This is a genomic window from Nocardia sp. NRRL WC-3656, assembly GCF_000720265.1.
In the GTDB taxonomy this organism is placed as follows: domain Bacteria; phylum Actinomycetota; class Actinomycetes; order Mycobacteriales; family Mycobacteriaceae; genus Nocardia; species Nocardia nova.
In genome coordinates this window covers 1-55,263 of sequence record NZ_JOJF01000042.1, presented here as the reverse complement: position 1 = coordinate 55,263, position 55,263 = coordinate 1, and the positions used below count along the sequence as shown (strand labels likewise).

General features: G+C 67.9%; 50 protein-coding genes and 3 pseudogenes. 30 read left to right on the top strand and 23 right to left on the bottom strand.

What is annotated here, in order from left to right; all coding sequences use genetic code 11:
- Nucleotides 1-77: 77 nt before the first annotated feature.
- Nucleotides 78-998, bottom strand: coding sequence for an IS110 family transposase (locus IG65_RS0131715; protein WP_051757270.1), 921 nt, complete (start codon nt 996-998; stop codon nt 78-80).
- 561 nt (nt 999-1,559) lie between these two features.
- A complete protein-coding gene (locus IG65_RS0131710; RefSeq protein ID WP_051757269.1) occupies nt 1,560-2,156 on the bottom strand; it encodes a TetR/AcrR family transcriptional regulator in 597 nt (198 codons plus the stop codon).
- 82 nt (nt 2,157-2,238) lie between these two features.
- Between IG65_RS0131710 and IG65_RS38750 the strand changes: the two genes are divergently transcribed.
- The 4 genes from IG65_RS38750 to IG65_RS0131700 all read left to right on the top strand — a co-directional run bounded on the left by IG65_RS38750 (nt 2,239) and on the right by IG65_RS0131700 (nt 4,600).
- A complete protein-coding gene (locus IG65_RS38750; RefSeq protein ID WP_197039993.1) occupies nt 2,239-2,463 on the top strand; it encodes a hypothetical protein in 225 nt (74 codons plus the stop codon).
- Nucleotides 2,427-3,170: a zinc-binding dehydrogenase gene (locus tag IG65_RS35355; protein ID WP_197039992.1), complete on the top strand. Its 744-nt coding sequence runs from the start codon at nt 2,427-2,429 to the stop codon at nt 3,168-3,170. The genes IG65_RS38750 and IG65_RS35355 overlap by 37 nt, the downstream gene beginning before the upstream one ends.
- Before the next feature lie 269 nt (nt 3,171-3,439).
- Nucleotides 3,440-3,730 (top strand): DUF4158 domain-containing protein, encoded by a 291-nt coding sequence (locus IG65_RS39950; RefSeq protein ID WP_081879899.1) that lies wholly within the window; start codon nt 3,440-3,442, stop codon nt 3,728-3,730.
- Between the two features lie 3 nt (nt 3,731-3,733).
- A complete protein-coding gene (locus IG65_RS0131700; protein ID WP_030518632.1) occupies nt 3,734-4,600 on the top strand; it encodes a hypothetical protein in 867 nt (288 codons plus the stop codon).
- 301 nt (nt 4,601-4,901) lie between these two features.
- On the opposite strand, the gene ychF is transcribed toward IG65_RS0131700, so the two are convergent.
- On the bottom strand, nt 4,902-5,996 hold the full coding sequence (ychF, locus tag IG65_RS0131695; protein ID WP_030518631.1) for a redox-regulated ATPase YchF: 1,095 nt from the start codon (nt 5,994-5,996) through the stop codon (nt 4,902-4,904).
- 188 nt (nt 5,997-6,184) lie between these two features.
- Nucleotides 6,185-6,427: a hypothetical protein gene (locus tag IG65_RS0131690; RefSeq protein ID WP_156055882.1), complete on the bottom strand. Its 243-nt coding sequence runs from the start codon at nt 6,425-6,427 to the stop codon at nt 6,185-6,187.
- A 161-nt stretch (nt 6,428-6,588) separates the two neighbouring features.
- Here IG65_RS0131690 and IG65_RS0131685 point away from each other — a divergent pair, with 161 nt between their 5' ends.
- The gene (locus tag IG65_RS0131685; protein WP_030518629.1) at nt 6,589-7,026 is read left to right on the top strand and encodes a heme-binding protein; all 438 of its coding nucleotides are present in this window, start codon (nt 6,589-6,591) and stop codon (nt 7,024-7,026) included.
- Nucleotides 7,027-7,126: 100 nt separating this feature from the next.
- Here the strand turns inward: IG65_RS0131685 and IG65_RS0131680 are convergent, their stop codons facing one another.
- Entirely contained in the window at nt 7,127-7,540 is a 414-nt protein-coding gene (locus IG65_RS0131680; protein ID WP_231509563.1) for a heme-binding protein, read from the bottom strand.
- A gap of 110 nt (nt 7,541-7,650) precedes the next feature.
- On the opposite strand from IG65_RS0131680, the gene IG65_RS0131675 reads away from it, so the two are divergent.
- Nucleotides 7,651-8,112: a MarR family winged helix-turn-helix transcriptional regulator gene (locus IG65_RS0131675; protein ID WP_030518627.1), complete on the top strand. Its 462-nt coding sequence runs from the start codon at nt 7,651-7,653 to the stop codon at nt 8,110-8,112.
- Here IG65_RS0131675 and IG65_RS0131670 read toward each other — a convergent pair.
- Entirely contained in the window at nt 8,085-8,699 is a 615-nt protein-coding gene (locus tag IG65_RS0131670) for a TIGR03086 family metal-binding protein (RefSeq protein ID WP_030518626.1), read from the bottom strand. The two genes, IG65_RS0131675 and IG65_RS0131670, sit on opposite strands and share 28 nt — an antisense overlap.
- A 100-nt stretch (nt 8,700-8,799) precedes the next feature.
- On the opposite strand from IG65_RS0131670, the gene IG65_RS0131665 reads away from it, so the two are divergent.
- A complete protein-coding gene (locus IG65_RS0131665) occupies nt 8,800-9,753 on the top strand; it encodes a YafY family protein (RefSeq protein ID WP_030518625.1) in 954 nt (317 codons plus the stop codon).
- 58 nt (nt 9,754-9,811) lie between these two features.
- Here IG65_RS0131665 and IG65_RS0131660 read toward each other — a convergent pair whose 3' ends face one another.
- Nucleotides 9,812-10,831 carry a hypothetical protein gene (locus tag IG65_RS0131660; protein WP_156055881.1) on the bottom strand — a complete coding sequence of 340 codons (1,020 nt, stop codon included), beginning with the start codon at nt 10,829-10,831 and terminating at the stop codon, nt 9,812-9,814.
- A 260-nt stretch (nt 10,832-11,091) separates the two neighbouring features.
- On the opposite strand from IG65_RS0131660, the gene IG65_RS0131655 reads away from it, so the two are divergent.
- The 5 genes from IG65_RS0131655 to IG65_RS0131635 all read left to right on the top strand — a co-directional run bounded on the left by IG65_RS0131655 (nt 11,092) and on the right by IG65_RS0131635 (nt 17,801).
- Nucleotides 11,092-13,386 (top strand): carbon starvation CstA family protein, encoded by a 2,295-nt coding sequence (locus IG65_RS0131655; RefSeq protein ID WP_030518623.1) that lies wholly within the window; start codon nt 11,092-11,094, stop codon nt 13,384-13,386.
- Nucleotides 13,387-13,424: 38 nt separating this feature from the next.
- Nucleotides 13,425-13,676 (top strand): YbdD/YjiX family protein, encoded by a 252-nt coding sequence (locus tag IG65_RS39455; protein ID WP_369801628.1) that lies wholly within the window; start codon nt 13,425-13,427, stop codon nt 13,674-13,676.
- Between the two features lie 373 nt (nt 13,677-14,049).
- Entirely contained in the window at nt 14,050-15,690 is a 1,641-nt protein-coding gene (locus tag IG65_RS0131645) for an AlkA N-terminal domain-containing protein (protein WP_081879897.1), read from the top strand.
- On the top strand, nt 15,687-16,214 hold the full coding sequence (locus tag IG65_RS0131640) for a methylated-DNA--[protein]-cysteine S-methyltransferase (RefSeq protein ID WP_030518620.1): 528 nt from the start codon (nt 15,687-15,689) through the stop codon (nt 16,212-16,214). The genes IG65_RS0131645 and IG65_RS0131640 overlap by 4 nt, the downstream gene beginning before the upstream one ends.
- 84 nt (nt 16,215-16,298) lie before the next feature.
- Nucleotides 16,299-17,801 carry a carboxylesterase/lipase family protein gene (locus tag IG65_RS0131635; protein WP_030518619.1) on the top strand — a complete coding sequence of 501 codons (1,503 nt, stop codon included), beginning with the start codon at nt 16,299-16,301 and terminating at the stop codon, nt 17,799-17,801.
- On the opposite strand, the gene IG65_RS0131630 is transcribed toward IG65_RS0131635, so the two are convergent.
- Entirely contained in the window at nt 17,802-21,188 is a 3,387-nt protein-coding gene (locus IG65_RS0131630; protein WP_030518618.1) for an AAA family ATPase, read from the bottom strand. It abuts the gene before it with no gap.
- Nucleotides 21,189-21,210: 22 nt separating this feature from the next.
- Complete coding sequence (locus IG65_RS0131625) at nt 21,211-22,383, bottom strand: exonuclease SbcCD subunit D (RefSeq protein WP_030518617.1); 1,173 nt, start codon at nt 22,381-22,383, stop codon at nt 21,211-21,213.
- Between the two features lie 120 nt (nt 22,384-22,503).
- Here IG65_RS0131625 and IG65_RS0131620 point away from each other — a divergent pair, with 120 nt between their 5' ends.
- Both IG65_RS0131620 and IG65_RS0131615 read left to right on the top strand, forming a co-directional pair.
- Complete coding sequence (locus IG65_RS0131620; RefSeq protein ID WP_030518616.1) at nt 22,504-23,640, top strand: DNA recombination protein RmuC; 1,137 nt, start codon at nt 22,504-22,506, stop codon at nt 23,638-23,640.
- A gap of 58 nt (nt 23,641-23,698) precedes the next feature.
- Nucleotides 23,699-24,583: a DUF6542 domain-containing protein gene (locus IG65_RS0131615; protein ID WP_030518615.1), complete on the top strand. Its 885-nt coding sequence runs from the start codon at nt 23,699-23,701 to the stop codon at nt 24,581-24,583.
- Between the two features lie 356 nt (nt 24,584-24,939).
- Here the strand turns inward: IG65_RS0131615 and IG65_RS0131610 are convergent, their stop codons facing one another.
- Nucleotides 24,940-25,947, bottom strand: coding sequence for a 4-hydroxy-3-methylbut-2-enyl diphosphate reductase (locus tag IG65_RS0131610; protein WP_030518614.1), 1,008 nt, complete (start codon nt 25,945-25,947; stop codon nt 24,940-24,942).
- Between the two features lie 139 nt (nt 25,948-26,086).
- Between IG65_RS0131610 and IG65_RS0131605 the strand changes: the two genes are divergently transcribed.
- From IG65_RS0131605 to IG65_RS0131590, 4 genes are all read left to right on the top strand, one after another.
- The gene (locus tag IG65_RS0131605) at nt 26,087-26,863 is read left to right on the top strand and encodes a lipid droplet-associated protein (protein ID WP_030518613.1); all 777 of its coding nucleotides are present in this window, start codon (nt 26,087-26,089) and stop codon (nt 26,861-26,863) included.
- 116 nt (nt 26,864-26,979) lie between these two features.
- Nucleotides 26,980-28,227 (top strand): exodeoxyribonuclease VII large subunit, encoded by a 1,248-nt coding sequence (xseA, locus tag IG65_RS0131600; protein WP_231509562.1) that lies wholly within the window; start codon nt 26,980-26,982, stop codon nt 28,225-28,227.
- The gene (locus tag IG65_RS0131595) at nt 28,224-28,451 is read left to right on the top strand and encodes an exodeoxyribonuclease VII small subunit (RefSeq protein WP_030518611.1); all 228 of its coding nucleotides are present in this window, start codon (nt 28,224-28,226) and stop codon (nt 28,449-28,451) included. Before xseA ends, IG65_RS0131595 begins: the two co-directional genes overlap by 4 nt.
- A gap of 2 nt (nt 28,452-28,453) precedes the next feature.
- A complete protein-coding gene (locus IG65_RS0131590; RefSeq protein ID WP_030518610.1) occupies nt 28,454-28,798 on the top strand; it encodes a VOC family protein in 345 nt (114 codons plus the stop codon).
- A gap of 18 nt (nt 28,799-28,816) precedes the next feature.
- Here IG65_RS0131590 and IG65_RS0131585 read toward each other — a convergent pair whose 3' ends face one another.
- Nucleotides 28,817-29,380 (bottom strand): DUF4245 domain-containing protein, encoded by a 564-nt coding sequence (locus tag IG65_RS0131585; protein ID WP_030518609.1) that lies wholly within the window; start codon nt 29,378-29,380, stop codon nt 28,817-28,819.
- A 184-nt stretch (nt 29,381-29,564) separates the two neighbouring features.
- On the opposite strand from IG65_RS0131585, the gene glpX reads away from it, so the two are divergent.
- A complete protein-coding gene (gene glpX, locus IG65_RS0131580) occupies nt 29,565-30,611 on the top strand; it encodes a class II fructose-bisphosphatase (protein ID WP_030518608.1) in 1,047 nt (348 codons plus the stop codon).
- Nucleotides 30,612-30,790: 179 nt separating this feature from the next.
- On the opposite strand, the gene IG65_RS0131575 is transcribed toward glpX, so the two are convergent.
- Entirely contained in the window at nt 30,791-31,780 is a 990-nt protein-coding gene (locus IG65_RS0131575; protein WP_156055879.1) for a hypothetical protein, read from the bottom strand.
- A 562-nt stretch (nt 31,781-32,342) separates the two neighbouring features.
- Between IG65_RS0131575 and IG65_RS39945 the strand changes: the two are divergent.
- The 5 genes and pseudogenes from IG65_RS39945 to IG65_RS0131565 all read left to right on the top strand — a co-directional run.
- Nucleotides 32,343-33,014: pseudogene (locus IG65_RS39945) on the top strand (IPT/TIG domain-containing protein); the annotation flags it as partial.
- Nucleotides 33,004-34,335 (top strand): annotated as a pseudogene (locus IG65_RS39940) (IPT/TIG domain-containing protein); the annotation flags it as partial. The pseudogenes IG65_RS39945 and IG65_RS39940, both read left to right, overlap by 11 nt.
- Nucleotides 34,316-34,498: pseudogene (locus tag IG65_RS39935) on the top strand (hypothetical protein); the annotation flags it as partial. The pseudogenes IG65_RS39940 and IG65_RS39935, both read left to right, overlap by 20 nt.
- Before the next feature lie 62 nt (nt 34,499-34,560).
- Entirely contained in the window at nt 34,561-35,058 is a 498-nt protein-coding gene (locus IG65_RS39930; RefSeq protein WP_369801629.1) for an IPT/TIG domain-containing protein, read from the top strand.
- Between the two features lie 153 nt (nt 35,059-35,211).
- Nucleotides 35,212-36,618 carry a class II fumarate hydratase gene (locus IG65_RS0131565; protein WP_030518606.1) on the top strand — a complete coding sequence of 469 codons (1,407 nt, stop codon included), beginning with the start codon at nt 35,212-35,214 and terminating at the stop codon, nt 36,616-36,618.
- A gap of 61 nt (nt 36,619-36,679) precedes the next feature.
- On the opposite strand, the gene IG65_RS0131560 is transcribed toward IG65_RS0131565, so the two are convergent.
- Entirely contained in the window at nt 36,680-37,864 is a 1,185-nt protein-coding gene (locus IG65_RS0131560) for an FAD-dependent monooxygenase (protein WP_030518605.1), read from the bottom strand.
- A 96-nt stretch (nt 37,865-37,960) separates the two neighbouring features.
- On the opposite strand from IG65_RS0131560, the gene IG65_RS0131555 reads away from it, so the two are divergent.
- Together IG65_RS0131555 and IG65_RS0131550 are read left to right on the top strand one after the other, a co-directional pair.
- Complete coding sequence (locus IG65_RS0131555; RefSeq protein WP_030518604.1) at nt 37,961-38,674, top strand: TetR/AcrR family transcriptional regulator; 714 nt, start codon at nt 37,961-37,963, stop codon at nt 38,672-38,674.
- 80 nt (nt 38,675-38,754) lie between these two features.
- Nucleotides 38,755-39,198 carry a limonene-1,2-epoxide hydrolase family protein gene (locus tag IG65_RS0131550; protein ID WP_030518603.1) on the top strand — a complete coding sequence of 148 codons (444 nt, stop codon included), beginning with the start codon at nt 38,755-38,757 and terminating at the stop codon, nt 39,196-39,198.
- A 100-nt stretch (nt 39,199-39,298) separates the two neighbouring features.
- Here IG65_RS0131550 and IG65_RS0131545 read toward each other — a convergent pair whose 3' ends face one another.
- From IG65_RS0131545 to IG65_RS0131535, 3 genes are all read right to left on the bottom strand, one after another.
- Entirely contained in the window at nt 39,299-40,156 is an 858-nt protein-coding gene (locus tag IG65_RS0131545; protein WP_030518602.1) for an acyl-ACP desaturase, read from the bottom strand.
- A gap of 120 nt (nt 40,157-40,276) precedes the next feature.
- Nucleotides 40,277-40,870 carry an LGFP repeat-containing protein gene (locus IG65_RS0131540; protein ID WP_036526315.1) on the bottom strand — a complete coding sequence of 198 codons (594 nt, stop codon included), beginning with the start codon at nt 40,868-40,870 and terminating at the stop codon, nt 40,277-40,279.
- A gap of 256 nt (nt 40,871-41,126) precedes the next feature.
- A complete protein-coding gene (locus tag IG65_RS0131535) occupies nt 41,127-42,506 on the bottom strand; it encodes a PhoH family protein (protein ID WP_030518600.1) in 1,380 nt (459 codons plus the stop codon).
- A 302-nt stretch (nt 42,507-42,808) separates the two neighbouring features.
- Here IG65_RS0131535 and IG65_RS0131530 point away from each other — a divergent pair, with 302 nt between their 5' ends.
- Nucleotides 42,809-43,081 (top strand): hypothetical protein, encoded by a 273-nt coding sequence (locus IG65_RS0131530; RefSeq protein ID WP_030518599.1) that lies wholly within the window; start codon nt 42,809-42,811, stop codon nt 43,079-43,081.
- Between the two features lie 109 nt (nt 43,082-43,190).
- On the opposite strand, the gene glyA is transcribed toward IG65_RS0131530, so the two are convergent.
- Nucleotides 43,191-44,489: a serine hydroxymethyltransferase gene (gene glyA, locus IG65_RS0131525; protein WP_030518598.1), complete on the bottom strand. Its 1,299-nt coding sequence runs from the start codon at nt 44,487-44,489 to the stop codon at nt 43,191-43,193.
- Between the two features lie 559 nt (nt 44,490-45,048).
- Nucleotides 45,049-46,245 carry a hypothetical protein gene (locus tag IG65_RS0131515; protein ID WP_030518597.1) on the bottom strand — a complete coding sequence of 399 codons (1,197 nt, stop codon included), beginning with the start codon at nt 46,243-46,245 and terminating at the stop codon, nt 45,049-45,051.
- A 264-nt stretch (nt 46,246-46,509) separates the two neighbouring features.
- On the opposite strand from IG65_RS0131515, the gene coaA reads away from it, so the two are divergent.
- Nucleotides 46,510-47,442 carry a type I pantothenate kinase gene (gene coaA, locus IG65_RS0131510; RefSeq protein WP_030518596.1) on the top strand — a complete coding sequence of 311 codons (933 nt, stop codon included), beginning with the start codon at nt 46,510-46,512 and terminating at the stop codon, nt 47,440-47,442.
- Between the two features lie 27 nt (nt 47,443-47,469).
- Here coaA and IG65_RS0131505 read toward each other — a convergent pair whose 3' ends face one another.
- Together IG65_RS0131505 and IG65_RS0131500 are read right to left on the bottom strand one after the other, a co-directional pair.
- Nucleotides 47,470-48,075: a hypothetical protein gene (locus IG65_RS0131505; protein WP_051757266.1), complete on the bottom strand. Its 606-nt coding sequence runs from the start codon at nt 48,073-48,075 to the stop codon at nt 47,470-47,472.
- Between the two features lie 93 nt (nt 48,076-48,168).
- Nucleotides 48,169-48,963 carry an isoprenyl transferase gene (locus IG65_RS0131500; RefSeq protein WP_051757265.1) on the bottom strand — a complete coding sequence of 265 codons (795 nt, stop codon included), beginning with the start codon at nt 48,961-48,963 and terminating at the stop codon, nt 48,169-48,171.
- 304 nt (nt 48,964-49,267) lie between these two features.
- Between IG65_RS0131500 and IG65_RS0131495 the strand changes: the two genes are divergently transcribed.
- Entirely contained in the window at nt 49,268-49,891 is a 624-nt protein-coding gene (locus IG65_RS0131495) for a hemolysin III family protein (protein ID WP_051757271.1), read from the top strand.
- Nucleotides 49,892-49,996: 105 nt separating this feature from the next.
- Complete coding sequence (locus IG65_RS0131490; RefSeq protein WP_036526294.1) at nt 49,997-51,508, top strand: adenylate/guanylate cyclase domain-containing protein; 1,512 nt, start codon at nt 49,997-49,999, stop codon at nt 51,506-51,508.
- Between the two features lie 34 nt (nt 51,509-51,542).
- Here IG65_RS0131490 and IG65_RS0131485 read toward each other — a convergent pair whose 3' ends face one another.
- The 3 genes from IG65_RS0131485 to IG65_RS0131470 all read right to left on the bottom strand — a co-directional run bounded on the left by IG65_RS0131485 (nt 51,543) and on the right by IG65_RS0131470 (nt 54,903).
- Nucleotides 51,543-53,621: a thioredoxin domain-containing protein gene (locus tag IG65_RS0131485; protein ID WP_030518591.1), complete on the bottom strand. Its 2,079-nt coding sequence runs from the start codon at nt 53,619-53,621 to the stop codon at nt 51,543-51,545.
- Between the two features lie 91 nt (nt 53,622-53,712).
- Nucleotides 53,713-54,117, bottom strand: a complete 405-nt coding sequence (locus IG65_RS38160) for a hypothetical protein (RefSeq protein ID WP_197039991.1) — start codon at nt 54,115-54,117, stop codon at nt 53,713-53,715.
- 429 nt (nt 54,118-54,546) lie between these two features.
- Nucleotides 54,547-54,903 carry a hypothetical protein gene (locus tag IG65_RS0131470; protein WP_156055876.1) on the bottom strand — a complete coding sequence of 119 codons (357 nt, stop codon included), beginning with the start codon at nt 54,901-54,903 and terminating at the stop codon, nt 54,547-54,549.
- Nucleotides 54,904-55,263 lie beyond the last annotated feature (360 nt).

The window sequence follows — 55,263 nt, the reverse complement described above, 5'->3', positions numbered from 1 at the left end:
CGCTTACGTCCTGCCATGTCTTTCAGTGTCCCTTCCAGCCCTTCCAGGGCCAACAAGGACTCTAAAACCAAGCGGCCCTATTCACCGGGGACAGGCCAGACCCGGCCGGCAGTCGGGTAGCGCAGTTGAACGACTGCCATGACGTGCAGAACACGGTTGGTCTTCCGGTTGCCGGCGCGGGATAGCCGATGCCGCTGTTGCTGGCCGGACGACGCGTCCAGGGGTGCGGTGCCGTTCCAGGACGCGAACCGGTCCCGCGTGGCGAACCGGTGGATGCCATCGATATCGGCGAGCAGCCGCGCGGCGCCGGACGGGCCGATCCCGTCCAAGTCCATCAGGGTCGACCCGCGCTCCAGCACGAGCTGCTTGAGTTCCTTGTCGGCCGCTCTGGCTTTCCGATCGACGACCTCCAGATCATCGATCAACTCCAGCACCAGCCGCAGGCGAACTCTGGCTGCGGGATCGGCAGGGATGATGGAGTCGGCCAGGGCGCGCATCGCGGACAGGAATCGTTTCGCGCCACTGGGTATCAGCTCCACGAGCAGCCGGTGGATCCGGTTCAACAATTCGGTGCGGGTGCGGCCGAGTTTGTCACGCCGGTCGACCAGCAGACCCAATGCGATAAGTTCCGGATCTGCCTGCACTCGTCGCAGATTCGGTGACCGCAACGCTGCCAACGCGACCGAGTGGGCGTCGACCGGGTCGGTTTTGCGGCCGTTGCCGGTGGCGAACACTCGCACCTGCGCTGACAGTTTCGCCGGGACATCGATCACGCTCTCGCCGTCGTGGATCAGCCGGTGCGCCAGGTGCCGGCCGACACCGTTGCAGCCCTCGATCGCCCACACCCGATCCGGAAATTGTTGTGCCGCGGTGACCATCTCGCGGTAGCCAGCGGCGTCAGTGCCGTAGCGGCCGGTCGCCAAGATCGTCGCGGACTGGTTGATGATTTCGATGGTGGCCGAGCGTTTGTGCGGGTCCATCCCGATGATGACCGTCACCAGCGTCCTTCCTGGATATCCGAACGAACAGGTATCCGTGCAGGAAGGCACCGCTACTTCGAGCCAGGGCAGACCCCTTTCCAGCCACGCCCGCACGGTAACCCGGTGGGACGCAAGCCATTAGCGAGCCACACCAAACGATCGGCGGGCAGCCGCATAGGGAGCCTCCCACCGGGTACCTGGCCGGGACCAAACCCGGACACCAGTCTTAAGTAGCCGCATACCGCGCTGACCGAACCGGACATCGCACGGCGCCGGCGAAACGACCGAGCCCGCTATACGTTGAAGCGGAACTCGACCCTCTTGACGTCTAATATCTGCACGTCAAACGCCCTGCTCGAATCACCACTCGAGTTCCGGAGCCGAATAACCTCTGCTAGGGAACCAGCGATCCGACCACCGCCGGCAGTCCCCCACGCGACCATCCCATCAAGCTGGCTCTAACGCACTCGAGTGCGCGCTCATGCCGAGTTCCGGTCGTACGCGGGTTGGGGAGAAGGCTTGAATCATGCTGTGCACGACCCTAATCGAGCGCGGCAGCTGTTCGTTCGTGGGCCATGATCAACTGTGGCGGCCCGCTCTGGCCGTCGAGTCGTTCGGCGTGTTTGCGGTGAGGACAGCGAGTAGATCCGCGGCGCTGTCGGCCAGAAGCTGGGCGTGATCGGCATCCTCGTCTGCCATCCACCGCCGACCGGTCTGGCGGAGGATCGCCATGCCCGCGTCGGTGGCCAGCCGCGCGGTCCGAGGCTCGACACCGCGGCGCTCCAGGGCGGAGACCAGGGCCTGGGAGAGGGCGGCGAGTTTGATCAGTTCGCGTTCCAGCAGGGGCGGATTGGCGGCGATGACCGCGGATCGCTCCCGCAGGAACTCGCGGGGGCGGATCACCTCGGGCGCCTTGCCGAACGCGGCCAGCAGCATGGTCAGCGGGTCCGCGCCCTCGGGAGCCGCTTCGATGGCGGCGACGAAGCACTGCTCGAGCTCCTCGCCGCCGAAGAGCACCTCGCGCTTGTCGGGGAACCAGCGGTAGAAGGACCGTTCGGTGAGGCCCGCGCGCTTGGCGATCTGCGCGACCGTCGTACGGTCGTAACCCTGTTCGGCGAACAAGTCCAGTGCGGCTCGCTCCAGTCGTGCGCGCGTATTGCCTTCCCATCGTGCCATGCCCCCAGCATAGTGACAGCAGATGCTGTCGTCAGTTACAGTGAGTGATGACAGCATCTGCTGTCACTGATCAGGAGACCTCATGCGCACCCTTCGCTTCCATGAATACGGCTCACCCCTCGAGGTCGTGCGGCTCGACGAGGCCGAAATTCCCACCCCGGGTCCGGGCCAGATCCGGATCGCCGTCCAGGCCTGCGGGTTGAACCCCGCCGACTGGGCGCTGTGCGATGGCCTGTTCGCGGGCGCCCTCCCCGCGGCATCGGCCTCGAGGTGTCCGGCATCGTCGATGCGATCGGCTCCGGCGTGACCGGCGTCGAGGTCGGCGACCCGGTTCTCGGCCCGACACCGTTCCGGGGATCGACAGCCGGCGCATCCGACCACGCGGTCCTGGACCGCTGGTTCCCCCGCCCACCGGGCCTCGAACCGGTTGCCGCCGCCGCGCTGCCGATGGCGGTCGAGACGGCCCACCACGGCCTGACCGGTCTCGGCGTTCCCGAATCAGCCGACGGCATCACGGTGTTCGTGAATGGCGCGGGAACCACCGTCGGATATGCCGCGGTGCAGATGGCGTTAGGACGGGGAGCCCGCGTGATCGCCTCCGCAGGCAAGACCTACGCCGATGCGCTGCGCGCATTGGGCGCCCAGGTCACCGACTACGGCGAGGGCATGGCCCAGCGGGTCCTGGAGTTGGCCGGAGGCCGGATCGACCTCGCCTTGGATACAGCCCCGGTGAGCAACAGCCTGCCCGAGGTCGTCCGAACAGTCGCCAAACCAGCAGACGTGCTGACCATCAGCGACTTCGCCGCAGCCCACCAACTGGGCACACGAACCCAGTTCAGCGAGAACACAATCCACGACCCCGGCCAGGTGCTGGGCGACTACGCCCGGTTGGCGGCCGACGGCAAGTTCACGGTGCCGATCGCCCGCATCTTCCCCTTGGAGGACTGGCGCGCAGCCGCCGAACTGAGCCTGTCCGGCCGATCCGGCGGCAAACCGATCCTTCGTCTGGCATGACCACAAGGCCCGGATATTCGACGAACATGCGTTTTGGAATGCAAACGTCGAGAAAGCATGCGCCCCAGCACATTCTCGTGGCATATGAGTGGTCACCGTCGGCTGTGAGCCGACGGACATGCCGTTGATCGTGCTATCCAGACCCGCCGGCGGCCGGCGACCACCGAAATGACTGAGCCCCATCCGGATTCCGGACGGGCTCAGCTAGCTCGGGCCTCTCACCAACCCTGTTGCTACTACTTGCTCTTCGACGGTGACGCTACCCCAAGCTGATCGCGGCGCGCCGCCGCGACCGCAACCGCCTGGGCTTCGCCCTGCAATTGACGACCATGCCCTATCTCGGAATGTTCCTGCACGACCTTCTCGACGTCCTGGCGAAACTGGTTGACTACCTTGCCAAACAGCTCGATATCGTGGATCCGAGTGCGTGCGCGTCTACACCGACCGGGACAAGACCAAGCTCGAGCATGCGTAGGAGATCCAGCGCGAGTACGGGTTACGCCCGGACTTTGAGGTCGAGGCCGAGCTGGTGGCGTGGATCGGTGACCAGGCGTGGATGACCGGTGACGTGGCTGCTGCCTCAGGGTGTGACCACGCTGGAATGTCTTGTTGCCCAGGGCCGTCAGACCGCTGATCAGCGGCTGTGGGCGAAGCTGGCCGGGTCATTGACGCTGGTCGATACCCGGCTGCTGCTGGGCATGTTGGAGCCGAGGGCGTGGACTTCGGAGCGACCGGAGAGGCGAGGCCCGTACTCGCAGCCATGGGAACCTGGGAAACCGACCGGCGGCGAGAATGGGCAGATGACGGGAGTGGACGTGAACGTCGAGGAGATGCTGGACCGGCTCGGCGCGGTGATCGGGCCGCCGCCTGCGGACGGAGTGGTACCGGTCCCGTGGGAGCTCGGGCCCGAGACGCTCGGCTTCCAACTGCCTGCGGACTACCGGGCGTTCGCCGACCGGTACGGGACGATCAGCATCAGAGGCGAACTACACATCTACACCCCGTCAGCAGCCCCCGGGCCCAAGCCGGAGCAGCCGCTCGGCTTCGAGGGGTTCCTGTACAACACGACGGATCCCTACGGATACTGTGCCATGTTGGCCCAGGCATACCGCGACGAGGACTACGACGAGTGCCCGTATCCGCTGTTCCCGGCCGAGGGCGGGCTTTTGAAGTGGGGCAACAACTGGAACTCCGACCATTTCTTCTGGCTGATGCGGGGCCCGGACCCGGACCGGTGGCCGGTCGCCGCCAAGTTCGACTCGATGCGGGAGTGGGACCTGTTCGAGGGCGGCTTCCTGGAGTTCCTGCTGGTGGCGCTAACGGAACAGTACCCGTACCACGGGGACGTCGTTCCCGGCGGGACGAAGCAAGTCGGTGACGGCCGTGCCTATCGCCCCTGGGGTGACTGGTCGGAGCAGCTTTGGCAGTGAACCCGCGAACATGGTCAACCTCCTGTGTCGGGGCCGAGGTCCTGGCCGACTTTCCCGACCATCGGAAGACGAGAGCATCGAACGTGTCGATACGCCCACGCATGTGGAAGTGCCGGACGGATGGAACCTTGTCTTCCGACGGCGTGAATCGAATCGTTGATCACCGCGTACGTCCGCTACTGCCGCATACCGCGCTGATCGAACCGGCCGGCGGACGGTCCCAACGGAACGACAGAGCCCCCGCCCGGACATCGGACGGAGGCTCAGCAAAGTCTCTACCAGCAGCGATACACGCGCTGCCCTACTTCTTCGCAGACGCCAATCCGCTGCGGAACTCGACTACGTCGCCGTCGTGCATGACGTAGTCCTTACCTTCCATCCGCACCTTGCCGGCGGCCTTGGCGGCGGCCATGGAGCCGGCTTCGACCAGGTCGTCGAAGGCGACGATTTCGGCCTTGATGAAGCCGCGTTCGAAGTCGGTGTGGATGACACCGGCTGCCTTCGGGGCGGTGTCGCCCTGATGGATGGTCCAGGCGCGGGCCTCTTTCGGGCCGGCGGTGAGGTAGGTCTGGAGGCCGAGGGTGTGGAAGCCGGCTCGGGCCAGGGCGTGCAGGCCGGGTTCGGTTTGGCCGATGGATTCCAGCAGCTCGAGGGCGGACTCGGCGTCCAGTTCCAGGAGTTCGGCTTCGACCTTGGCGTCGAGGAAGACCGAATCCGCCGGGGAGACTGCGGCTTTCAGCTCGGCGACGCGCGCCTCGTCCGTCAGGACCGACTCGTCGGCGTTGAAGACGTAGAGGAAGGGCTTGGTGGTCAGCAGCGACAGTTCGCGCAGGAGGTCGGCGTCGAGCTTGTCGCGGACCGCGTACAGGGTCTTGCCCTCGTTGAGGAATTCCTGGGCCTGCTTGGCGGCGTCGGCTACCGGTTTGCGGTCCTTCTTGACCTTGGCTTCCTTGTCGAGGCGGACCACCGCCTTCTCCAGCGTCTGCAGGTCGGCGAGGATGAGCTCGGTTTCGATGACCTCGATATCGCTGAGCGGGTCGACCTTGCCGTCGACATGGACCACGTCGTCGTCGGCGAAGACGCGGACCACCTGGCAGATGGCGTCGGCTTCGCGGATGTTGGCGAGGAACTTGTTGCCCAGGCCCGCTCCTTCGGAGGCGCCCTTCACGATCCCGGCGATGTCGACGAACGACACGGTCGCGGGGACGATGCGCTCGGAGCCGAAGATCTCGGCGAGCTTGTCCAGCCTCGGGTCGGGCAGCGGCACCACGCCGACGTTCGGCTCGATGGTGGCGAACGGGTAGTTCGCCGCGAGCACGTCGTTGCGGGTCAGCGCGTTGAACAGCGTCGACTTTCCGACGTTGGGCAGGCCGACGATACCGAGGGTGAGACTCACGAGTGCAAGAGTCTACGCGGCGCACGTTCAGCAACCGAATCTGCCCAGGTCGCGACCACTGGATGGAGCGCCCCGGCCCGGCGACCGCACCGACCTGATCGAGCATCTCGTGGACGGCGGAGTGCGACCAGCACGCCGTAGCTGTCCGCTATCCGGACGTGTTCTGTCACCCGCGCGCGACCGGCTACTCAGAAAGTGGCGGGCAGCGCGAGCGTGCTCTCGATCGCCGCATCCAGAATCGCGAGAGTGTCACGGCGGCGTGCGAGCGGATTGCGATAGGAGCGGCACCCCTCGGCGCCGCGCGTGCGGAGGTGGAGGCTCTCGGCGATGATCGGCTGCCAACGCGGGTCGAACGACCGCAGCGCATAGCGGCCTGCTCCGCATTTGGAGGTCATCGGTTCGGTCGCGAGAACATGGTGAGGGCGACTCACTCCGAGCACTGCCCTCGGCCGCAGGAACGAATCGGAAGACTCACTCACCGGAGCGCGCGCTCGCTCCGCTATGCGGCTGAACAAACATACACTGCCGCAATGGATTCGACGATCCACACCGCAGCCCGCACACTGCGGCCACACCGGGCTAAGGTCGTTTCATGGCGCAGATCCCTCGACTTCCCGGATTGGGCTTGGCCGATGCCGATTGGCTGGTGACGGCCGCGCTGGCGGTGGCCTCCGAACATCGATTTCCGCCGCTGGCGGTGGCGGTTACCGATGTGAGCGGTGCGGTGATCGCGCTGCGCCGAGCGGACGGCGGGATGCCGATGACGAGTCGCCTCGCGGTGGCCAAGGCGCGCACCGCACTACTGACACTGCATCCGTCGGGACAGCTGCCCCTGCCGGGTGAGATCGTCGACAGCATTCAGCATCTCTACGACGGTGATTACATTCCGTTCGCGGGCGGGGTGCTCGTCACCGAGAACGGGGTGATTCTGGGGGCCGCCGGGGCTTCGGGTGCTCATGCGACACAGGACGAAGAGGCCGTGCAGGTCGCCGTGCAGCGCTGGCACGAATATCGTTCGCACACAGCCTGATCGAGACACTTGCACATGCTCTGGTAGCCAGGGACACAGAGGGATCCGACCATGCAACCGGCGCAGTTCCGCGCGTGGCACCACGCCCGCCGGCGGTCTGCTACACCGAGTCCGGCGTCGGCCGACCAGAAGCCAGCCCGAACTCGGCGCACTCATCGTCCTGTTCGGGCCGACCGCCGCTCACCGCGACCGCACCCACCACGACGCCGTCGCGACGGATCAGCCGAGAGCCCGCGCCCACCACGATCGGCGTCGGCGACAGCTGATCGATTCGATCGAACAGAGCCGGCCACGCCGCCTGGAGTTGCTGCAGTTCACCGCCGTCGCGATGAAACAGGGCGACCCCGGCCGCCTTCGCGGGAGCGATTCGGGCCGACAGCGGTGGCGCACCGTCCATCCGGTCCAGCACTCGCACGTGTCCACCCTCGTCCACGACGGCCACGGTCACTCGTGCACCCAATTCCCCAGCGCGAGAGCGTATCCGAGTGCTGATGGCGTGCGCTTCATCCAGCATGAGCAACATCTTCTCCACCTTCCGATAATCGTTGGCCGCACCAACGGTTCACGCAGCCGACGCTACCCGACATTCGTTGGATCGTCCAACGAATCCACTAGACTTCACGCATGGACGACACACCCGCGCGCCTGCGCGGCAAACCGAGCTGGCTGGTCAGCAAGACCGCCGCACTCGCCCAGCGGCGCATCGGAGAAGCCGTGTCGGCGGTCGGCGCCCGCGGCTACCATTTCGCGATTCTGGCCACACTCGACGAGTTCGGGCCCGCCAGTCAAGTGGCGATCGGCCAGCGCTGCCGGATCGACCGCAGCGATATGCACGCCATGCTCGCCGAGCTCGAGGAGCAGAAATACGTTGCGCGAGAGCCGGATCCGGACGACCGCCGCCGCAACCTCATCACCCTCACCGCGGCCGGCGAGCGGCGACTGCACGAACTGGATGCCACGTTGACTGCCGCCCAGGACGAGATATTCGGCGAGCTGACGAAAGCGGAGCGCGAACACCTGGTCAAGCTGCTGACCCGCGTGCTGGACAACCGGCAGACTCAGACGCGCGGATCGCGGCCGAGGTAGCGCAGCAGTGTGTCGACGGCGGTATCGCCGGGCTCGGCATCCAGCACGGCCGCGTACGCGCCCCATTGGCGCAGCGGTTCGATCAGATCGGTTGCGGCAGTGAGGAGATGAGTGGCCAGGGTGTCGGTCAGCGGAGACGGCCGGCCGGTGGCGACCGCGATGTCCCAGGCGTGGACGGCGGCATCCAGGGCCGCCATGACGGCGGCGACGGGGGTCGGGAGGGCGCCGTGCGGAAGCGGGGTGGGAACGGTTTCGGCGTCGTCGGTGACGGTGGCCCAGGCGGCGGCGGTCTGGTCGATGGCGGCCGAGACCAGCTGTGCGCCGGTGCCGTCGAGCGAGCCGGAGGGGGCGAAGGGGTCGTAGGCGGGGCCGGTGCCCATCCCGAGCGCGGCGGCGAAGGCGAGCTGATCACCGGCGGCGTGCTGCACGACCTGGGTGACGGTCCACTGCGAGCAGGGAGTCGGCAGGTCCCACTGGGCGGCGCCGATTCCCGCTACCGCGTCGGCGAGGGCACGGTAGGAATCGGCGACGACGTCACGCCAGACCGGGGCGAGAGCGGCGGCGGGGGACACGGAGGTGCTGTTCATCGGAGGGCCTTTCGTTCTTCATTTTCGGCGTTGAACTCAGGTTATGCGCCAATTAGGCTTGTTTTCTTCCTAATAATTCGCTGACGGAAAGTGCCTCGATGTGACCTCCACCACAACTCGTGTGCTGCGGCTGCTGTCGCTGTTGCAGGACCGCACCTATACCGGTCGGGAGCTGGCGCAGCGGCTCGATGTCAGCGACCGGACTCTGCGTCAGGACATCGCACGGCTGCGGGAACTGGGGTATCCGGTCCATGCCGAGCGCGGTGCGGTCGGCGGCTATCGGATCGGTCAGGGCAAGACCATGCCGCCGCTGCTGCTCGACGACGACGAGGCGGTCGCGGTCGCGGTGGCGATCGGCCTCGCCGAGGACGGCTCCACGGGGATCGCGGATATCGACGAGAACGTGGCGCGGGCGCTCGCCAAGCTGGAGCGAATTCTGCCGGTTCGGTTGCAACGCAAGGTGACAGCGTTGCGCACGGCCACCGAGATCGGTCCCGCGACGACCGGCTCACGCGAACCCGATGCGCCCGTGCCGGCGCAGACTCTGGCCACCATCGCGTCGGCGATACGCGGTACCCGGGTCCTGAACGTCGACGGCGGACGCCTCGAGCCGTATCGGCTGATCAATTGGCAACGCCGGTGGTATCTCGTCGCTTACGACCTCGAAAACCATTGCTGGCGCGCCCTTCCCGTGGCCTCCGTCGACGACGTCGTGACCGGCTCCCACCACTTCGCGGCCCGCGCGCTGCCCGACGACGATCTGGTGGCCTTCGTACTGCGGGAAATCGCCAGGGCCGGTTGGCGAGTCCACGCCCGGGTCACGGTGCTGGCGCCCGCCGAGACCGTGATCGCGCGCATCAACCCGGCCGTCGGTGTGGTGGAACCCGTCGACGCGCAATCGTGTGTGTTGTACACCGGTGCGGACACTTTGGAGACCATTGCGATCTACCTGAGCATGTTGATGATGGACTTCCGCGTCGACGAACCGCCGGAACTCGTGGACCACATCCGGACACTGGGCCGTCGTTATTCGTCGGCTGTCCCGCCCGAATAGCGCTTCCGATGGCCCAGGAAAGGGCCCGAGGACAGCGCTGTGAGGTGCCGATACGGCACTAACAGCGTTCGTACAGACGAACGAAGGGCTCCGCCTCGGCCGAAACTTTTCGGCCGGGATCCGGGCAACCGCCTACCAGGACCTCGAAGCCGAAGCCTTGGTGCCCGCGGAGGGTGTACTCGACCACGGCACCGGACCGAGCGAGGCGGGGAAGGTGCTGACCGGCCAACTGTGCAGCCTGCTCCGCACTGAACACCTCGCCCGCCCGCGGAAGAATCGCGACGCCCAATGTGCGGCCACCCACACCGGGCGGGTCGTACATACGGATGTCGGCGAAGTACGGGAAGGGCTGATCGGTAACCAACCACTCCCACAACTCGAGTTCACTGTCGGACGGGAAGCGGGTACGGCGGCTCGTGCTCGAGTCGGGTCCCAGACTCGAGCCCACGATCGAGAGATCGTGGTAACCGGAGGCCACCGTCCAGTCGCGGGCCGCCAGTTCGGGAAACTCGCCGGCGATCTTTCGCATCGCCGCGGTGGCGCTCGAGAGTTCGGTACCAGAACTCGTGGCCACGATGACCTTCTCGGCCGGGCCTTCGACGTTGGCTGCGAATGTTCCGCCGTCACTCCAATGGATCTCGGCTCCAGGCCGGCTCGCCGACACTCGGGCCCAGGTGTTTGCTGCTTCGGCTTTCCTGGTGGTGTCGCCGCCGAAACGCCAGGACGCGAAATACGAGTCCGTCATCCGGACCATCTTCAGCACCGTCGAGTCCCCTCGGTACTGCGGCGGTAGCTGCTGGGTGGCCATCACGCGCACCACGGCCTCTGCCTGCGGAGCCGTTGCGTCGTCTTTCAACCGAACATCGAGGCCGGAGCTGTAGTCACCGTACCGGTGGTACTGGAACGTGTGCGATGCGTCGGCCACCCCCGGCAACGCCTGTATCGCGGATTCGATCACCCGCGACCAGCTATCACGCTCGGCTTGGTCAGGCCCCTGCATCGGCCTCGAACACCCGATCACCGAAGCCGCTGCGATCAGCATGATGATCGCCGACAACACCGAACGCGCAGTCCTCACCCACCTATACAACCGCAGACCGGATCCGAAGCTACGGATCGCACCCGCACCCGGCCCGAACGACACGCGGCCACCTGCGGTTTCGCCTCGGACGCCGGGATCCGGTCCGATGAACAGTTTCTGAACGGGGTGCGGATCCCACGGTGGGCTCGCCCGATTCGGCGGGATTCCGCTACCTTGAGTCAGTTCCACCTGATGTCCGGCCGGGCGGGGAAACTCGTCGCCGATCGGACCTACACCAGCACGGGAGAGTAGCTCGCATGGCGACCATCGAATACCTCCGAACCGAGCCGGACCTGCCTCCCGTCGGGATCGTCGACCGCCGGCCGATCACGCCCGCCAAGAAGGCGATCTTCGCGGCCATCGCCGTCTTCGGTGCGGTCGCCTGGGCGATTCTCGCCGTCGCTCGTGGCGAGAACGTCAACGCGGTATGGATCGTCATCGCGGCGGTGTGCACCTACATCATCGCCTACCGGTTCTACGCCCGGCTGATCGAATGGAAGATCACCACACCGCGCGACGACACCGCCACTCCGGCAGAGGAACTTGAGAACGGCACCGACTACATGCCGATGGACCGGCGGGTCCTGTTCGGTCACCATTTCGCCGCCATCGCCGGCGCCGGGCCGCTGGTCGGGCCGGTCCTCGCGGCGCAGATGGGGTATCTGCCGGGCACGCTGTGGATCGTGATCGGCGTCGTGCTCGCCGGTGCAGTCCAGGACTATCTGGTGCTGTGGGCATCGGTGAAGCGCCGCGGCCGCAGCCTCGGGCAGATGGCCCGCGACGAACTCGGTGTGGTGGGCGGTATCGCGGCGCTGATCGCGGTGCTGGTGATCATGGTGATTCTGCTGGCCGTGCTGGGCATCGTGGTGGTCAACGCGCTCGCCGCGACCAAGGGGGCCGACGGGCAGCTGCACGGCGGCAGCCCGTGGGGTGTGTTCTCGATTTCGATGACGATTCCGATCGCGCTGCTGATGGGCCTGTACCTGCGCTATGTGCGGCCGGGCAAGGTCGGCGAGATCTCCGTCGTCGGCTTCGTGCTGTTGCTGCTGGCCATCGTCTCCGGTCGTTGGGTGTCGGAATCCGGCTGGGGCCGTGACCTGTTCACCCTCTCGGGTACCACCATCGCGTGGATGCTGATCATCTACGGCTTCATCGCCTCGGTGCTGCCGGTGTGGCTGCTGCTGGCCCCGCGCGACTATCTGTCGACGTTCATGAAGGTCGGCACGATCGTGCTGCTGGCGCTGGGCGTGGTGATCACCATGCCGGTGCTGCACGCGCCCGCGGTCTCCCAATTCGCCGGCAACTCCAAGGGTCCGGCGTTCGCCGGCAGCCTGTTCCCGTTCCTGTTCATCACCATCGCCTGCGGTGCGCTCTCCGGATTCCACGCGCTGGTCTCCTCCGGCACCACGCCGAAACTGCTCGAAAAGCAGTCGCAGGCACGGATGATCGGCTACGGCGGCATGCTGATGGAGTCGTTCGTCGCGGTGATGGCGATCATCGCGGCCAGCATTCTCGACCAGCATCTGTACTTCGCGATGAACACCGGCGGCCTCACCAGCGCCCAGGCCGCCGCCGACAAGGTGAACGCTCTCGGGCTCGGCGGCACACCGATCACCGCGAACGAGTTGAACCAGGCCGCTCACGACGTGGGTGAGCAGGCGATCTACTCGCGCACCGGCGGCGCGCCCACCCTGGCCGTCGGTATGGCCGAGGTGATGCACAACTTCATCGGCGGCGCCGCGATGAAGTCGTTCTGGTATCACTTCGCGATCATGTTCGAGGCGCTGTTCATCCTGACCACCATCGATGCGGGCACTCGCGTCGCGCGCTTCATGCTCTCGGACACGCTCGGCAATCTCGGCGGCCCGGCGCGCAAATTCAAGGATCCGTCCTGGCGGCCCGGAGCCTGGCTGTGCACGTTCGTCGTGGTCGCGGCCTGGGGTTCGGTGCTGCTGATGGGCGTGACCGATCCGCTCGGCGGCATCTACACGCTGTATCCGCTGTTCGGCATCGCCAATCAGCTGCTGGCCGCGGTCGCGCTGACGGTGGTGCTGGTGATCGTGATGAAGAAGCGGCTGTGGAAGTGGGCCTGGATTCCGGCGCTGCCGCTGATCTGGGATCTCATCGTCACCATGACGGCCTCGTGGCAGAAGATCTTCTCCGGCGACAAGAACATCGGCTACTGGACCCAGCACCGCATCTACAGCGACGCTCGTGACGCCGGGAAGGTGCTGGCGCCGGCCAAGAGCATGGCCGATATGGACAAGGTCGTGCGCAACACGTTCATCCAGGGCTCACTGTCGATCATTTTCGCGGTGCTGGTGCTGATCGTGGCGGCGGTCGGTGTGATCGTCTGTGTGCAGGCGGTGCGCCGCGGCGGTGGGGCCACCACCGAGACTCCGGAGGTACCGTCGAAGATCTTCGGGCCGTCGGGTTTCGTGACGACGAAGGCCGAGAAGGAGGTGCAGCGCGAATGGGCGGAGTACGAGCGTTCGGGCGCGGCGAAGGTCCCGGGCGCGGCGGCCGCGGCGATGCCGGAACCGGCTTCTTAGCAAGCGAATTCGAGGATCTCGGCACGGCGGAAGGAGCCGTGCCGAGTCCGCCCGCCGCCACGGATGCGGCGAAGGCGCACCGACGGACCGGCGCTGTGCTGTGGGCTCCGCTGCGCGCGGTCCGGGCGGGAGCCCGCTATATGAACGCGGTGCTCGGCGGGCAGGACTACCCGCGATATGTGGAACATCTGCGGCGTCGGCATCCCGACCGGCCGATTCCGACCGAGAGTGAATACTGGCGCGAACGGCACGCGGCGGCCGATCGCAACCCCGGGACCCGGTGCTGCTGAGCTCGCCCCGCCGCTGATCGGCGGCGAGCGGTCGACCGGGCAACCGGAAGCGGTTCCAGGCATCCGGCTCGCCTCGGTCGCCGCACCCACCCCTCCAGCGAGCGGTCGGTTCCGGTGCGATTCGCCCGTCCACACGCGGCCCCGGCGGCCGAAACGTTCGCGTGTGATCTGCGACCAACCGTTCACACCTCCCCCGCCCGCTCCGGCCGACCCGAAACCCTTGCGACGCTGCGGAATAGGCCCTTTACGGCGGTTATACCCAGCTGCTCTTACCCAGCGCACCGTTGATAGCCGACAGCTATGTTGCTGAAACGTTGACCATCCGGGGTAGTTGTCTGATTCCCGCTAGCGCAAGCGGCCTCGGGCTGACAAGGTGGACTGCGTGAGTGTGAACGGTCTGGACTTCGAGCGCTGTTATCGAGCGGTGGCCACCCGCGATGCCCGTTTCGACGGGCAATTCGTCACGGCGGTGCGCACCACCGGAATCTACTGTCGGCCATCGTGTCCTGCTATCACTCCGAAGCGTACGAATGTCACGTTCCTCCCCACCGCGGCCGCCGCGCAGCAGAACGGATTCCGCGCCTGCCGCCGGTGCCTGCCCGATGCCGCGCCCGGCTCACCCCTGTGGAACACCCGCGCCGATCTGGCCGCGCGGGCGATGCGACTGATCGCCGACGGTGTGATCGAACGCAGCGGCGTTCCCGGCCTGGCCGACAAGCTCGGCTATTCGCAGCGGCAACTGACCCGGGTACTCACCGCCGAACTCGGCGCCGGTCCGCTCGCCCTGGCTCGCGCCCATCGCGCTCACACCGCCCGGCTGCTCATCCAGACCACGCGAATGCCCATGTCCGACATCGCCTTCGCGGCCGGCTTCGCCAGCATCCGGCAGTTCAACGACACCGTGCGCGAGGTGTTCGTGGTGAGTCCGACCGTGCTGCGCGAGGAGGCGCGGCGGCTGCGCGGCGACGCACTGCCCGCCACCAACGGCGCCCTCACCCTGCGCCTGCCCTATCGCGAACCGCTCGACGCGAGCTGGCTCGAATGGTTCCTCTCCGCGCATGCGGTCCCCGGGCTCGAGAGCTGGGAGGACGGCGTCTACACGCGCAGCCTGCGTACTCCGCACGGGCATGCCACGGTGCGCGCGAGCATCCACCCCGGCCATGTGCGGGCCAGCCTGGCGCTGCACGATATGCGCGATCTGGCGCCGACCGTCGCGCGGATCCGGCACCTGCTCGACCTGGACGCCGATCCGGTCGGGATCGATGCCGCTCTCACCGAGGGCTTCGGGCCCGGGGCGCCGGCCATCGGCGCGGGCATCCGCGTACCGGGCTGCCTGGACGGCTCGGAGTTGTTGCTGCGCACCATGATCGGACAGCAGATCTCGGTGTCGGCGGCGACCACGCACACCGCCCGCCTGGTCGACGCGCTGGGTGAGAACGTCAACGGCCCGATGCCGCGCCTGTTCCCCACCGCCGAAGCCATCGCGGAACGGGGCGCCGACGTACTGACCGGACCCGCCCGGCGGACCGCCTCGATCGTGGGCGCCGCCCGTGCCCTCGCCTCCGGTGACCTGCGTCTGCATGCCGGCCGGACCGCCGCCGACGTCCGCCGCGATCTGCTCGCCCTCGAAGGGGTCGGCCCGTGGACCGCCGACTACGTGACCATGCGCCTGCTCGCCGACCCCGACATCCTGCTGCACACCGATCTCGTCGTCCGGCAGGGCGCGGCCCAGTACGGCATCGATCTCACCGATACGTCGCGATGGGCGCCGTGGCGGTCGTATCTGTCGATGCATCTGTGGAAGCGCGCGCTCTCCGAACGCACCGCGGTGGCCGGCGCCGCAACCGCGCGAGCTGCCCTCGCACGCAACGGTGGATACCCCGCCGGCCGCGACGACGCCACCCGGCCCGCACCCGCGCGCAGCACGCTCGACCGTCGTGGCGACGCCGCGCGCACCGGAGTCGCGGCCGCCGAGGCCGGCCGTCGCGCGGCCTATCTGGGCGCCCGGCGATGAGCACCGCCGATTACGCGACCGTCCCGACCCCGATCGGGCCGTTCACGGTCATCGCCGATGCCGACGGCGCGGTCCTGGCCTCCGGCTGGACCGCCGACGCGGAAGGTCTGCGCGGTCTCGTCCATCCGCGGCTGCGGCCGGACGCGTTGCGCCGCTACGACGCGCTGGACGAGCTCACCGACACCGTCGAGCGGTATCACCAGGGCGAGCTGGATGCCGTCGACGGAGTGGCGGTCCGGCAGGTGTCCGGTCCGTTCCTCGAACACGCGTGGTCGGTCCTGCGAGCGGTGCCGGCCGGCGCGCCGATCACCTACACCGCCTTCGCCGTTCGGTCCGGCCGCCCGGAGGCCATCCGCGCCGCCGCCAACGCCTGCGCGCGCAATGCCGCCGCCCTCTTCGTTCCGTGCCACCGGATTCTCCGCACGGACGGCTCGCTCGGCGGCTTCCGCTGGGGGCTCGGCTGTAAGCGCTGGCTGCTCGCCCACGAGCGCGCGGCGGAGGACAGCGCCCACCTCGGCCGCTGAACGCTCTCCCCGGATCCCCCGCGCCGAACTCGTGTCGAACCCTCGCTTCGGCGGGCAGAATGCGGAACGACGAAGGAGTTCTGCATGGAAGCGATCGTGTCGGTCACAGGTGGCAAGGTCCGGGGCAACACCGAGAACGCGGTGAGCACATTCCTCGGTATTCCCTATGCGGCCGCGCCCGTCGGTCCGGCCCGGTTCGACCTGCCGCGGCCGGTTCCGGAGTGGGACGGCGTGCGCGATGCGCTGACCTACGGGGCGACCTGTGTGCAGTCGCAGTACCCCGCGCCGATCCACGCCCTGATCGGCAGCGACGGGCTGCCCGGAGACGAGTACCTGAACCTGAACGTGTGGACGCCCGAGGTCGGCGGCTCCGGTCTGCCGGTCATGGTCTGGATTCACGGCGGTGCCTTCACTCGCGGCTCCAACGCCCGGACCATGTACGACGGAAGTACGTTCGCCCGCGACGGGGTCGTGGTGGTGTCGATCAACTATCGGCTCGGGATCTCCGGCTTCGCCGCCGTGCCCGGCGCACCGCTCAACCGCGGGCTGCACGATCAGATCTTCGCGCTGCGCTGGGTGCGCGACAATATCGCGGCGTTCGGCGGGGATCCGGACAATGTGACCGTCTTCGGTGAATCGGCGGGCGGGATGAGCGTGGTCGATCTGCTGACCGCGGCTCCGGCGCGCGACCTGTTCCGTCGCGCGATCGTGCAGAGCGGCAACGGATCCGCGGTCGCCGAGGCCGAGGACGCGGTCAAGGTCGCCGAAAACCTCGCTCGCACACTGGGAATCGAGCCGACGGCGGCGGCCTTCGGCGAACTCGGACCGGATCGACTGCGAACCGCACAGGACGCGGTGGCGCTGGAGTTGATCACCAATCCCGATCCGAATCGGTGGGGCCGCACGATCATCGACCACGGTCTCGGGCTTCTGAGTTTCTTCCCGGTGATAGACGGTGAACTCATCGAGAACCGGCCGATCGATGTGCTGGAGCGCTCCACCGCCCACGCGGTGCCGTTGCTCATCGGCTGGACGGCCGAGGAATTCCGGTTCTTCACCTTTCCGACCGGCATCGCGGCCACGCTTACCGACGAGACGCTGGGGCCGGTCCTGTCCCGCTACGGCGTCGACCCCGCCGTGGTGCAGGTGTATGCCGAGCATCGGCCGCAGGCCACAGCCGCCGACCTGTTCGCGGCCGTGATCACCGACGTGGTCTTCCGCGACGATTCGATGCGCATCGCGGCGGCCAACGCCGCCGCCGGTGCACCGACGCACGTGTACGAATTCGGCTGGCGCAGTGGGGTTCCCGATCTCGGTGCCTGTCACGTGCTGGAGATCCCGTTCGTCTTCGACAAACTCTCCGAGGCGCATCCGCTGACCGGACCGAACACACCGCAACCACTGGCCGACGACGTCCACCGGGCCTGGGTGGATTTCGCGACGCACGGCGACCCGGGGTGGGCACCGTTCGGAACGGACCGGCAGGTGCGGATGTTCGACTTTCCGAGCTCGGCCACCGTGCCCGACCCGCACGCCGCGGAACTGCTGGCGCTGCGCGAATCGGGGAGCAGATTGCGCCGCGGGTGATCAGGCGACGATCGTACGCAGCCGCGAGCCGGTCGGTTCCCGGATGACGTGGAGCCGGCTGGGGATACGCTGTCGCATCTCGTCGACGTGGCTGACCACGCCGACAACTCGTCCACCCGAACGCAATTCGTCCAGTACACCCATCACGGCGTCGAGGGTGTCGGCGTCGAGGCTGCCGAAGCCCTCGTCGATGAACAGGGTGTCCAGTACCAGGCCGCCGGATTCCGCCGCGACCACATCGGCGAGGCCGAGCGCCAGTGACAGCGAGGCCATGAAGGTTTCACCACCGGACAGGGTTTTCGCGGGACGGACCGCGCCGGTGTAGTCGTCGCGGATGTCCAGGCCGAGACCGCCACGGCGCCCGCGCGGGCCGGCCGCATCGGAATGGACGAATTCGTATCGGCCACCGGACATCCGTCGCAGGCGTGCCGAACCGGCGATCGCGACCTCTTCCAGTCGCGCGGCGAGCACATAGGAGCGCAGGGACATACGGCGGTTGTTGGCGCCGCGGCCCGCGACCACGTCGGCGAGACCCTCGAGTTCGGTGTGCGCCTGCTGCAGGGGGGCGATGCGGTCGGCCGCGGCCCACAGCTGACTGCCGAGTTCCTCGAGTTGGGCTACGCGGCGGGTGCTCTCGGCGTGCGCGGCGACCGCAGCGTCCAGCGCGCGGCGGGCCTCGGCCACGGCCGCCTCGACCTCGGTGAGGTCCACGGCGTCGGCATCGGCCGCGGCTCGGACCTCGGGTTCGGCCAGAACCGCTTCGGCGTGGGCGCGACGGCGGTCGGCGGCGACGAGCTCGGCCTCCATCTCCTTGCGCTGCTGCGGTGTACGGGTCGCGGCCGCAACGACTTTCGCGTAGGCCGCGAGCACGGCGTGGTCGGGCGCGCCGGACGCGGGACGCTCGGGTTCCGGAGCTGCCGGCAGGTCGGCGGCGCGGGCGGTCTGTTCGACGCGGCGGGCGAGATCGGCGAACTGGTCGTCGGCGACGGCGGCGTCGGTGCGGGCGGTGAGCAGATCCGTGGCGTCGGCGATGAGCGCGTCCAGCCGGGCACGGCGACGCTCGACCGTGCCGTCGGCGCCGGCCGCCACCCGGACTCGATCCGTCAGTTCGGCCAGCCGGCGGTCGGCGGCCAGGATGCGTTCCTGCACTGCGCTGGACCGGCTTTCGAGTTCTCGGAGGCGGCTGTGCAGTTCGCTTTCGGCGGTGCGCAGCCGCTCCACCTCGGCGCTGCGATCGGCGGCGGCGCTGGCCTTCTGCTGTGCGGAGCGGAACTGCTCGGTCGCCGCGTTCACGGCGGCGGCCAATACCGCGGGGTCGCCGTTGCCGCCGCGCTCCCCGAGCAGTTCGATCCGGCGTTCCAGTTCCGTGCGACGGGTGAGGGCGCGGTCGCGTCGTTGTTCGGCGTCGCGTTCGGCCTGCACCGCCGCGTCCTCGTCGGATTTCGCGACGGTGACGGCGGTGGGCCGGGCGGGAGCCGGATGGTCGGCGGAACCGCACACGTTGCACGGCTGCCCTTCGACGAGCGCACCCGCCAGCTCCGCCGCCATTCCGGCCAGGCGACGTTCGCGAAGATCGAGGGTGCGCTCGCGCGCATCGGTATGGTCCGCCCGGGCCCGCTCGAATTCCTCGGTCGCTGTGGTTAATTCCTTCCGTGTGCCCACGAGCTCGACCGCCGCCTGCGCCGCGGCGCGTGTTCGCTCGCATTCGCGTTCCAGCCCCGGCAGCGCCGCCTTGGCATCCGCTGCCTCCCGCAGCGCCACCTCGGCCGATCGAATGGCCTGCGGCAACTGCTCCCTGCGCTGCGACAGCTGTTCCAGCTCGCGCGATACGGTGGCGTATTCCGTTCGCAGCCCGGCCAATTCGGCGGTCACGCGGACGGCCGACTCGGCGTCCGCGCGAACCTCTTCCAGGGAGCCGATATGCGCGGACCACCGTTGTACCGCGGCGTCGAGACCGCGCGGGGTTGCGGAGTTCATATCCGCCGGACGCGGGCTGTCTTCCGCTTGGCGCGGGTTCGCGCTCCCACCCATTGCACCGGCGACCTTCTGCCCGCCCGACCGGCCCGGCTGGTTCTGCGCACCCGCATCGGACCGGTTACCGCGCGACTCCGGCGCCGACGCGGGCCGGACGAGGTCGATGGAGAACAACTCCCATTCGATCGGTACGTCCACCGCACCGGGCTCCTCCGGCGAGGGTGCCGTGGCCACCACACCGTCGTCGGCGGCGGCGCGACCGGTGTCCGGAATGGCCGAGAGTTCCTCGGCCATATCGGTATCCGTCAATTCGACGGCAGCGAGATCGGTTGCGGCCCAAGTCGTTCCCGGAATCTCCGCGGATTCGGGTTCGAGCAGGCGGACGGCCAAGCGTTCGGCCAGGTCGCGGGCTTCGTCGGTGCGGCGGCGCAGGGTGACCGCGGCCGTGCGGGCGTCGGCGAGTGCAGCCGCCACCGGTTCGACGCGGCGGGCGCGGTCCAGATCGGCCTGGACGCGATCGCGGTCGGGCGCGCCGGCGGCGTAGTCGTCGAGTTGGCGGCGGGCGATCGCGGCGCGTTCGCGACGCTCCTGGACCCGGCGGTGTTCCTCGGCAGCGGTGTGCCGCTGGGCCGAATCCTCTTGGCAGCGAGCCAAATCCGTCGCGGAGCGTTCGGCCTCGGCGCGAGCCTGCGCGAGGAGCTGCTGTGACCATTCCACGGCCTCGAGCGGCCCGACGGCTTCGGTGGCGCCCAGGCCGGCAGTGATCGCGACCTGAGCGATCAGGCGGTCGACGCTCTGGCGGTGATTGTCCAGTTGCGCGGCGCTCTCGCGTCGCCGCTGCGCCAGCCATTGCTCGGCCGTGCCGAAGCGTTCGGTGTCGAACAGCCGCTCGAGCAGCTTCTCGCGATCTTCGTTGTCCGAGCGCAGGAACCGCGCGAAATCGCCTTGCGGAAGCAGCACGACCTGGAAGAACTGATCGGCGCTCATCCCCAGCAGCCGGCTCACCTCGTCGCCGATATCGGGGATGCGGGACAGATGTTGCCCGCGCCCGTCGAGCCACTCCAGTGTCGCCGCGGCCTGTTCGGTCCGCATTCCGGTGCCGCGCTTCTTCGGCCGCTCGAACTCCGGCGACCTGGTCAAGCGCAACCGGCGGCCGCCGAGCGTCGCCTCCAGCACCACCCGGGGCGCGGTCTGCGGATCGGCGTGGTCGGAATGCAGGCGTTTGCTCTCGCCGCGGGCCCCCGGCACTCGGCCGTAGAGCGCGAAGGCGATCGCGTCGAGCACCGTCGTCTTCCCGGCGCCGGTATGACCGTGCAGCAGGAACAGCCCGTCGGCGCCGAGCTCGTCGAAGTCGACCCGCGCCGTCTCGGCGAACGGCCCGAAAGCCGTGAGCTCCAGCCGATGCAGCCTCATACGCCACCCGCCCGGGCGCCGGTCATGCCGACAACTCCGCCGAGGCCGCCACCACTTCGGAGAGGGGTTCGCGCCGAGCCGCCGACAGTGCCTGCTCGATCAGCGCCATCTCCCCCGCCGTCGGTTCACCGCGCACATCGCTGAGGAAGCTGTGCGCGATCTCGCTGTCGCGGCGGCCGTGCACCCGCTCGCGGTAACGCAATTGCGAATTCGCCTCCGGGCGGGTCCATTCCACATGCACCGCGTGCGGGAAGCGTCCGCGTAGCCGGCGCAGCGCGTCGACCGGACGCGCGTGATCGGTGAGCACCGCCGAGACGTAATCGTCCTCGGCATCGGCATATTCGGCCGCGGACAGCAGCTCGTCCAGCACGCCGGTCAGCTGACGCAGGCCCCGTACCACCGGAAGTTCGTGCCGCTGCACCGATGCCAGCCCGTCGGCGTCCAGATCGACGATCCACACCGCCTTGCGATGCGAACGCTCCGCGAACGAATACGGCAGCGGCGAGCCGGAATATCGGACCGCCTCCGACAACGTCTGCGGCGAATGCAGATGGCCCAGCGCCACGTAGTCGATGCCCTCGAACGCGCTCAGCGGCACGGTCTCCACCCCGCCCACGGCGATCGAACGTTCCGAACCGGTCGCCTCGGCACCGACCACGAAGGCGTGTGCCAGCACCACGGTTCGCGGATCGCCGCGGCGTTGCCGGTCCGCCCGGATACGGGCCAGCGCGGCATCCAGGATCTCGGCGTGCGAACGCGCCTGCGGCACATCCAGTTCCGCGCGGGTGATTTCGGGTTCCAGATACGGGATGCCGTAGCAGGCGATCGGTCCGTGCTCGTCGGCGAGCATCACCGGCCGGTCCACCTCCGCCACCGACGTGCGCAGATGCAGTCCGCCCGCCGCGGCGAAGCTGCCCAGGGCGCCCAGCCGGGTCGGCGAATCGTGATTACCCGAGGTCGCGACGATCGTCGCCCCCGCGGCGCGAATGGCCTCGAAGCCCTTGTTGCACACCGCTATCGCGTCCGCACTCGGAATCGACCGGTCGTAGACGTCGCCCGGTACCACGACCACGTCGACCTGCTGCGCGGTCACCAGCTCCGCCACCGCCTCCAGCGCACGCGCCTGATCGGCCAGCAGGTCGACACCGTGAAAGGTGCGCCCGATGTGCCAGTCCGAGGTATGCAGCATCCGCATGTGGCAAGAGGCTAAGCCATCTCACCGACAAGGTTGAATCGCTCCGGCGTGTCGACGAGTGGTGCTGGGGAATTGCCGGGGTTCGCGAACTTGTCGGTGGGATAGGGCACTATCGGGCTCATGACCGCATCGATGCTGTTCGCGTTGTTGTTGGTGTTCTGCGCGGGGGCCGGCCTCGGGTGGCTGGGGCATGCCGCCCGGGCGGGGCAGCGGGCGGCCGCGGCCGAAGCTCAACTCGCGGCGCTGCGGGAGAACGAACAGCTGCTGCGGCACTCGCTCGGCGCCGCGAGCGCCGATGCGGCACGGCACAATTCGCAGGCCATCGGCACGCTGGTCGAGCCGCTACGCGAGGCGCTGGGCAGTTTGAACCAGCACATCCAGCAGGTCGAGCACAATCGCATCAACGCCTACTCCGGGCTCCGCGAACAGGTCGCGGGGATGCAGCGGATCTCCCAGCAGTTGTCCACGCAGACCGGTGAGCTGGTGTCGGCTCTGCGGGCGCCGCAGGTGCGCGGGCGCTGGGGTGAAATACAACTCGAGCGGGTCGTCGAACTGGCGGGGATGGCCAAACACTGCGACTTCGACACGCAGGTCACCGCGAGCGGCCGCGACGGCCTGATCCGCCCGGACCTGGTGGTCCGGCTGGCCGGTGACCGCCAACTGGTGGTCGACGCCAAGGTGCCGTTGACGGCCTATCTGGACGCCACCGGCGAGACGGATCCGCGCCGGCGCACCGAGCATCTGGCCCGGCACGCCAAACACCTGCGAGCGCACGTCGACCAGCTGGCCGGCAAGGCCTATTGGGAGGCATTCGATCCCAGCCCGGAATTCGTGGTCCTGTTCATCCCCGGCGATCCGTTCCTCGACGCCGCGCTGACCGCCGATGCCGGTCTTCTCGAGTACGCCTTCGGCCGCAACGTGATCCTCGCTACACCGACGACCCTGATCGCATTACTGCGCACCGTCGCGTTCGGCTGGCGACAGGAAGCACTTTCCCGAGATATGGCAACCGTTCAGCAATTGGGCCGGGAGCTGTACACCCGGCTGTCCACCACGGGCAACCATCTCGACAAGCTCGGCACCCAACTCGGTAAGGCCGTCGACGCTTTCAACCACACAGTGGCCTCGATCGAATCCCGCGTGATGGTCACCGCGCGCCGGCTGCACGAACTCGATATCGGCGATCGCGCCGTACCGGCAATTGCTCCCGTCCAGTCGTGGCCACGCGCGGTAGGCTTCTCGGACACCAACGAGTAACTCCGGCAGCAGCCCGGCCTCGACACACGTTCCGGCCGCGGCAGATAGTGTGCTTTACGTGGCAGCTACCCAACGCGAGCGATCCGATGTACCCGCCTCGCACCTCTCGATCGTCCCGTCGGTGCCCGGCATCCCCGCCGGCGCCGCGGTATTGATCGCGGTGGCGTGCACTTTCATCGGATTCTTCATCGACTCCGGAAACAGCGGCAAGGAGCTGACCCATGTGTTCGCCGCGTTCTACATCATCGGATGTGTGATCGCGGCATGCGTGGTGCGCTATCGCGGCCTGTTCACCACCATGGTGACTCCGCCGCTACTGCTGTTCATCGCCGTCCCGCTGGCCTATCAGCAGCTGACCGGGCACAGCTCGACCTCGGTGAAGGACATTCTGCTGAATCTGGCGATTCCGCTGGTGAACAGATTCCCGACCATGGCACTGGCGACGGTCCTGGTGCTGGGCGTGGGCGCCCTGCGGGTGTGGCTGTACCGCAATGCCGACACCACCGCGCGCCCCGGCCGGGAACGCACGCGCGGCAGCGACAGCTGGAATCCACGCTCGGCCGCCGGCCGGGCTCGTCGCACGCGGAGCGAAGCCGGCGCCGAGGACACCCTGCGGCGTAGTTCCCGGGGTCAAAAGCGCGGGGCGGAGGCCACCAAGACCGCCAAGACTCCCAAGCGTGGCGATTCGGCCGCTCGCGGGTCCGGGGCGGCCAAGCGGAGCGCGGAGCCGGAACCCGCCCGCGCGGCACGCCGCGCGGGCGGCAAGGTGGCCGAACGCCCGCCGCGCGTCTCCGCCGCCGCGGCCTATCCCCGCACGGGTGAGCGCACCCGGACCGCCGAACGCACGCGAGTCGCCGAACCGCAGCCCCGTCGCGGCCGGCCGCAGCCGCCGAGTGATGTGCCCCCGCATCCTCGGCCGAACGTGCGCTACCGCGACCGCTGAGCCGAACGTCGCGGGCGCCGAACCGGTTACGGCTGCGCCCGCGGTGGTCATCCCCGAATTCCCCACGCCCACTCATCGTCTCGATGGCGCGCGCCGTTACCGGTGCCGCGAAACAGCACGCTCCCAACGTCGTTCGAGGTCGGGAAGCAGCGGCATCGACGAGCCCCCCGCACAGCTGAGCGACACGTCCCGGACGTGAACGGCAGCCGTATCGTCGGACGGCGCCGACCGTCCCGCGAGCGAACCGGCATCGCGACCGCCATGCGAGCGAATCGACATCGTGTCCGGCCACGCGAGCGTCGCCGGACAATGGCACGCCCCGGCGTTGCCGAGGGCCTCCTAGGACCCCCGCTCGCTCAGCGGCGGCCTGTGGTGCGCAGTTCGCGCGGGAGGGCGAAGACCAGGGTTTCGTTCGCGGTGGTGACGGGCTGGACCTCGCCGTAGCCGTGTTCGGCGAGCAGGTCGAGTACGCCGCGCACCAGGATCTCCGGGACCGAGGCACCGGAGGTGACACCGACGGTGGTCACGCCCTCGAACCAGGCCGGGTCGACCTCGCGGGCGAAATCGACCAGGTAGGACGCGCGGGCGCCCGCGTTCACGGCGACCTCGACCAGCCGCTTGGAGTTGGAGGAGTTGCGGGAGCCGACGACGATCACCAGATCGCATTCGGGCGCCATCGCCTTCACCGCGACCTGGCGGTTCTGGGTGGCGTAGCAGATGTCGTCGCTGGGCGGGTCCTGCAGATTAGGGAAGCGCTTGCGCAGCCGCTGCACCGTCTCCATGGTCTCGTCGACCGAGAGTGTGGTCTGCGACAGCCAGATCACCTTGTTCTCGTCGCGCACCTCGACGCCGTCGACCGCGTCGGGGCCGTCGACCAGCTGCACGTGGTCGGGCGCCTCACCGGCGGTGCCCTCGACCTCCTCGTGGCCCTCGTGGCCGATGAGCAGGATGTCGAAGTCGTCGCGGGCGAAGCGCTTGGCCTCCTGATGCACCTTCGTCACCAGCGGGCAGGTCGCGTCGATGGTGTGCAGGTTGCGAGCCGCCGCGGACTCGTGCACCGCCGGCGACACGCCGTGCGCGGAGAAGACCACCACCGCGCCCTCGGGCACCTCGTCGGTCTCGTCGACGAAGACCACGCCGCGCTCGCGCAGGGTCTCCACCACGTGGCGGTTGTGCACGATCTCCTTGCGCACGTAGATCGGCGCACCGTGCTTCTCGAGGGTGCGCTCCACGGTTTCCACCGCCCGGTCCACACCCGCGCAGTAGCCGCGTGGTTCGGCGAGCAGCACCCGCTTGCCCGCGCCGACGCCGGCCGCATCGGCCGACCGGGCGATTCCGACATTCAGGGGGATAGCCGAGGACATGTCCACAGCTTACGTGCGCCGGCCGACGGGGAAAGTCCCGCCCGCGTACAGCGGGTGCGGCGGTGTGACGGGACGCGCGAGAATGGAACACGTGAACTCTGTTCTTTGCATCACCGGCCGTTTCGGGCAGGCTAGGGACATGTTCCGACCTCCCTACCTGGCCAGGGTCGCCGCTGGGGCCGCCGTCTACGCCCTCGAGGAAACTCGCCGGTTACCCACTGTGGCAATCCATCTGCCGATCACCGCGATCAGCCAGTTGCTGCAGACCTCGATGCATCTGCAGCAGTTCGTGACCAGCCTCGCCCTCAAGGGTGACGAGGTCTTCGACAGATTGGCCAATCGCCCGGTGGAGCAGCCGGAATGGGCCACCTTCGACGAGGATCTCGACGACGAGCAACCGTTCGGCAGCGGCGATTTCGCTGCGCGGAGCGACAGCGATTTCGCCGCACGGCTCAGCCGCTTCGATCTGTTCGCCGAATCCGACCCGGTCGAAGGCGTCCCGGAACCGACGGACTCTGTCACCCCCTCGGCGACCAACGGCTATGCCGCATCTCACACTGCGGAGTCGGACACTACCGAAGCGGCCACCGCGGAAACGGACGCAGCGGAGAGCACCGCCGCCGAGGCGGCCGACGCGGGGGCCACCGAGGCGACCGGCGAGGACACGGACACCGCCGGAACGGGCGACGCCGGCACTGCGGCGTCCGCACCGGCGCAATCGCGCGGTGTGATCGAACCCGAGGTCGCAGGCCGGTACGACTACGCGAACATGACGCTGGCTCAGCTGCGGGCCCGGCTGCGCATGCTCAGCGTCGAGGAACTGGCCGACCTGCTGGCCTACGAGCAGCAGACCCTCGACCGGGCGCCGTTCGTGACCATGCTGACGAACCGGATCGCCACCGTGCAGGCCAAGTGACCGACTCACACGCCGACGCGCCGGCCGCCGGGGCTCGAGCCTCCGGGGAACCGGCGCGTTCTGCTGCCCGCCCCGCCAACTCGGCCGAACAGCCGTGGCCGGTGCGCACCATCGCGATGAAGGTCGCGCAGTGGATCGATCGACTGGGCAGCGTCTGGGTGGAGGGACAGATCACCCAGATCAATCTGCGGCCCGGCACCCGCACCGCATTCCTGGTGCTGCGCGATACCGCCGCCGACATGTCGCTGTCGATCACCTGCGATCCGCAACTGCTGCGCGCCTCGGCCGTCCCGCTGCAGGAGGGCAGCCGGGTGGTGGTCTACGGCAAACTGTCGTATTTCACCGGCCGGGGCACGATCTCGTTGCGCGTCACCGAGATTCGCCCCGTCGGTATCGGCGAACTGCTGGCCCGCATCGAACGGCTGAAGGCGCTGCTGGCGGCCGAGGGTTTGTTCGATCCGCGGCTGAAGCGGCCGATGCCGTTCCTGCCCAAGGTGATCGGCCTGATCACCGGCCGCGCCAGTGCCGCCGAACACGATGTGGTGACCGTGGCCCAGAAGCGCTGGCCCGCGGTGCGTTTCGAGATCCGCAACACCGCCGTACAGGGCCCCACCGCGGTGCCGCAGATACTCGACGCGCTGGCCGAGCTCGACGATCACCCGGAGGTCGAGGTGATCGTCTTGGCGCGCGGCGGTGGCAGTGTCGAGGATCTGCTGCCGTTCTCCGACGAAACCCTGTGCCGCGCCATCGTTTCCGCGACCACCCCGATCGTCAGCGCGATCGGGCACGAGCCGGACAATCCGCTCTCTGACTACGTCGCCGATCTGCGCGCGGCCACCCCGACCGATGCGGCCAAAACGCTGGTCCCCGACGCCGCGGCCGAACTCGCCGGTGTCCGGGAAATGCGCGCCCGCTCGGCCGCCGCCCTGCGCGGCTGGGTCGATCGCGAGGCGCGCGCGTTGCAGCAGCTGCGGTCGCGCCCGGTACTGGCCGATCCGCTACGGATTCTGGAGCAGCGCCACGACGAGATCGAGCGGCTGCGCACCGCGGCCCACCGCGCGGTCGAGCACTGCCTCACCACCCAGGCCACCACCGCGCGGCATCTGCGCGACAAGCTCACCGCGGTGGGCCCGGCCGCCACCCTGGCGCGCGGATACGCTGTCGTACAACGGGTTACCGGTACCGAACGCCATGTCGTGCGCACCGTCGCCGACTCCCCGCCGGGCACGCAGTTGCGTATCCGGGTCGCCGACGGCGCGATCAGCGCCGCGGCCCTGGGCAGTCAGGCCCTCGCGAATCCCCTGCCGGCTCAGCGGGTTACGGACCGGCCGGCACCGCCATCCGAACAGGAGGAGTCGTCATGACCGAGAGCGACGTCGCCGAAATCGCGACCTTCGGCTACGAACGCGCCCGCGACGAGCTGGTCAACGTCGTGAAGATGCTCGAACAGGGCGGAATGGACCTCGACGATTCGCTGGCCCTGTGGGAACGCGGTGAGGCACTGGCCAACCGCTGCGAGGAACATCTCGCCGGAGCCCGCCGCCGGGTCGAGGACGCCCTGTCGCGGCGCGGCGCAGAGCAGGATTGAGCATGGACATCCGTCGTGTCGTCCCGGATCTGCGGGTCGCCGATATGGCGCGGGCGCGCGCCTTCTACCGGGCGCTGGGCCTGGACGAGGTGATGGATCTCGGCTGGGCGGTCGGGCTGGCCTCACCGAGCAATCCGACCGCGCAGATCCTGCTGATCGGCGCGAATGCCGATGAGCCGCAGCCGGATATCAGCGTCGAGGTCGCCGATGTGGACGCCGCGCACGAGACGATGGTCGCCGCCGGAGCCGAGGTGGTCTACGCGCTGCGCGACGAGCCGTGGGGTGTGCGGCGATTCTTCGTCCGCGATCCGGACGGCACGGTGGTCAACGTCGTGAGCCACCGCTGAGCTACGGGGCGGCGATCCTCAGGGCTGCAGCGGGGCGGCCGCGTCGACGGCCTGCGCGAGCGTCAGATAGGCCGCCTCGTTCGCGGCGCCCTTGAGCAGCACGCGGCTCTGCCCGAAGTCGGAGACCCAGGCCGATTCACTGCCCTGCACGTGGTAGACGGTCCACTTCTGGTTGCCCACCATCCGGGACCCGGAAGGACTGCGGGTGTCGACGATGTGGGCGGCCAGCGCGCTCTCGCTCGCATTGCTCTGGCTCAGCTGCAGGTAGGTGCCGTTGGAGGTGATGAAACCGACGGTGCTGACGGTGCCGCCACCGGTTCCGGTCACAGTGTCGCGACTGCCGGAATTGGCCTTCCAGTCCGCCGGAACCGCGGGGTCGCGGATCGGGAAGGGCAGCGCCTTCGCGTCGTCGTGCAATGCCGATTGGACATCGAAATTCGGCACCTGACCGGGCGTGGGCCCGTGCGCGGAGAAGCTGCACTGACTGGCCACCGCGGCCAGCACCACGCAGATCAGTACCAGCGGGATCAGCGACCAGATCAGATCCCGGTAGTCGTTGAGGATGCGTGGTTTCTGCGACACGTCCCAAGTATCCACACGCGGCCGAAGCCGCCGAGCCTCGCCCTCCGGCCACGAGGCCGACATCACAGCCGCCTTCACCGGCGCGGACGCTCTTCCCGCGAAGTGGAACAGCAGTACCTGAATGGCGGATCCGACCGTTCTGCGACAATTCACGCAGCAAAACACAACTCGAGGAGGCACCGTCATGACGGCACCCACACCCGCAACCAGTCGCCGCCGCGAGGCCCCGGACCGCAACCTCGCACTGGAGTTGGTCCGGGTGACCGAGGCCGGTGCGATGGCCGCGGGCCGCTGGGTCGGCCGCGGTGACAAGGAGGGCGGCGACGGTGCGGCCGTCGACGCGATGCGGCAACTGGTGGCCACCGTCTCCATGCGCGGCACCGTCGTGATCGGCGAGGGCGAGAAGGACGAGGCCCCGATGCTCTACAACGGCGAGGCCGTGGGCGACGGGACCGGGCCGGAGGTCGACTTCGCGGTCGACCCGATCGACGGCACCACGCTGATGTCCAAGGGTTCGCCGGGCGCCATCGCGGTGCTCGCCGTGGCCGAACGCGGCGCCATGTTCGACCCCTCGGCGGTGTTCTACATGGAGAAGATCGCGGTCGGCCCGGAGGCGGCCGACGTCATCGATCTCTCCGTTCCGATCGCGGAGAACCTGCGCCGGGTGGCGAAGGCCAAGAATTCGCTGGTTTCCGACCTCACCGTCTGTGTGCTGGACCGGCCCCGCCACGCGCGCCACATCCAGGAGGTCCGTGACGCGGGCGCGCGCATCCGCCTGATCTCCGACGGCGACGTGGCCGGCGCCATCGCCTGCGCCCGTCCCGAGTCGGGCACCGACATGCTGGTCGGCATCGGCGGCACCCCCGAGGGCATCATCGCCGCCGCCGCGCTGCGCTGTATGGGCGGTGCGCTGCAGGGCAAGCTGGCCCCCACCGACGACGCCGAGAAGCAGAAGGCGCTCGATGCCGGTCACGACCTCGACCGCATCCTGACCACCGAGGACCTGGTCTCGGGTGAGAACGTCTTCTTCTCCGCCACCGGCGTCACCGACGGCGACCTGCTGCGCGGTGTGCGGTACTACAGCGGCGGCGCCTCGACCCAGTCGATCGTGATGCGCTCCAAATCCGGCACCGTGCGCATCATCGACGCCTACCACCGCCTGACCAAGTTGCACGAGTACGCCTCGGTCGACTTCGTCGGCGACGAGACCGCGATTCCGCCGCTGCCGTAATATCGGCCTCCGCTTCGCTCCGGCGGGGTTTCGGCCTCTTGGCCTCGATTTTTCACTCCTCCGGTCAGTCGCTGCGCTCCCTCCCTCCGTCGCTGCAAAATCGAGGCGGCCGAAACCCGTCGGCAGGTATCCGCCTCGACAGGCGCTCCAGGGTGGGAGCGCAGTGCCGGGTTTGCGCCTCACTGCGCCGATTCGATCAGCAGATACTCGAGGCGGGCAGTCTCGTCGCCGTCGTCCCCGACGTCGACGACGGCGACGAACTCGTGGTCACTTACTCGGCGCTGCAAAAGACTCCACGAGTTGGCGAGGTACCAGCTCGCCCCGGTGGTACCTCTCGGTCCCAAGCCGGCGCAGAAAATCCGGTATCGGCTGCGGTGCAACGCCGGGCTCGGCCGCACTCGCGCGATGATGCCGATGCTGTGTCCTCCGCTCGGGCCGAATCGGCTTCCGTCGGTCAACGCCAGTTGCTCCGATCCGGCGGGGCTGTCGTCGAGGGTGAACAGCGGCCGGTCGGCGGTGTCGAGATACCTCCCTGTGCAAGCGTTTCCGGTCAGCCCGAAGCTGACGTAGGGCCGGTCGTCGTGCGCGACAACCTCCCGGTCGCTCCGGACATCGGCCGAGAGACCGGTCCGGCGCTGAAGCATGGACAACACGTACAGCAGTCCGCGAACCTCCCGCTCCGGCAATGCCGCAAGCACATTCAAGCGATGATCGGCCGCGAACGCGCGGAGTTGCCCCTCGACTGCGCACAGGTCGGCAGTATCGACCACCCGGTGCGCCGGCACGGATCGCAGAGGCAGCTCCAGGGACGGGTAGACGAGAGTTATTCCGCCGGAAATCATCTCGGCGCCGAGAAATGCCTCGAGTTCGACGTCGATCACGGGACCCGTTTCGCGCGCTCCCGTGCCGAGGGGTGTGGCATCCGCCGTCCGAAACAGATTTTCGACCGTCCAGCCGGGGAACATCTCGGCCAGCACCCGACAGTGGTAGTCACGGGGAAGGCCGAGCATCTTGCCCGAAAGCCACTGGTAGTACTGGGTCTTCGCCGGACCGTAGCCGGGCGGGATGGGTGGATCGAGGCGCGCGGCGCAGGTGTCGTACGCGGCCAGGAAATCCGCGTGGCTGGTGAGATGCTGCTGCGCCAGCAGCATCTTCAGAACGGTAGCCAAGGAAACCCCCTTACCCCTGAAACCACCGCCCCCGCGGCGGCTCGATCGACAACCGCACCTCACGCGGGGCCGCCGACGCGTACCGCAACCGGCTGGAAGCCGGTACAGCGCCGGCACAGGTGCAGGAAATTCCGTTACCGATCCCGCCCATCACGACCACGATGAGCTGCGCGACCTTTTTCCGGGCACGGCGAACGCGATGATCCGCGTGTCCGCATACCGGGTGGTTGCCTTACTCGATCGGTGGCCCGCTTTCCATTAAGCCCCCTAACACCGTTGGGCAGCAACGGATCTCCGATCCGTTTTCGTCCGTTTTCCACAACTGCCACGGACGCCCCGATCGTTCGTCCTCTCGGAGCACGGCCGCACCGACGCCGAAACACGCTGCGGCACAAGGTGCTTGCTGATCTTGGAACAGGACGGAAAGGCGATAACGGACGAAAACGAACCGGGCAGAGCGTCCCACAGCATGTTTCACGGACGTTAATTGAAGTAGCGGAAGCACAGAGCAACCCGGGCAGCTATCCGCGCTGCCCATCACAGCAGTCAGGAGGCAAATGCCGTGCCTACCATCACCTCACTCTCGCCGACGTCCGGACCTGCGACCGGAGGAACCAGCGTCACGATCACCGGTACCGGGTTCACCGGCCCCACTACCGTGCGATTCGGCGCTACCGCAACGACTTTCACGATCGATTCGCCGACGCAGATCACCGCGATCGCGCCTTCCGGATCCGTCGGTACCGTACAGGTCACCGTCACCACGTCGGCGGGCACCAGCAACGGATTGCCGTATACCTACCTCGCCGTTCCCGCATTGAACAGCATCAGCCCCAGCCAGGGGTCGACCGCGGGCGGCACGACGGTCACTCTCACGGGGTCGGGCCTCACCGGAGTCACGGCAGTCAATTTCGGTGCGACTCCGGCGACCTCGTTCACTGTCGATTCCGACACTCAGATCACCGCTGTCGCCCCGGCGGGCACCGGAATCGTCTCCGTGACGGTTACCGGACCGGGCGGCACCAGCAACCCGGTGACCTACGTCTATGTCGTCGTTCCGACCATCACCTCCATTTCCCCGACCGCCGGCCCCACCTCGGGTGGGAACAACGTCACGATCACCGGCACCGGGTTCACCGGCCCGTTGACCGTCCGGTTCGGCACTACCGCAACAACTTTCACCGTGAACTCGCCAACGCAGATCACTGCCGTCGCGCCCGCTCATGCGGCCGGCACGGTGCAGGTCACCGTCACCGGTTCGGGCGGCACCAGCAACGGGGTCGCCTACACCTACGCCGCAGTGCCCAGCACACCGGCCACCTCGTTCACCGTCGACTCCGCCACCCAGATCACCGCCGTCGCCCCCGCCCACGCGGCCGGCACGGTCCTCGTCACCGTCACCACCCCAGGCGGAACCAGCAACGGCGTCCCGTTCACCTACGCCGGCCACCTCGTTCACCGTCGACTCCGCCACCCAGATCACCGCCGTCGCCCCCGCCCACGCGGCCGGCACGGTCCTCGTCACCGTCACCACCGCAGGCGGAACCAGCAACGGCGTCGCCTACACCTACGTCGCCGTACCGGTCCTCACCACAATCGCTCCCAGCTCGGGGCCGATCGCCGGCGGAACGACGGTCGTTCTCACCGGGACCGATCTGACCGGCGCCACGAGTGTCAGCTTCGGTGGCACACCGGCCACGTCCTTCACCGTCAACTCCGCCACCCAGATCACCGCCGTCGCCCCCGCCCACGCGGCCGGCACGGTCCTCGTCACCGTCACCACCCCAGGCGGAACCAGCAACGGTGTCGCCTACACGTATCTCCTGGTGCCCACGTTGACCGCGATCGTGCCCAACATCGGATCGGTGACCGGTGGGACCACCGTCGTCCTCACCGGAACGAACCTCACCGGCACCACCGCGGTGAGTTTCGGTGGCACACCGGCCACCTCGTTCACCGTCGACTCCGCCACCCAGATCACCGCCGTCGCACCCGCAGGAGCGGCGGGGACCGTACAAGTCACCGTCACGACACCAGGTGGTACGAGCAACGGCGTCGCCTACACCTACATCGCCGTGCCCACCTTGATCACAGCTGTGCCGAACGTGGGCCCGGTAACCGGCGGAACCACCGTCGTCCTCACCGGAACCAACCTCACCGGCACCACGGCAGTGAATTTCGGTGGCACACCCGCGGCTTCGTTCACCGTCGACTCCGCCACTCAAATCACCGCCGTCGCACCCGCGGGAACGGCCGGGACCGTGCAGATCACCGCCACCACCGCGGGCGGCACGAGCAACGGCGTCGCGTTCACCTACGTCGCGGTACCCACCCTGGCCGGCATCACTCCCCCGGCGGGATCGGTGACCGGCGGGACCACCGTCGTCCTCACCGGAACGAACCTCACCGGCGCCACGGCGGTGAGTTTCGGTGGGACACCGGCCACCTCGTTCACCGTCGACTCCGCCACCCAGATCACCGCGGTCGCGCCGGCGGGGGCTGCCGGGGCGGTGCAGGTCACCGTCACGACACCGGGTGGTACCAGCAACGGTGTCGTCTACACGTACGTCGCGGTGCCCACGCTGGTCGCGGCGGTACCCAACGTCGGATCGGTCACCGGCGGAACCACCGTCGTCCGTGCCCACCCTGGTCGCGGCGGTACCCAATGTCGGATCGGTCACCGGCGGAACCACCGTCGTCCTCACCGGAACGAACCTCACCGGCACCACGGCAGTGAGTTTCGGTGGCACACCGGCGACCTCGTTCACTGTCGACTCCGCGTGCCCACCCTGGTCGCGGCGGTACCCAATGTCGGATCGGTCACCGGCGGAACCACCGTCGTCCTCACCGGAACGAACCTCACCGGCACCACGGCAGTGGATTTCGGTGGCACACCGGCGACCTCGTTCACAGTCGACTCCGCCACTCAGATCACCGCCCTCGCACCGGCCGGAACAGCCGGGACGGTGCAGATCACCGCCACCACCTCGGGAGGTACCAGTAACGGCACTGCCTACACCTACATCGCCGTACCGACCCTGCTCGCGGCGGTACCCAACGTCGGCCCCGCCGCCGGGGGGACCACCGTCGTTCTCGCGGGGACGGATCTGACCGGCACGACCGCAGTGGATTTCGGCGGCACACCGGCCACCTCGTTCACTGTCGATTCCGCCATTCAGATCACCGCCGTCGCACCGGCGGGAACGGCCGGGACAGTGCAGATCACGGCCACGACCCCGGGAGGCACCAGTAACGGCGTCGCCTACGTCTACATCTGACAGCGAGTGCGGCAGGGCCGTCGGCGGGCATCGCCTGCCGGCGGCCCGGCCGCGCCGCGATCCGAACGAACCGCCGGTATTCCGCCGGTTCCTGTGCGAAAAGCCTCAGGCGTGGCAGCCCACTCGCTCCGCCAACCGGCTTAGTGTCGAGTTATGACCGACGACCAGACGCAGTACCGCATCGAACACGACACCATGGGCGAGGTCCGCGTTCCGGTGAACGCACTGTGGCGGGCGCAGACGCAGCGGGCGGTGGAGAACTTCCCGATCAGCGGCCGCGGCCTCGAACGCGCTCAGATCCGCGCCCTCGGCCTGCTGAAGGCCGCGTGTGCGGTGGTGAACCGGGATCTGGGGCTGCTCGACGGTGTGAAGGCCGAGGCGATCATCGCCGCCGCGAACGAGATCGCCGAGGGCCGCCACGACGACCAGTTCCCCATCGACGTCTTCCAGACCGGCTCCGGCACCAGCTCGAATATGAACGCCAACGAGGTGATCGCGAGCCTGGCCGCCGCCCGCGGCATCACCGTGCACCCCAACGACGACGTGAACATGTCCCAGTCGTCCAACGACACCTTCCCCACCGCGACGCATCTGGCCGCCACCGAGGCCGTGGTGAAGGAACTGCTTCCGGCGCTGGATCATCTGCGGCTGCGACTGCTGGACAAGGCCACCGAATGGCGGACCGTGGTGAAGTCCGGCCGCACCCACCTGATGGACGCCGTTCCGGTGACGCTCGGCCAGGAGTTCAGCGGCTACACCCGCCAGGTCGAGGCCGGTACCGAACGCCTGGTCGCCGCGCTGCCGCGGCTCGGTGAATTGCCCATCGGCGGCACCGCCGTCGGCACCGGACTCAACGCACCGGCCGGCTTCGGCGCGAAAGTCGTTGCGGAACTGCGCAAGACGACCGGGCTGGACGAACTGTCCGAGGCCCGCAACCACTTCGAGGCCCAGGCCGCCCGCGACGGTCTGGTCGAGATCTCCGGTTCGCTGCGCACGATCGCCATCAGTCTCACCAAGATCGCCAACGATATCCGCTGGATGGGGTCCGGACCGCTCACCGGGCTCGCGGAGATCCAGCTGCCGGATCTGCAGCCGGGCTCCTCGATCATGCCCGGCAAGGTGAATCCGGTGCTGCCGGAAGCGGTTACGCAGGTCGCCGCCCAGGTGATCGGCAACGATGCCGCGGTGGCATGGGGTGGCGGCAACGGCGCCTTCGAACTGAACGTCTACATTCCGATGATGGCCCGCAACGTGCTGGAGTCGATTCGGTTGCTGGCCAATGTGTCTCGCCTCTTCGCCGACAAGTGCGTGGCCGGCCTGACCGCCGATACCGAACGGCTGCGCCGGCTCGCGGAGTCCTCGCCGTCCATCGTCACACCGCTGAACTCGGCCATCGGCTACGAGGAAGCGGCCGCCGTGGCCAAACAGGCACTGCGCGAGAACAAGACGATTCGCGAGACGGTCGTCGATCGCGGATTGATCGGCGAGAAGCTGTCGGAAGAGGAGCTCGATCGCCGGCTGGACGTGCTGTCGATGGCGAAGGTCGAGGAACAGGACTGATCACACGGTCTCCGGGTCCGGCCGCCGGGGCGCGCCGGGAGGTCGGATCCGGAAGTGCGTTTCAGGCCGCCACCAGCGCCGGATAGTCGCGCAATTCGATGTCGTTGGCGGCATTGTCGCTGTACTTCAGCATCAGGTCGAACATGCGCGAGCCGAGGAACCAGTTGCGCATCCGGATCCCGCGGGCGGTGCGCGGCGCGAGGAAGCGGCCGGCGTTGCTGTTGCCCGCGATCTTGGCGTAGCGCTTCATCAGTTCGTCGTACCGCGCGAAGGCCGCGGTATGGTCGCCGTCGGCCAGCGCCAGCTCACCGGCCAGCACATAGGCGCCGACCACCGCGAGCCCGGTTCCGAAGCCGCCCAGCGTATTTCCGTACGCGGAGTCGCCGACCAGCGCGATCCGGCCCGTGGTGTAGCGGCCCTTCATCCGCACCTGCCCGATCGAGTCCAGGTAGAAGGAGTCGAGTCCGGACAGTTCGGCCATCATCGCCGGGACCGGTCCCCCGGCTCCGGCGAAGGCCCCGGCCAGCACCCGCCGCTGCGCCGCTTCGTCGCGCCGGTCGTAGCTGAGCCGATCGGCGGCGAACATGTACATGTGCGCGGCCTTGTTGCCGCCGCGGACCGCGAGCCGTCCGGGTTCGCTGTAGGCGAGCGAGCGGTTGCGCTGCCGCGGCCCGTTCGGATCGTGGCCCCAGCCGGCCGCACCGGCGGTGCAGTAGTAGTAGCCCAGGTGCTTGACGTAGTCGGCCTCGGGACCGAAGGCCAGCGCGCGCACCCGGGAGTGGATACCGTCGCATCCGACCACCAGGTCGAAGGTGCGGGCGGGCGCGTTCTCGAATTCCACCTCGACACCGGTAGCGGTCTCGCGCAGCACGGTCACGGAATCGCCGAACAGGCATTCGCAGCGGTCCGCGGTGCGCTCGTAGAAGATCTCGGCCAGGTCCCCGCGCAGGATCTCGACATCGCCACCGGTGAAATCGCCTGACATGACAGCCAATTCGCGGCCCTCCGCGTCGGTGAGGACCATATCGGTCTTGCCGGTCTGCCGGCGGTGGATCTCCTCCCAGACGCCCATCCGCTCGAGCACCGTGCGGTGGGTCGCGCCCTTGAAGTCGACGGCCTGACCACCGGGCCGCAATTCGGGCGCCCGCTCGACGACGGTGACGGCGAAGCCGTAGCGCTGCAGCCAGTAGGCCAGCGCCGGGCCGGCGATGCTCGCACCGGAGATGAGAACTGTCGTATTCCGCATGAGGACCCCTCGGTCAGTAACTGTGTCTATCGGACGCTGATTAGCGTATGTTGGACGCAGTTTCCCGTCAAGCCCGGATTCGGAGAGGATGGCGTCATGACCGGACCGACTGCCCACGAACTGCTGTGGGGTACTTCGCAGCGCCCCCGGCGTGGCCCCAAGCCGTCGCTGTCGTTGGAGCGCATCGTGACCGAGGCCATCGCGCTGGCCGACGCCGACGGGATGGCCGCGGTATCGATGCAGCGGCTCGCCGAGCGGCTGGGCTGCGCCAAAATGGCGCTGTATCGCTACGTGCCCGGAAAAGCCGAGCTCACCGCGTTGATGCTGGACCACGGCATGGGGCAGCCGCCGCAGGTCGAGGCCGCCGAATCCGACCCCGAACCCTGGCGCGAGGCGCTGCGGCAGTGGTCCTACACGATGTACGAGCGCTATCGGGCGCATCCGTGGACCATCGAACTCACCGCCGGCGCCCGGCCGCTCGGCCCGAACGAACTGGGCTGGATGGAGGCCGCACTGGCCCCGCTGGCCGGGACCGGTCTACGGGGCTCCGAACGCCTCGACACGGTGGTGCTGCTCAACGGCCACGTCCGCAGCCTGGTGCAGCAGACCGCCGCGACCGGCCCCGAACAGGCCGAAAGCGAGATGACCCGGCAGGTCGGCGAGGTGCTGGCCGCTCATGCCGACCGCTATCCCGAGGTCGCGGCCGCCTTCGCCGACACCCCCGCCGACGATCGCAATGCGGCTCTGAGCTACGGCATCGAGCGCATCCTCGACGGAGTGGCGGCGCTGATCGCCCGGCGGCGCGGCTGAACCGCGCCGAACACCCGGCGACGAGCCGAAACGACCCCGATCATCCCCCGTCCGCGCCTTCGCACGCCTACAGTCGGACTATGGCCGAATTACCGGAGCTACAACAGAACGCCGTGACCACGGTGCGCGAGTTCTTCGCCGCGATGGAAATGAGCGCGGTGAACGAGGCGCTGGATCTGCTGGATCCCGACATCGTCTGGAAGAACACCTCGCTGCCCGATATCCGGGGCATCCATCGCGTCGGCGCGGTGCTGCGCGGGCTCAGTCGCGATGCGTTCGGTTTCCGCGCCGATGTTCACCACATCGCCGCGGAAACCGACGGCGCGCCCGCGGTCGAGGGCGAGACGGTGCTGACCGAGCGCACCGACTACCTGCGCATGGGCCCGTTGGAAATCGGGTTCTGGGTATGCGGCACGTTCGAACTCGTCGACGGCCGCATCACCCTGTGGCACGACCACTTCAGCTGGGAGAACTTCCTGCGCGGCACCGCGGCGGGGATCTGGAACCTGGTCCGCCGGCGCTGAGCACGCGCAGCCGAGCGGCGCCCGGCGCGGACCGAGGATCCGCACCGGCCGGTGCCCGAGGTCGTGGTGCGCGCACCGGCACACCACGACCGTCGCGACATCAGCCGCGCAGGTGGGCGATCTCCGCCCGTGCCGCCTCACCGGTGGTGCCGAAGTCGGTGCGCGAGAAGATGTTCCAGCGTTCCAGCAGGGGCGCGAAAACCAGTTCGCCGGCGCGCTTCGGCTCGTAGATGCCGGCCTCGGCCAGGACGTCGGTACTGTTGCGGCCGTCGCGCAGGGTGAGTTCGGGAACCCGGAACTCGGCGATCCGATCGGCGATCGCCCGCATGGTCTGATCCGGCACCAGGTCCAGCGCCGCGGCGACCAGATTGCCGAAGAACTCCGACTGCAATTCGTCGTCGAGCGCGATCCGGTCCGCGATCGCGGTCACCATCGAATTCTCCTGCAGCGCGGCGATATTGCGATGCCGCACGGCCGAGGCGGACTCCTCGAAGGCGCACAGCGCCAGCACATCGAGCAGATGCAGCGCCGGCCGGCGGAAGCCGGTGGTCATATGTTCCATCCGCGCGCGCTCGAGTTCGACCGGATCCACCGCCCGCGTCACCATCAGATAGTTGCGGATGAGGATCTCGTGGCGGTTCTCCTCGGCCGTCCACCGGCCGACCCAGCGCCACCACGGCCCGGTGCGCAGGTACTTGCCGAGCTCGCGATGGTACGACGGCAAATTGTCGGCGATCAGCACGCTCACGGTGAGCGCAACCGTGGCAACCTCGCCCAGGGTGGCCTGTTCCGGATCCCAGTCGACACCACCGAGGAAGCCGAAACTGCGTCCGTCACTGAAGGGCACGTACTCGTGCGGCTGCCAGACCTGCGCCAGTTCGGTGTGGCGCCGGAGATTGTCTTCCACCGCGTGCGCGAGCGATTCCAGCAGCTCACGATCGGTCAACTGAGTTTGCACCCCGACAAGGTACCGGCTGCCCGGGCCGAACGGGGGAATTACGCGCGGACGCCGTGCGATACACAGCGGCGCGGCCCGCGAGACCGTGACGACGCCTCGCCGCCGCGCCGCGCGGTTCGCCTACTTGGCGGTGACCGTGGTCTGCCGATCGGCGGAGTTCCAGGTGATCGTGCCGCCGGTGAAGTCGCTCTCCTTACCGGTGGGGTTGTCCTTCTCGTCGCTGGTCGGATAGCCGAGCTTGCCGTTCACGCCGCCGTTGCTCTCCCAGGCCGTGCGGATATCGCCCCACACCACGTGGGCGTCGGTCTGCTCGCTCCAGCAGATCGCACCGCCGGTGAACTCCTGACAGGAACCACCGTTGGACCCCTGGACCGAGGCGCCGGTGGGCTCGCCGAGCGGGCTCTGCACACCGCCCATGTCGGTGTACTTGGTGAGGATGTGGCCGGAGACCGCGATCTCCTGGCCGTTCTGGGTCGCGATCTTGGTTTCCGTGGCCGCGGCAGTGCCCGGCGGCGTCTCGCCCGGCGTCATGGTGCCCGTAACCATGGTTCCGGTAGCCATCGCGCCGGTGGTCTCGGCAGCACCGACATGGGTCGTGGTGGTCCCCGAGCTGTTGTTGTCGTTGTTGTCGTTACTGCAGGCGGCGGTGAACAGCAGCGCCGTCCCGGCGAAGGCCATCACAACGGCGGCGGAACGTCGAGCGAAGTGGTGCATGTTCATCCTCTCGGAAGGTGAAGGCAGACAGTGCCGTATGCGACACCACCGACCCACAGGCCAGCGCTCGGCAATGATCCGGCGAACCTATCTGACACACCGACAATCACGTCGAGCAGGGTTCTTGCGGAAATATACCCGCCACCGTGTGAGATGAACCATATTCCGAATGTTTGCTGGGGCACGGCTTTTGCCGCCGAGGCGGTAGCGGAACAGGTCCGCTACCGCCTCGGGGTTTTCGCTCGGCCGGCCGCCGTCAGGCGTTGGGCCCGTATTCCTCCAGCATCTCGGTGACCAGCGCGGCGATCGGCGAGCGCTCGCTGCGAGTCAGCGTGACGTGAGCGAAAAGCGGGTGGCCCTTGAGCTTTTCGATCACCGCCGCGACTCCGTCGTGGCGGCCCACCCGAAGGTTGTCGCGCTGAGCGACGTCGTGGGTGAGCACCACCCGCGAGCCGCTGCCCAACCGGCTGAGCACGGTGAGCAGCACATTGCGTTCCAGCGACTGCGCCTCGTCCACGATCACGAACGAATCGTGCAGCGACCGGCCACGAATGTGGGTGAGCGGCAAGACCTCCAGCATGCCGCGGGCCAGCACCTCCTCCATCACCTCCGGGCTCGCCAGGCCGTCGAGGGTGTCGAAGACCGCCTGGGCCCACGGGCCCATCTTCTCGCTCTCACTGCCGGGCAGATAGCCCAGCTCCTGACCGCCCACCGCGTACAGCGGCCGGAAGACCACCACCTTGCGCTGAGAACGCCGTTCCAGCACCGCTTCCAGGCCCGCTGTGAGCGCCAGGGCCGATTTGCCGGTGCCGGCCTTGCCGCCCAGCGAGACGATGCCCACACTCTCGTCCAGCAGCAGATCGAGGGCGATGCGCTGTTCGGCCGAGCGGCCGTGCAGGCCGAAGGCCTCCCGATCGCCGCGGACCAGCTGCACCCGCTTGTCCGCGGTCACCCGCGCCAGCGCGCTGCCCTTGGCGCCGAGCAGCCGAATCCCGGTGTGGCAGGGCAGGTCCCGGGCCTCGTCCAGATCGATGACCGAATCGGCGTAGAGCCGGTCGACGCACTCGGCGCCCACCTCGAGCTCGGTCATTCCGGTCCAGCCGGAGATCACCACGTCCTGGGCGTGGTATTCCTCGGCGGGCAGGCCCACCGCGCCCGCCTTCACCCGCAGCGGAATGTCCTTGGACACCAGCACTACTCGCTGCCCCTCGGCGGCGAGGTTGAGCGCACAGGCGAGGATGCGGGAATCGTTGGTGTCGGTGCGGAACCCGACCGGGAGCACCTCCGGGTCGGTGTGATTCAACTCCACCTGCAGCGTGCCGCCCTCGGTGCCGATCGGGACCTGCAGGTCCAACCGGCCGAATTCCAAACGCAGATCGTCGAGATTGCGCAGGGCTTCGCGGGCGAACCAGCCGAGTTCGTGATGGTGCCGTTTGGCCTCCAGTTCGCTGATGACCACCAGCGGTAACACCACGTGATGTTCACCGAAACGCGTCATGGCCCAGGGGTCGGACAACAACACGGAGGTGTCGATCACGAAGGATTTGCGGGGCGAGGTGCCGGCTCCCTTTCCGGAGCCTCCGCTCTTGTCGGAGCGGGCTTTCGAGGGAGCGATGACGGAGCGTGCATCAGTCACGGTGGGCTCCTTTGTTGTCCGTGCCATACCCGCACGGACGTTCTCGCTGGGCCGGTCCGCCCTGGGGTCAAACGACCCGAGGGCCGGGTACCGGCCCTCTCGTACTGAGTTGCTCAGCCACGATCAGAACCTCCCGGACGAGCCACACCGACGCGGCTCGCACTTCGACGGTACTGCGATTTCGCGATTCCGGCTCCCGAGATGACAGGCGTGTCGATGAATAGGTAGTGAACGCCGACGGGTAGCTATCGGTCAGCTACGGAGTTGCCCGGCCACCCGGCCGAACCCGCTAGAGTCGCTACATGAGCGATGTGGCAGAGCTGGAGAAGCTGTCGTCGAAGGAACTGCACGACCGAGCGGTCAAGCACGCCGTCCGGCACGGCGACGTCAAGTTCCTGTGGCGGCTGCTGGAGCAGATTCCGGCGGCGGAGGCCGCCACCGGGAACATCGGTGAGAGCGAGGCGGACATCAAGTACGTGCTGCCGATGCTCGACGACTACATGCACTCCGGTGAGGGCGAGATCGCCGAGGCCTTGCGGCCCATGTACATCGAATACCTGAGCACCCGCGACTGAGCGCTGCCGGACCGACCGCGAAGCGAGATGCCCTGGCGGACAAGGGCACTCACAGATCGACCCCGGCGGCCGGGTCCGGCTACCGGGGTCGATCGCACTGCGGTACGGCTCAGCCGAGCAGCTTCCAGTCCTCCAGGCCGTCGTAGAGCGGGAAGTCCTGGGCCAGCTTGGACACTCGCGCGCGCAGGGCGGCGAGATCGGCCTTGCCCGCCAGCGCGGTGGCGATGATGTCGGACACCTCGGCGAATTCGGTGTCGCCGAAGCCGCGGGTGGCCAGCGCGGCGGTGCCGATGCGCAGGCCGGAGGTGACCATCGGCGGACGGGGGTCGAACGGAACGGCGTTGCGGTTCACCGTGATTCCGACCTCGTGCAGCAGATCCTCGCCCTGCTGGCCGTCCATCTGCGAGTTGCGCAGATCCACCAGCACCAGGTGCACATCGGTGCCGCCGGTCAGCACGGTGACGCCGTTACCGGCGACATCGGCGGCGGTCAGGCGCTCGGCCAGGATCTTGGCGCCCGACAGGGTGCGTTCCTGGCGCTGCTTGAACTCCTCGGTACCGGCGATCTTGAAGGCGGCGGCCTTCGCGGCGATCACGTGCATGAGCGGACCGCCCTGCTGGCCCGGGAACACAGCGCTGTTGAGCTTCTTCGCGTACTCCTGCTTGGCCAGGATCAGACCCGAACGCGGACCACCCAGGGTCTTGTGCACGGTCGAGGACACCACATCCGCGTGCGGCACCGGCGAGGGGTGCAGACCGGCGGCGACCAGACCGGCGAAATGCGCCATATCGACCCAGAGGTAGGCGCCCACCTCGTCGGCGATCTCGCGGAACGCCGCGAAGTCCAGGTGACGCGGGTAGGCCGACCAACCGGCCACGATCACCTTCGGCCGGACCTCGCGCGCCTGCTTGCGCAGCTCGTCCATGTCGACGCGGTGGTCTTCCTTGCTCACCCCGTAGGCGTGCACTTCGTACAGCTTGCCGGAGAAGTTGAGCCGCATGCCGTGGGTGAGGTGACCACCGTGCGCCAGATCCAGGCCGAGCAGTTTCTCGCCCGGATTCATCAGCGACATCAGCACCGCGGCGTTGGCCTGTGCGCCCGAATGCGGCTGCACATTGGCGAATTCGGCGCCGAACAACTCCTTGACCCGCTCGCGCGCGAGATTCTCCACCACGTCGACGTGCTCGCAACCGCCGTAGTAGCGGCGACCGGGATAACCCTCGGCGTATTTGTTGGTCAGCACGCTGCCCTGCGCCTGCAGCACCGCGCGCGGCACGAAGTTCTCGGAGGCGATCATCTCGAGGGTGTCGCGCTCACGGGCGAGTTCGCCCGCCATCGCGGCGGCGAGCTCGGGATCGAGATCGGCGAGCGACTGGGTGTTGACAGAGGGGGCGGTCGTCTGGGTCACGCGCACAGTCTATGTGGTGGCCCCCGGCCGCTCCGTCGTGGCCCGCACCGGTGCCGGGCGCGGCGACCTCGATACCCGCCGAGGCGTAAGAGCGACTGCACACCAGCCCGTTGCGGCCCCCATAAAACGGGGCTGCCCACTGTGTAAAAAAGGCGTAACATTCGCCGCGCTGTCGACGACTGTGACAGCGTCATCGACTCATTCGATCACATCAGGGGTTCACATGCTGTTTTTCACCGCGGGTACCGGTAACTCGATTCAGGACATGCTTTTCGCCATCCTGAAGTCCGCCTGCACCATCTCCTCCGGCGGCAACGCCGGGTGCGCGGGCTGGGGCGCGTAGTAGCACCGACACCCTTCGGCCGGGTTCGCGAGTCGGGGCGCGGATCCGGTCGGTGCATGAAATCGGATTTCCGGCGAATTGCTCGATAGCCCCGAACCGGATATTGCGATGCCGATCACGGTCGCCATTGTTTGCCGTGCTAACTATTTCCGCGTACGGACATCGCCACCGAATGTCCGGGGCCGAATATTCCCCGATTCTCGCTACGGCGCGTCCTCACATCCTGCGCAGCGCCGCCGGCGTCAGCGGCTCGTCGAGCAGCCGGCCGAAGCGCGCCACCCGATCGGCGGTGTCGACCGCGCGATCCAGCCACCCGCCCAGTAGGCGATACCCCTCCACATAGGTGCTGATGTAGGCCCGCCACAGCGGCGAGGACAGAAAACGCAGGGACTGCCGCGCGCGCTCGGGTGTGGTCAGACTCCAGCGCTGCAGGAATTCGGCGACCTCGTCGGCACTGCGGCCGCGATCGTGCAGCAACAGCGCCGCGTCCTGGCGGACCGCCAGCAGTTTCGCCGAGGCGCTCGACAGTCGTTGTGCGCGTTCGCCGTCGAATCGCAGGCCGAGGTCGGCGTAGATCTCCTGCGCCCAGATTCCCCAGTCCGGGCCGATGATCGATTTCAGCGCCAGATCCGCCAGACCCTCGGCCATCAAGCACTGCGGCGTGTTCACCACGAACAGCGTCTGCTCGTCCTGTCCGGCGGCGACCAGCCCGGCCTCCTTCCGGCAGTGTTCGGTGTGGTGACCGGGATAGGCCTCGTGCGCGATCAGCGCCGGCAGCTGTGCCATATGTTGTTTGAGATCGGAATTGATCGCGACCCGGGACCGGAAATTGCCGAGGTAGTAATTGAATCCCGACCACGGTTTGTCGCCGACGATCTCGTATTCCACCTGCTCGTGATCCGGCAGCGGATAGCGTTCGCGCACCAACTCGCGCAGTGCGCCCGAGAACGCCTGCACACATTCGGTGAGGCGCTGCGGCGGAATCTCGTCGGCGCGCCGATGCGCGGTCATCCGATCCAGCAGCGAACCGTCACCGGCCAGCACCTCGTCGAGCTGCCGGTGCGCGTCCCGATAGTCCTCGACGTCACCGAGGGCGATATCGACGTCGAAATAGGACCGCACCTCCTCGATGAAGGAGATGTCGTCGCCGGCGAACTTGCGTCCCGAACATTCCAGCGCGCGCAGATGCGCCTCCAGGAATTCGGCGCGCTGCTCGCTCAGCCCGGCCTCGGGCAGTTCCTTGCGCAGGGCCGCCGCCCGGTCGGCCAGTTCGCGCGGCTGCGGCGCGGGCGCCGACTCCACGGCCCGGCGCAGTGCGGGATCGCCGGTGTAGGCGTCGACGAAGCCGGGTTCCAATCGGTCGAATGCCAGTCCCAGGCGCAGATATTCGGTGACGAGCGGATGCGCAGCCATGACATCCGACGATAGCCGCTTCCCCGTTCCCGGCCTCGTCGGCGACCGAAACCCGTCGGTCGAGAGAGAAATGTCACCCAGGGTTACCGGCGAGTAATAACACCCCGCGTTCGGTGCGGTGCCCACTCCGAGGAGAATTCGCCTATGCGAGGACTGTCGAGCGCATTTCACCGCGCCGGGCACGGCACAGGTTCATCGGTGACGTCGTTACGGGTGGTGGCGCGCCCGCCCAGCGGGGGAACTCCGGACCGGGAGTGTGCGTAGGTGGCCCGGATGAGCGAGCCGAGTCCGTATGTCGAATTCGATCGCAAACAATGGCGCACCCTGCGTAAATCGACTCCGCTGATCCTCACCGAGGAAGAACTGATCGGCCTGCGCGGTCTCGGCGAGCAGATCGATCTCGAAGAAGTCGCCGAGGTCTATCTGCCGCTGGCCCGATTGATCCATCTCCAGGTCGCCGCCCGGCAGCGGCTGTTCGCCGCCACCGCGACCTTCCTCGGGGAAACACATCCGGATCATCAGGTGCCGTTTGTCATCGGCATCGCCGGCAGTGTGGCGGTCGGTAAATCGACCACTGCCCGCGTATTGCAGGCGCTGCTGGCGCGCTGGGATCACCATCCGCGCGTCGATCTGGTGACCACCGACGGATTCCTCTATCCCACCGCGGAACTCACCCGGCGCGGCATCATGCACCGCAAGGGTTTTCCGGAAAGCTACAACCGGCGCAAGCTGCTGCGCTTCGTCACCGAGGTCAAATCCGGTGCGTCCGAGGTGTGCGCACCGATGTATTCGCATATCGCCTACGACATACTGCCGGACCAGTTCCACTGCGTGCGCCAGCCCGACATCCTCATCATGGAAGGGCTCAACGTCCTGCAGACCGGGCCGCGGCTGATGGTTTCGGACCTGTTCGACTTCTCGATCTACGTCGACGCGCGCATCGAGAATATCGAGCGGTGGTATGTCGATCGCTTTCTCTCCCTTCGGAAAACGGCGTTCGCGGACCCGCAGTCGCATTTCCACCACTACGCGAAGTTCAGTGATTCCGAGGCGACCGTCGCCGCCCAGGAGATCTGGAACGCCACCAACCGGCCCAATCTGGTGGAGAACATCCTGCCGACGCGGCCGCGCGCAACCCTGGTGCTGCGCAAGGATTCCGACCACAGCATCAACCGGATCCGGCTGCGCAAGCTCTGATTCGGTTCCTTTCGACGAGTCGGCGAATCAGGCCGGCCAGGCCGCGTCCAGCCGTGCGGCGACATCGATATCGCGGACGGCCGCGATATGCGGTTTGCGAATCTCGTTGGCCACATAGCGGGCGACGAACCGGCGGATCTCGTGATCGACGCTGGCCAGCAGCCGCAGCAGTTGGCCGCGCCGGGTCGCGGTGGCCACATTGATCCGCACATCGCCCGGACGCGGTTCGGCGATATCGATGACGATCCGCAGCGGCGCCGCGGTGCGCACCGTCAGGTGGACGTGGACGAAGCCCCTGACCTCGAAGCGGTGGCGATCGACGGCCAGATCCAGCAGCAGATCGATATCGAGCGGGATGGCGAGTTCGAAGCCGACGACCTCGCCGACCGAGCGCTCCAGCACCGGATCACCGAGTTGCACCTGCGCCGAGGCCTTCGCCAGATGCGCCGGGCCGACCCCGATCGGGCCGAAATCGAATGCGCTACCTGCCAATTGGGCGAAAACAGCGGATATGCGCTGTTCGGACGCCGCGTAGGCCACGAATCGCCGGCCGAATTCGGCATAGGTGACGTAGGGCACCGGCGCTCCGGCCACCTCCGTCGCACCACCCGGCCCGCCCCGCATCTCGCTCATGTTCGCGACGGTACGCGAGCACACGACCGGATCGGGGGATGATCATGCAATGCAACACATCCTGCGCCGGGCCGTTATCTGCGGCCCGCCCGCTCACACTCCGTAACGGCGATGCCGCGCGGCGTAGTCGCGCAGCGCGCGCAGGAAGTCGACGCGGCGGAACTCCGGCCAGTAGGCCTCGGTGAACCAGATCTCGGAGTAGGCGCTCTGCCACAGCAGGAAGCCCGAGAGCCGCTGCTCTCCCGAGGTGCGGATGACCAGGTCCGGATCGGGCTGACCGGAGGTGTAGAGATGCTGGCCGATGGCGTTGACCGTGATCGACTGCACCAAATCTTCGCCGGTCTCCCCGGCCGCGATCTCCTGCCGCACCAGCGAGCGCACCGCGTCGGCGATCTCCTGCCGGCCGCCGTAGCCGATGGCCACGTTCACGTGCACACCGCCGCGACCGCGCGTTTCGTCGGCTGCCTTCTGCATGCGACGGGCGACATCCTCGGGCAGGCCCTTCAGCGACCCGACGATGCGCACACCCCAGTTGTTCTCCGGCGCGGACAGCTCCTCGACCACGTCGGTGATCACCTCGAACAGGGTTTCCAGTTCGTCGGCGGAGCGGCTGAGATTCTCGGTCGAGAGCAGATACACCGTCACCATCTCGATGCCCTCGGCCTCGCACCAGCCGACCAGTTCGGCGATCTTCAGCGCACCCACCCGGTGGCCGTGGGTGACGTCGGTGAAGCCGTTCTCCCGCGCCCAGCGGCGATTTCCGTCACAGACGACCGCGACGTGACGCGGATGCTGTTTGCCTGCCAGCTGTTTCGACAGCTGCGCCTCGTAGATGCGATAGGGCAGGTTGCGCACCTTACCGCTGAGCACCCGACTAGCAAGCTTCACGGCTGCCAACCTTATCCACCTCTCGCGTGCCGCCCGAGTTCTCCGCCAATTTCTGCTGCGCAGTGATGGCAGCGGACACCACGAATCAGTTCCCCGGTTCGGATCGACCCTATCGCGGCGGCGTCCGGCACGCGGAGCCTACTGCCGGTACAGTGACTGAAGAACTAACCTACGCAACCGTAGGTTACTCAGGAGGTAACTAGTGACCGAATCTGTGAGCTCGGCAAATCCGGTCCTCGGGGAGGTGTCCTCGCTCGAGCACCCGGCCGAGGAGGGTCTGCGCACCCTGGCCGTCAAGCCGCGGATGCGCGGCTGGATCCACACCTACGCGGTCGGCATCGCGGCCGTCGCCGTCACGGTGCTGGTCGCGGTTTCGGCAACCGTCTCCGCCACCGCGGGCTGGTCGACTCTGGTCTACGGCGTGACCGTCTGCGGCATCTTCGGCATCAGCGCGGTCTACCACCGGGTGACCTGGCAGTCCGCACGCACGCGGATCCGGATGAAGCGCGCCGACCATTCGATGATCTTCCTGTTCATCGCCGGCAGCTACACACCGTTCGCCCTGCTGGGGCTGCCCGGCCGCACCGGGATCACCCTGCTGAGCGTGGTCTGGGCGGGTGCCGTCGCCGGGGTGGCATTGAAGGTGCTGTGGCCGACCGCGCCGCGCTGGGTCGGGGTGCCGCTGTATCTGCTCCTGGGCTGGGCCATCGTGCCGGTCGCCGCGACGCTCACCCACAATGTGGGCGTCACACCGATGGTGCTGCTGCTGATCGGCGGCATCGCCTACAGCGTCGGCGCGATCCTGTACGCCGCGAAGTGGCCGAATCCGTGGCCGGAGGTCTTCGGTCACCACGAATTCTTCCATGCGGCAACGGTTCTCGCTGCCCTGTGTCATTACGTCGCGATCTGGTTGGTCGTATTCTCGTAGGGCAAGATCACCGGTAACCTGCCGCGGCCGTACGGGCGGGTTCTATGCTCGTTCGTGCTATACGTCCGAAACCGGTAATACCGAACCAGACCACTGCCAGGGGCTATGACCAGTCGACTCGTGCTCTGGGCCCTGCGTGCGCGCTGGGGCCTTTCGACGGTGGTGATGGTCTGCAATCTGGGCGGCCTCGCGGTCATCGTCGTCGAATTGTGGTTGAGCGGATTTCTCGGCAACCTCGGCGAGGACTGGCTCAGTGCCGTGGCCCAGACCGCGATCTATCCGGTGATCGGCGCACTGGCCGGCATCGTGCTGGCGGTGCGCGACCGGGTGTACTACTTCAGCTGGATCGATCAGACCCGCCGGCCCACCCGTCCCGAGGCCGAGCGACTACTGCGACTGCCCATCGCCATCACCGTGCGGGCGCTGGCCATCTGGATACCAGGTGTCGCCATCGCCACGGCCTTGTTCGCCCAGGTGGTACCCACCCGGGCCCTGTGGGCCATCGGGGCGATGTTCTTCCTGGGTGGGCTGGAGTCGGCGGGTTTCACCTTCCTGGTGGTGGACCGGCTCATCCGGCCGACGATCCCGGTGATCGCGCGGGTGCTCGGCGGCACCTCGCACTGGAGTGCCACGGTGCTCAACCGGCTGGTCATCTCCTGGGCGGTGGCCGGGGCGATGCCGCTGCTGATGTTGATCACCGTCCTCGGCGATCCGGTGGCCGACGCCACCGATCGGGTGCGGACCGCGCTGTACATGTCGCTGGTCGGCCTGCTGGTCGGGGCGCTGACCACCGCCACGCTGGCCCGGTCGGTGGCGGCGCCACTGGGGACGCTGCGGCGGGCGCTGGACCGGATCGCGCGCGGCGAACTCTCCGCGCGGGTGCCGATCACCAGCGCCAGTGAGATCGGGCGCCTGGAACTGTCGGTGAACGAACTGGCCGAGAATCTGTCCGAACGCGAACGCATGCGCGATGTCTTCGGCCGCCACGTCGGCAACGAGGTGGCCGAACGCGCACTGGCCGGCGGCGTCGACCTGACCGGCGATGTGCGGGTGGTGACCGCGCTGTTCGTGGACGTGACCGGATCGGTCGAGATGTCGACCGAACTCGCGCCGCGCGAATTCGTCGATCAGCTCAATCGGCTACTGGCCGTGGTCGTCTCGGCCACCGAGGACAACGGCGGACTGGTCAACAAATTCGAGGGCGACGCGGCGCTGTGCATCTTCGGCGCCCCGATCGCTCTGGGCGACAACGCGACTCCCGCCCTGCGCGCCGCACGGCGCATCCGCGACGAGGTGGCCCTCGGCGGCGAATTCGATATCGGCATCGGCCTGGCGCGCGGCAGCGTCTTCGCCGGCGACGTGGGCACCGACACCCGGCTGGAATTCACCGTGATCGGCGACGCCGTCAACGAGGCCTCCCGGCTCACCACCGAGGCCAAGGAGGTCCCGCGCCGGATCCTGGCCAGCCAGGCCGTGATCGACGCGGCGACCGAATCCGAACGTTCCCGGTGGGTGCTCTACGACAAGATCCAGTTGCGCGGCCGCCGGGAGCCGACGGCGTGCTGGACCGATCGCAAACCGGTGGGACTGGGCGCGAACGCTCCGGTCGAGGAGTGAGGGCGGCACTCGGCTGCGACCACCGCGGGTTGCGTCAGGAGCCTACGAGCGCAGTGCGCACCTCGTGCGGTTCGGATACCGGTAGATCGCACACGGAGCCGCGGCAGACGTAGGCCGCGGGTGCGCCGCCCCGGGCGGGACGGTCCGCGAGCAACGGGACCGAATCGGATTGCCCCGCAACGACCACCGCGCCGCCGGGAGCGAAACGACGTGCGGTGCGCAGCAATTCGGCCGTCGCCGCGGCATCGGTCGATTGCGAGATCGCGATCTGGATCGGCCCGGCCAGTGCCGCCTCGGCGACGCTGAGCCACTGGCCGCCGGAGCGCGGCGCACGGGCCAGGACGATGGCGCCGGCGTCGAGGGTGGCATCGGCCAGCGTGCGATAGCGGGCCGCGCGGTCCGGGGCACTCAGGGCGGAGGCGGTGAGCAGGGTTTCGGCGAAGGTGGACGCCCCGGCCGGGGTCGCCCCGTCGAGCGGATCACGCGGGCGGGCGACGAGTTCCTCGGCATCGACGGCCGTGTCGAACCAACTGCCCGGTTGTGCCGGGTCCTCGAAAAGGGTTGTGGCGGCGTCGATCAGCTGCTGCGCCCGGTCGAGCCAGGACAGTTCGCCGGTGGCCTGGTGCAGGGCCAGTAGGCCGGTCGCCAGCCACGCGTAGTCCTCGAGGACGGCGGGCGCGCTACCGGTCGCGCCGCCCAGTGAGGCGCGCATCAAACGGCCCTCGACGAGGTGCCGGTCCAGCAGGTACCGCGCGCACCGCGCCGCGGCGTCGACCCATTCCGGCCGGTCGTGTGCGGCACCGGCCTCGGCGAGGGCGGTGATCGCGATGCCGTTCCAGGCGGTGACCACCTTGTCGTCGCGCTCGGGTTGCGGCCGCCGGTCCCGCACCGCGCGCAGCCGCTGCCGGATGTCGTCGAAGCGGCGGGTGTCGGCGGGATCCTCGCCCGGTCCGGCGCCGGGATCGGTGTACCGGGTGAGCACGGAGGTGCCGTGTTCGAACGTGCCCTCGGGCGTCACGCCGAAAATCGTTGCGGCCCACGGGCCGTCCTCGGGACCGAGGGCTTCCGTGAGCTGCTGCGGCGTCCACACGTAGGTGGCACCCTCGATTCCGGGCGCACCGGGTTCCACATGGGTGTCGGCGTCGAAGGCCGAGGCGAACCCGCCCTCGGCGGTCAGCAGATCGGTGAGCAGGAAGGCCGCGGTTTCCTCGGTGATCCGCTGCGGCAGCGGGTCGCCCGTACCCGGTTCACCGCTCGCCTCCAGCCGCGCCAGATGCGCGTAGGCACGCAGCAGTTGCGCATTGTCGTAGAGCATCTTCTCGAAATGCGGAACCACCCAGGCGGCATCGACCGAGTAGCGCGCGAAGCCGCCGCGCAGCTGATCGTAGATTCCCCCGCGCGCCATGGCCGCGCAGGTCGCCGAAACCGCTTGTCGCGCAGCGTCTTCCCCGGTGCGCTCGTAATGGCGCAGCAGACCCTCCAGCAGCGCCGAGGGCGGGAATTTCGGCGCCCCGCCGAATCCGGCGTAGCGCTCGTCGACATCGCGCAGCACCGTGGCGACCGCGTGCCCGAGCAACTCGGGCGTGACGGTCAACTCGCTCGCGGGCAGCCCGGCGCCCTGGTCCCGCAACGCCTGCGCCACCTGACCGGCGGCCTGGTCGACCTCGTCGCGGCGATTGGTCCAGGTATCGGCGACCGCGGTCAGCAGCTGGGTGAACGACGGCATACCGCCGCGCGGCGATTTCGGATAGTAGGTGCCGCAGTAGAACGGCTCCCCGGCCGGCGTGAGGAAACACGTCATCGGCCACCCGCCCTGCCCGGTCATCGCCACGGTCGCGGACATGTACACCGCGTCGATATCGGGCCGTTCCTCGCGATCGACCTTCACGCAGACGAAATTCGCGTTCATCAGTTCGGCGGTGGCCGGATCGGAGAACGATTCGTGCGCCATCACGTGACACCAGTGACAGGAGGCGTAACCGACCGACAGCAGGATCGGCACATCCCGAGACCGCGCCTCCGCCAGCGCCTCGGCGCTCCATTCCCGCCAGTCGACAGGGTTGTCCGCGTGCTGGCGAAGGTAGGGAGAAGTGGCGCTACCTAACCGGTTCATACGTTCACCCTACGGCCCTTCCGCCCCGGGATCCGGGCGATGGGCTCGCCAGGAGCAACGCACGGTCGTGCGCGACGGAATGATCACTCCATCAGCTCGAATGTAACGTGAACTCGACAGTGAATCGCACATTGCCGGGAGCGGTGGTGTGGCCATTGGTGGCGGTGAAGTCGCATTTGGCCTCCAGTTTGTACGTACGGTCCAGTTGGATATCGGTGACTGCTGAATGCCACCAATAATCCGCCGGGATCGACGGGTGAAAATCGTGGTAGCCGGCTTTGCCGAGCACGGAGGCACCGCACGACATCGGCCCTTGCACGATTTCCTGCACAGAGGGTGACAGGCGCAGCGACCAAATCAAACGATTACCACCCGCAGGGTCCTGGGCGGCGTAAATTGCGTCACCCGTGAAACTCCCGTGCTGTCCGTCATAGCGATAGCGAGTGTCATTCGGATGATAGTGATAGACGCCCGGCACAGCTCCGGGATTTGCCACAACCTGCGGCGCTGATACGAGAAACGCTGCGGCGCAAGCAAATAGCGCCGCCAGTGTGGCGCTTATTCTATATGCCGTCGCACGGATACAGCTCGACATTCGTAGTCCCCCTGAGGAATATTCTCGATCTCGACATCGACCTCATCGCCCTCCCGCAGTGCAAGAACATCTTCTTGGTCCACAGTTGACAAGTGGAACCACGCGAGTGAGCCGTCCGGTCGAGTCAGCACTCCGGTGCCGTTACGAACGTTCCAGCGGTAGACCGTGGCACGTTCCACAAGCTGCCTCCCCTTCGTCGCACCGTACGAGTGATCCCGATCATCACACGACTGCGCACTGCCGTGCAATCGAATTGCGAACACACGGCACCGACGGCCTGAGGCGTAGCCACCCACGAAACGACGGGTTTCCGCCCTCCGGCATCTGGCGTCAGTGATGCGGGAAGCCAAGGTCTGGGTCGCTCTTGCGGGTGATCGAGCCGTCTCCGTTCTCGGAGTGCAACACGCCACCGATCATCTTCAGGCCGAGCAGCCTGGCCTGCTCACTTACCGCGCACCACAAGGCGTGGTACTCGGGCAGGATCGAATGAACCCGAGCCAACGACAGCCCCTCCGGGAATGCGACGCCACGCGGCTCACGCCAAAGGGCGTTCACTCGGTCGAACCGGGCCATGTAGAGACGGTCGCGGTCGCTGTCGACGAAACCGAAGACAGTGACTTGCCCGTCCGTCAATGCCCAGTCCGCGCACTGCCGACCGAGATTGGTTGTGCTCAATTCGACCGCCACCGGGTCTCCTCCCATGACTTCAGTCTGGTTAGGCGCCTGTGAATTTCAGCTTCAGCTGCCGTACACGTCTCGTCGTCGCGCCCGAGATGGTCCGCTATGAGGAATTTCGCGGCCGTACCTCGCACCACCGGCGTCCCCTGGCCGCAATCGGGGCAAGCGATCCGTAACATCCGATCCAAGTCCGCCGTAGGCTCGACCCAGATAATTCGCCTGCCGCGCCACCCTGTTCCTTCTCTCGCTCAACGCGATTCAGAATTCCCTGGGTTGAGTCCAGCAGGATGGTGTACGACCGGACGCCAGCAAATGTCTGAGCGTGTCGTAGCCGGATAGAGGGTGGTCACCGCGTGATCCTTCAAAAGA

What these genes read in the sequence shown, in the direction of transcription:
- IG65_RS0131540 (WP_036526315.1), bottom strand. Translation starts at nt 40,870, where the DNA reads ATGCACCACTTCGCTCGACGTTCCGCCGCCGTTGTGATGGCCTTCGCC.
- IG65_RS0131530 (WP_030518599.1), top strand. Translation starts at nt 42,809, where the DNA reads ATGAGCGATGTGGCAGAGCTGGAGAAGCTGTCGTCGAAGGAACTGCAC.
- IG65_RS38750 (WP_197039993.1), top strand. Translation starts at nt 2,239, where the DNA reads ATGCGCACCCTTCGCTTCCATGAATACGGCTCACCCCTCGAGGTCGTG.
- IG65_RS0131670 (WP_030518626.1), bottom strand. Translation starts at nt 8,699, where the DNA reads ATGAACAGCACCTCCGTGTCCCCCGCCGCCGCTCTCGCCCCGGTCTGG.
- IG65_RS0131685 (WP_030518629.1), top strand. Translation starts at nt 6,589, where the DNA reads ATGGCGCAGATCCCTCGACTTCCCGGATTGGGCTTGGCCGATGCCGAT.
- IG65_RS0131655 (WP_030518623.1), top strand. Translation starts at nt 11,092, where the DNA reads ATGGCGACCATCGAATACCTCCGAACCGAGCCGGACCTGCCTCCCGTC.
- IG65_RS0131675 (WP_030518627.1), top strand. Translation starts at nt 7,651, where the DNA reads ATGGACGACACACCCGCGCGCCTGCGCGGCAAACCGAGCTGGCTGGTC.
- IG65_RS0131620 (WP_030518616.1), top strand. Translation starts at nt 22,504, where the DNA reads ATGACCGCATCGATGCTGTTCGCGTTGTTGTTGGTGTTCTGCGCGGGG.
- IG65_RS0131490 (WP_036526294.1), top strand. Translation starts at nt 49,997, where the DNA reads ATGACCAGTCGACTCGTGCTCTGGGCCCTGCGTGCGCGCTGGGGCCTT.
- IG65_RS0131610 (WP_030518614.1), bottom strand. Translation starts at nt 25,947, where the DNA reads ATGTCCTCGGCTATCCCCCTGAATGTCGGAATCGCCCGGTCGGCCGAT.
- IG65_RS0131625 (WP_030518617.1), bottom strand. Translation starts at nt 22,383, where the DNA reads ATGCGGATGCTGCATACCTCGGACTGGCACATCGGGCGCACCTTTCAC.
- IG65_RS0131710 (WP_051757269.1), bottom strand. Translation starts at nt 2,156, where the DNA reads ATGGCACGATGGGAAGGCAATACGCGCGCACGACTGGAGCGAGCCGCA.
- glpX (WP_030518608.1), top strand. Translation starts at nt 29,565, where the DNA reads ATGACGGCACCCACACCCGCAACCAGTCGCCGCCGCGAGGCCCCGGAC.
- IG65_RS0131485 (WP_030518591.1), bottom strand. Translation starts at nt 53,621, where the DNA reads ATGAACCGGTTAGGTAGCGCCACTTCTCCCTACCTTCGCCAGCACGCG.
- IG65_RS0131590 (WP_030518610.1), top strand. Translation starts at nt 28,454, where the DNA reads ATGGACATCCGTCGTGTCGTCCCGGATCTGCGGGTCGCCGATATGGCG.
- IG65_RS0131640 (WP_030518620.1), top strand. Translation starts at nt 15,687, where the DNA reads ATGAGCACCGCCGATTACGCGACCGTCCCGACCCCGATCGGGCCGTTC.
- IG65_RS0131495 (WP_051757271.1), top strand. Translation starts at nt 49,268, where the DNA reads ATGCGCGGCTGGATCCACACCTACGCGGTCGGCATCGCGGCCGTCGCC.
- IG65_RS0131565 (WP_030518606.1), top strand. Translation starts at nt 35,212, where the DNA reads ATGACCGACGACCAGACGCAGTACCGCATCGAACACGACACCATGGGC.
- IG65_RS0131505 (WP_051757266.1), bottom strand. Translation starts at nt 48,075, where the DNA reads ATGAGCGAGATGCGGGGCGGGCCGGGTGGTGCGACGGAGGTGGCCGGA.
- IG65_RS0131560 (WP_030518605.1), bottom strand. Translation starts at nt 37,864, where the DNA reads ATGCGGAATACGACAGTTCTCATCTCCGGTGCGAGCATCGCCGGCCCG.
- IG65_RS0131635 (WP_030518619.1), top strand. Translation starts at nt 16,299, where the DNA reads ATGGAAGCGATCGTGTCGGTCACAGGTGGCAAGGTCCGGGGCAACACC.
- IG65_RS0131630 (WP_030518618.1), bottom strand. Translation starts at nt 21,188, where the DNA reads ATGAGGCTGCATCGGCTGGAGCTCACGGCTTTCGGGCCGTTCGCCGAG.
- IG65_RS0131550 (WP_030518603.1), top strand. Translation starts at nt 38,755, where the DNA reads ATGGCCGAATTACCGGAGCTACAACAGAACGCCGTGACCACGGTGCGC.
- IG65_RS0131555 (WP_030518604.1), top strand. Translation starts at nt 37,961, where the DNA reads ATGACCGGACCGACTGCCCACGAACTGCTGTGGGGTACTTCGCAGCGC.
- xseA (WP_231509562.1), top strand. Translation starts at nt 26,980, where the DNA reads ATGAAGGTCGCGCAGTGGATCGATCGACTGGGCAGCGTCTGGGTGGAG.
- IG65_RS0131595 (WP_030518611.1), top strand. Translation starts at nt 28,224, where the DNA reads ATGACCGAGAGCGACGTCGCCGAAATCGCGACCTTCGGCTACGAACGC.
- IG65_RS0131515 (WP_030518597.1), bottom strand. Translation starts at nt 46,245, where the DNA reads ATGGCTGCGCATCCGCTCGTCACCGAATATCTGCGCCTGGGACTGGCA.
- IG65_RS0131605 (WP_030518613.1), top strand. Translation starts at nt 26,087, where the DNA reads ATGTTCCGACCTCCCTACCTGGCCAGGGTCGCCGCTGGGGCCGCCGTC.
- IG65_RS0131680 (WP_231509563.1), bottom strand. Translation starts at nt 7,540, where the DNA reads ATGCTGGATGAAGCGCACGCCATCAGCACTCGGATACGCTCTCGCGCT.